The 54,215-nt window shown below is 69.0% G+C and carries 52 protein-coding genes, 4 pseudogenes and 1 riboswitch (1 of these 57 cut by a window edge); of the genes and pseudogenes, 21 read left to right on the plus strand and 35 right to left on the minus strand.

Translation table 11 applies throughout. The annotated features are described in order from the left end of the window. Window positions 1-40: 40 nt before the first annotated feature. The 4 genes from U5O44_RS22110 to U5O44_RS22125 form a co-directional block, all read right to left on the minus strand. Window positions 41-1,036, minus strand: a complete 996-nt coding sequence (locus tag U5O44_RS22110; protein ID WP_322590600.1) for a DUF3616 domain-containing protein — start codon at window positions 1,034-1,036, stop codon at window positions 41-43. Between the two features lie 19 nt (window positions 1,037-1,055). Beyond that, entirely contained in the window at window positions 1,056-1,538 is a 483-nt protein-coding gene (locus U5O44_RS22115; RefSeq protein WP_322590601.1) for a GreA/GreB family elongation factor, read from the minus strand. Window positions 1,539-1,727: 189 nt separating this feature from the next. Further along, window positions 1,728-2,696: a nucleotidyl transferase AbiEii/AbiGii toxin family protein gene (locus U5O44_RS22120; protein ID WP_322590602.1), complete on the minus strand. Its 969-nt coding sequence runs from the start codon at window positions 2,694-2,696 to the stop codon at window positions 1,728-1,730. A 37-nt stretch (window positions 2,697-2,733) separates the two neighbouring features. Continuing rightward, window positions 2,734-3,147 carry a DUF6088 family protein gene (locus tag U5O44_RS22125; RefSeq protein ID WP_322590603.1) on the minus strand — a complete coding sequence of 138 codons (414 nt, stop codon included), beginning with the start codon at window positions 3,145-3,147 and terminating at the stop codon, window positions 2,734-2,736. Between the two features lie 119 nt (window positions 3,148-3,266). Between U5O44_RS22125 and U5O44_RS22130 the strand changes: the two are divergent. Next, window positions 3,267-3,515 (plus strand): annotated as a pseudogene (locus U5O44_RS22130) (VOC family protein); the annotation flags it as partial. 257 nt (window positions 3,516-3,772) lie between these two features. Then, window positions 3,773-3,862: pseudogene (locus tag U5O44_RS22135) on the plus strand (hypothetical protein); the annotation flags it as partial. Between the two features lie 211 nt (window positions 3,863-4,073). Here the strand turns inward: U5O44_RS22135 and glmS are convergent. Next, window positions 4,074-5,936 carry a glutamine--fructose-6-phosphate transaminase (isomerizing) gene (gene glmS / locus U5O44_RS22140; RefSeq protein ID WP_322590604.1) on the minus strand — a complete coding sequence of 621 codons (1,863 nt, stop codon included), beginning with the start codon at window positions 5,934-5,936 and terminating at the stop codon, window positions 4,074-4,076. Between the two features lie 163 nt (window positions 5,937-6,099). On the opposite strand from glmS, the gene U5O44_RS22145 reads away from it, so the two are divergent. Then, window positions 6,100-6,609 carry an Lrp/AsnC family transcriptional regulator gene (locus U5O44_RS22145; RefSeq protein ID WP_322590605.1) on the plus strand — a complete coding sequence of 170 codons (510 nt, stop codon included), beginning with the start codon at window positions 6,100-6,102 and terminating at the stop codon, window positions 6,607-6,609. On the opposite strand, the gene U5O44_RS22150 is transcribed toward U5O44_RS22145, so the two are convergent. Beyond that, complete coding sequence (locus U5O44_RS22150; protein WP_322590606.1) at window positions 6,584-6,958, minus strand: hypothetical protein; 375 nt, start codon at window positions 6,956-6,958, stop codon at window positions 6,584-6,586. The genes U5O44_RS22145 and U5O44_RS22150 overlap by 26 nt on opposite strands. Before the next feature lie 10 nt (window positions 6,959-6,968). Next, window positions 6,969-8,360 (minus strand): bifunctional UDP-N-acetylglucosamine diphosphorylase/glucosamine-1-phosphate N-acetyltransferase GlmU, encoded by a 1,392-nt coding sequence (glmU, locus tag U5O44_RS22155; protein ID WP_322590607.1) that lies wholly within the window; start codon window positions 8,358-8,360, stop codon window positions 6,969-6,971. A gap of 106 nt (window positions 8,361-8,466) precedes the next feature. Between glmU and U5O44_RS22160 the strand changes: the two genes are divergently transcribed. Beyond that, the gene (locus U5O44_RS22160) at window positions 8,467-9,321 is read left to right on the plus strand and encodes a DUF6279 family lipoprotein (RefSeq protein WP_322590608.1); all 855 of its coding nucleotides are present in this window, start codon (window positions 8,467-8,469) and stop codon (window positions 9,319-9,321) included. On the opposite strand, the gene U5O44_RS22165 is transcribed toward U5O44_RS22160, so the two are convergent. Genes U5O44_RS22165 through U5O44_RS22175 form a run of 3 tightly spaced genes read right to left on the minus strand, consistent with a single transcriptional unit; the run spans window position 9,302 to window position 11,440 of the window. Then, window positions 9,302-9,994 carry a DUF4136 domain-containing protein gene (locus tag U5O44_RS22165; RefSeq protein ID WP_322590609.1) on the minus strand — a complete coding sequence of 231 codons (693 nt, stop codon included), beginning with the start codon at window positions 9,992-9,994 and terminating at the stop codon, window positions 9,302-9,304. The two genes, U5O44_RS22160 and U5O44_RS22165, sit on opposite strands and share 20 nt — an antisense overlap. A gap of 28 nt (window positions 9,995-10,022) precedes the next feature. Further along, a complete protein-coding gene (gene ttcA, locus U5O44_RS22170; RefSeq protein WP_322590610.1) occupies window positions 10,023-11,009 on the minus strand; it encodes a tRNA 2-thiocytidine(32) synthetase TtcA in 987 nt (328 codons plus the stop codon). Window positions 11,010-11,068: 59 nt separating this feature from the next. Beyond that, window positions 11,069-11,440: a dihydroneopterin aldolase gene (locus tag U5O44_RS22175; RefSeq protein ID WP_322590611.1), complete on the minus strand. Its 372-nt coding sequence runs from the start codon at window positions 11,438-11,440 to the stop codon at window positions 11,069-11,071. Between the two features lie 77 nt (window positions 11,441-11,517). Here U5O44_RS22175 and U5O44_RS22180 point away from each other — a divergent pair, with 77 nt between their 5' ends. Next, the gene (locus U5O44_RS22180; RefSeq protein ID WP_322590767.1) at window positions 11,518-12,654 is read left to right on the plus strand and encodes a class I SAM-dependent methyltransferase; all 1,137 of its coding nucleotides are present in this window, start codon (window positions 11,518-11,520) and stop codon (window positions 12,652-12,654) included. Between the two features lie 16 nt (window positions 12,655-12,670). Further along, a complete protein-coding gene (locus U5O44_RS22185; protein ID WP_322590612.1) occupies window positions 12,671-12,862 on the plus strand; it encodes a DUF2905 domain-containing protein in 192 nt (63 codons plus the stop codon). Window positions 12,863-12,865: 3 nt separating this feature from the next. Here the strand turns inward: U5O44_RS22185 and U5O44_RS22190 are convergent, their stop codons facing one another. Further along, window positions 12,866-14,101 (minus strand): multifunctional CCA addition/repair protein, encoded by a 1,236-nt coding sequence (locus U5O44_RS22190; protein WP_322590613.1) that lies wholly within the window; start codon window positions 14,099-14,101, stop codon window positions 12,866-12,868. 176 nt (window positions 14,102-14,277) lie between these two features. On the opposite strand from U5O44_RS22190, the gene U5O44_RS22195 reads away from it, so the two are divergent. After that, complete coding sequence (locus U5O44_RS22195) at window positions 14,278-14,883, plus strand: PEP-CTERM sorting domain-containing protein (protein ID WP_322590614.1); 606 nt, start codon at window positions 14,278-14,280, stop codon at window positions 14,881-14,883. A 30-nt stretch (window positions 14,884-14,913) separates the two neighbouring features. Here U5O44_RS22195 and U5O44_RS22200 read toward each other — a convergent pair whose 3' ends face one another. Both U5O44_RS22200 and U5O44_RS22205 read right to left on the minus strand, forming a co-directional pair. After that, window positions 14,914-15,879, minus strand: coding sequence for a complex I NDUFA9 subunit family protein (locus tag U5O44_RS22200; RefSeq protein WP_416222234.1), 966 nt, complete (start codon window positions 15,877-15,879; stop codon window positions 14,914-14,916). 26 nt (window positions 15,880-15,905) lie between these two features. Next, window positions 15,906-17,975, minus strand: a complete 2,070-nt coding sequence (locus tag U5O44_RS22205) for a lytic transglycosylase domain-containing protein (protein WP_322590616.1) — start codon at window positions 17,973-17,975, stop codon at window positions 15,906-15,908. A 199-nt stretch (window positions 17,976-18,174) separates the two neighbouring features. On the opposite strand from U5O44_RS22205, the gene U5O44_RS22210 reads away from it, so the two are divergent. Continuing rightward, window positions 18,175-18,777 carry a 5-formyltetrahydrofolate cyclo-ligase gene (locus tag U5O44_RS22210; RefSeq protein WP_322590617.1) on the plus strand — a complete coding sequence of 201 codons (603 nt, stop codon included), beginning with the start codon at window positions 18,175-18,177 and terminating at the stop codon, window positions 18,775-18,777. Between the two features lie 32 nt (window positions 18,778-18,809). Here U5O44_RS22210 and U5O44_RS22215 read toward each other — a convergent pair whose 3' ends face one another. From U5O44_RS22215 to ppk2, 10 genes and pseudogenes are all read right to left on the minus strand, one after another. Further along, the gene (locus U5O44_RS22215; RefSeq protein ID WP_322590768.1) at window positions 18,810-19,418 is read right to left on the minus strand and encodes an OmpW/AlkL family protein; all 609 of its coding nucleotides are present in this window, start codon (window positions 19,416-19,418) and stop codon (window positions 18,810-18,812) included. Window positions 19,419-19,576: 158 nt separating this feature from the next. Continuing rightward, on the minus strand, window positions 19,577-20,419 hold the full coding sequence (metF, locus tag U5O44_RS22220) for a methylenetetrahydrofolate reductase [NAD(P)H] (RefSeq protein ID WP_322590618.1): 843 nt from the start codon (window positions 20,417-20,419) through the stop codon (window positions 19,577-19,579). Window positions 20,420-20,426: 7 nt separating this feature from the next. Beyond that, window positions 20,427-21,239 (minus strand): TlyA family RNA methyltransferase, encoded by an 813-nt coding sequence (locus tag U5O44_RS22225; protein ID WP_322590619.1) that lies wholly within the window; start codon window positions 21,237-21,239, stop codon window positions 20,427-20,429. Then, complete coding sequence (locus U5O44_RS22230) at window positions 21,239-24,835, minus strand: DEAD/DEAH box helicase (RefSeq protein WP_322590620.1); 3,597 nt, start codon at window positions 24,833-24,835, stop codon at window positions 21,239-21,241. Before U5O44_RS22230 ends, U5O44_RS22225 begins: the two co-directional genes overlap by 1 nt. Window positions 24,836-24,867: 32 nt before the next feature. Then, window positions 24,868-26,310 carry an adenosylhomocysteinase gene (ahcY, locus tag U5O44_RS22235; protein ID WP_322590621.1) on the minus strand — a complete coding sequence of 481 codons (1,443 nt, stop codon included), beginning with the start codon at window positions 26,308-26,310 and terminating at the stop codon, window positions 24,868-24,870. Between the two features lie 102 nt (window positions 26,311-26,412). Next, window positions 26,413-26,505, minus strand: a riboswitch (S-adenosyl-L-homocysteine riboswitch). Window positions 26,506-26,528: 23 nt separating this feature from the next. Beyond that, the gene (locus U5O44_RS22240) at window positions 26,529-27,005 is read right to left on the minus strand and encodes a hypothetical protein (RefSeq protein ID WP_322590622.1); all 477 of its coding nucleotides are present in this window, start codon (window positions 27,003-27,005) and stop codon (window positions 26,529-26,531) included. Between the two features lie 107 nt (window positions 27,006-27,112). Continuing rightward, the gene (locus U5O44_RS22245) at window positions 27,113-27,730 is read right to left on the minus strand and encodes a response regulator transcription factor (protein WP_322590623.1); all 618 of its coding nucleotides are present in this window, start codon (window positions 27,728-27,730) and stop codon (window positions 27,113-27,115) included. Then, the gene (locus U5O44_RS22250) at window positions 27,714-29,666 is read right to left on the minus strand and encodes a PAS domain S-box protein (protein ID WP_322590624.1); all 1,953 of its coding nucleotides are present in this window, start codon (window positions 29,664-29,666) and stop codon (window positions 27,714-27,716) included. Before U5O44_RS22250 ends, U5O44_RS22245 begins: the two co-directional genes overlap by 17 nt. Next, entirely contained in the window at window positions 29,653-32,547 is a 2,895-nt protein-coding gene (locus U5O44_RS22255) for a chemotaxis protein CheB (protein ID WP_322590625.1), read from the minus strand. The genes U5O44_RS22250 and U5O44_RS22255 overlap by 14 nt, the downstream gene beginning before the upstream one ends. Before the next feature lie 63 nt (window positions 32,548-32,610). Next, window positions 32,611-33,702: pseudogene (gene ppk2, locus U5O44_RS22260) on the minus strand (polyphosphate kinase 2). Window positions 33,703-33,992: 290 nt separating this feature from the next. On the opposite strand from ppk2, the pseudogene purT reads away from it, so the two are divergent. Both purT and U5O44_RS22270 read left to right on the plus strand, forming a co-directional pair. Further along, a pseudogene (gene purT / locus U5O44_RS22265) lies at window positions 33,993-35,192 on the plus strand (formate-dependent phosphoribosylglycinamide formyltransferase); the annotation flags it as partial. Between the two features lie 213 nt (window positions 35,193-35,405). Further along, entirely contained in the window at window positions 35,406-36,137 is a 732-nt protein-coding gene (locus U5O44_RS22270) for a ProQ/FinO family protein (RefSeq protein WP_322590769.1), read from the plus strand. A 30-nt stretch (window positions 36,138-36,167) separates the two neighbouring features. On the opposite strand, the gene metK is transcribed toward U5O44_RS22270, so the two are convergent. Next, complete coding sequence (gene metK / locus U5O44_RS22275) at window positions 36,168-37,352, minus strand: methionine adenosyltransferase (protein WP_322590626.1); 1,185 nt, start codon at window positions 37,350-37,352, stop codon at window positions 36,168-36,170. Window positions 37,353-37,575: 223 nt separating this feature from the next. Between metK and U5O44_RS22280 the strand changes: the two genes are divergently transcribed. From U5O44_RS22280 to U5O44_RS22305, 6 genes are all read left to right on the plus strand, one after another. Next, window positions 37,576-38,484 (plus strand): lysophospholipid acyltransferase family protein, encoded by a 909-nt coding sequence (locus U5O44_RS22280; RefSeq protein ID WP_473964716.1) that lies wholly within the window; start codon window positions 37,576-37,578, stop codon window positions 38,482-38,484. Beyond that, window positions 38,481-39,377: an LpxL/LpxP family acyltransferase gene (locus tag U5O44_RS22285; protein WP_322590627.1), complete on the plus strand. Its 897-nt coding sequence runs from the start codon at window positions 38,481-38,483 to the stop codon at window positions 39,375-39,377. The genes U5O44_RS22280 and U5O44_RS22285 overlap by 4 nt, the downstream gene beginning before the upstream one ends. A 32-nt stretch (window positions 39,378-39,409) precedes the next feature. After that, a complete protein-coding gene (gene mntA / locus U5O44_RS22290) occupies window positions 39,410-39,823 on the plus strand; it encodes a type VII toxin-antitoxin system MntA family adenylyltransferase antitoxin (protein WP_322590628.1) in 414 nt (137 codons plus the stop codon). Then, window positions 39,813-40,253, plus strand: a complete 441-nt coding sequence (gene hepT / locus U5O44_RS22295; RefSeq protein WP_322590629.1) for a type VII toxin-antitoxin system HepT family RNase toxin — start codon at window positions 39,813-39,815, stop codon at window positions 40,251-40,253. The genes mntA and hepT overlap by 11 nt, the downstream gene beginning before the upstream one ends. After that, the gene (gene dapF / locus U5O44_RS22300; RefSeq protein WP_322590630.1) at window positions 40,250-41,131 is read left to right on the plus strand and encodes a diaminopimelate epimerase; all 882 of its coding nucleotides are present in this window, start codon (window positions 40,250-40,252) and stop codon (window positions 41,129-41,131) included. Before hepT ends, dapF begins: the two co-directional genes overlap by 4 nt. Window positions 41,132-41,224: 93 nt before the next feature. Continuing rightward, a complete protein-coding gene (locus tag U5O44_RS22305; protein WP_322590631.1) occupies window positions 41,225-41,905 on the plus strand; it encodes a DUF484 family protein in 681 nt (226 codons plus the stop codon). On the opposite strand, the gene U5O44_RS22310 is transcribed toward U5O44_RS22305, so the two are convergent. Continuing rightward, window positions 41,877-42,839, minus strand: coding sequence for an esterase/lipase family protein (locus U5O44_RS22310; protein ID WP_322590632.1), 963 nt, complete (start codon window positions 42,837-42,839; stop codon window positions 41,877-41,879). The two genes, U5O44_RS22305 and U5O44_RS22310, sit on opposite strands and share 29 nt — an antisense overlap. A gap of 6 nt (window positions 42,840-42,845) precedes the next feature. Beyond that, the gene (locus U5O44_RS22315; RefSeq protein WP_322590633.1) at window positions 42,846-43,280 is read right to left on the minus strand and encodes an acyl-CoA thioesterase; all 435 of its coding nucleotides are present in this window, start codon (window positions 43,278-43,280) and stop codon (window positions 42,846-42,848) included. A gap of 113 nt (window positions 43,281-43,393) precedes the next feature. On the opposite strand from U5O44_RS22315, the gene U5O44_RS22320 reads away from it, so the two are divergent. Both U5O44_RS22320 and U5O44_RS22325 read left to right on the plus strand, forming a co-directional pair. Then, window positions 43,394-44,197, plus strand: coding sequence for a YEATS-associated helix-containing protein (locus U5O44_RS22320; protein WP_322590634.1), 804 nt, complete (start codon window positions 43,394-43,396; stop codon window positions 44,195-44,197). A 119-nt stretch (window positions 44,198-44,316) separates the two neighbouring features. Beyond that, window positions 44,317-44,877 carry a hypothetical protein gene (locus U5O44_RS22325; RefSeq protein ID WP_322590635.1) on the plus strand — a complete coding sequence of 187 codons (561 nt, stop codon included), beginning with the start codon at window positions 44,317-44,319 and terminating at the stop codon, window positions 44,875-44,877. Window positions 44,878-44,903: 26 nt separating this feature from the next. Here the strand turns inward: U5O44_RS22325 and U5O44_RS22330 are convergent, their stop codons facing one another. Beyond that, on the minus strand, window positions 44,904-45,578 hold the full coding sequence (locus U5O44_RS22330) for a DUF1045 domain-containing protein (RefSeq protein ID WP_322590636.1): 675 nt from the start codon (window positions 45,576-45,578) through the stop codon (window positions 44,904-44,906). A 180-nt stretch (window positions 45,579-45,758) separates the two neighbouring features. On the opposite strand from U5O44_RS22330, the gene U5O44_RS22335 reads away from it, so the two are divergent. After that, complete coding sequence (locus U5O44_RS22335) at window positions 45,759-46,901, plus strand: alpha-D-ribose 1-methylphosphonate 5-triphosphate diphosphatase (RefSeq protein WP_322590637.1); 1,143 nt, start codon at window positions 45,759-45,761, stop codon at window positions 46,899-46,901. A gap of 108 nt (window positions 46,902-47,009) precedes the next feature. After that, a complete protein-coding gene (locus tag U5O44_RS22340; protein ID WP_322590638.1) occupies window positions 47,010-48,353 on the plus strand; it encodes a DUF4397 domain-containing protein in 1,344 nt (447 codons plus the stop codon). Here the strand turns inward: U5O44_RS22340 and gshB are convergent. The 5 genes from gshB to U5O44_RS22365 all read right to left on the minus strand — a co-directional run bounded on the left by gshB (window position 48,340) and on the right by U5O44_RS22365 (window position 51,910). After that, a complete protein-coding gene (gene gshB / locus U5O44_RS22345; RefSeq protein WP_322590771.1) occupies window positions 48,340-49,308 on the minus strand; it encodes a glutathione synthase in 969 nt (322 codons plus the stop codon). The two genes, U5O44_RS22340 and gshB, sit on opposite strands and share 14 nt — an antisense overlap. Window positions 49,309-49,397: 89 nt before the next feature. Then, window positions 49,398-49,817 carry an ExbD/TolR family protein gene (locus tag U5O44_RS22350; protein WP_322590639.1) on the minus strand — a complete coding sequence of 140 codons (420 nt, stop codon included), beginning with the start codon at window positions 49,815-49,817 and terminating at the stop codon, window positions 49,398-49,400. Further along, window positions 49,798-50,499 carry a MotA/TolQ/ExbB proton channel family protein gene (locus U5O44_RS22355; protein WP_322590640.1) on the minus strand — a complete coding sequence of 234 codons (702 nt, stop codon included), beginning with the start codon at window positions 50,497-50,499 and terminating at the stop codon, window positions 49,798-49,800. The genes U5O44_RS22350 and U5O44_RS22355 overlap by 20 nt, the downstream gene beginning before the upstream one ends. An 8-nt stretch (window positions 50,500-50,507) precedes the next feature. Next, window positions 50,508-51,347, minus strand: a complete 840-nt coding sequence (gene dapB, locus U5O44_RS22360) for a 4-hydroxy-tetrahydrodipicolinate reductase (RefSeq protein ID WP_322590641.1) — start codon at window positions 51,345-51,347, stop codon at window positions 50,508-50,510. After that, window positions 51,344-51,910: an outer membrane protein assembly factor BamE gene (locus U5O44_RS22365; RefSeq protein ID WP_322590642.1), complete on the minus strand. Its 567-nt coding sequence runs from the start codon at window positions 51,908-51,910 to the stop codon at window positions 51,344-51,346. The genes dapB and U5O44_RS22365 overlap by 4 nt, the downstream gene beginning before the upstream one ends. A gap of 90 nt (window positions 51,911-52,000) precedes the next feature. Here U5O44_RS22365 and fur point away from each other — a divergent pair, with 90 nt between their 5' ends. Beyond that, window positions 52,001-52,432: a ferric iron uptake transcriptional regulator gene (gene fur, locus U5O44_RS22370; protein WP_322590643.1), complete on the plus strand. Its 432-nt coding sequence runs from the start codon at window positions 52,001-52,003 to the stop codon at window positions 52,430-52,432. A gap of 16 nt (window positions 52,433-52,448) precedes the next feature. On the opposite strand, the gene hprK is transcribed toward fur, so the two are convergent. The 3 genes from hprK to hpf all read right to left on the minus strand — a co-directional run. Further along, entirely contained in the window at window positions 52,449-53,411 is a 963-nt protein-coding gene (gene hprK, locus U5O44_RS22375; protein ID WP_322590644.1) for an HPr(Ser) kinase/phosphatase, read from the minus strand. 21 nt (window positions 53,412-53,432) lie between these two features. Continuing rightward, entirely contained in the window at window positions 53,433-53,903 is a 471-nt protein-coding gene (locus U5O44_RS22380) for a PTS sugar transporter subunit IIA (protein ID WP_322590645.1), read from the minus strand. Between the two features lie 232 nt (window positions 53,904-54,135). Then, on the minus strand, window positions 54,136-54,215 hold the 3' end of the coding sequence (hpf, locus tag U5O44_RS22385; RefSeq protein ID WP_322590646.1) for a ribosome hibernation-promoting factor, HPF/YfiA family. It continues 268 nt past the right edge of the window; only the last 80 of its 348 coding nucleotides appear in the window; its start codon lies off the right edge, out of view; it ends in the stop codon at window positions 54,136-54,138.

The raw sequence follows: 54,215 nt of genomic DNA on the forward strand, positions 1-54,215 counted from the left end.
AGAAAGTTCGACCCAATCGGCGGCGTGGCCTCCTCTGCGCTCAGGGTTGCAGCGTGATGCTGCGGAACTCCTGCGCGGTCATCGGCCGGTCCTTGCACGCCGTGCCGTTGGTCACGACGCCGCCGTCGTCGCTCAGCAGCTGCAAGGTGCCGCCACCTCCCAGCGGCTCGAACAGCACCTCCGGCCGGAAGCCGACGAGTTCGCTGCTGTCGACGATCCGCGGCGCGTCGTTCTTCTGGCCCGACCAGCGGTACAGCGTGAACGCACCAGCGTCGGCAGTCGGCCCGGCGACGATCCAGTAACCGCGGCCGTCCAGGGCGCGTTCGATGCTGCGAACACCACGGCCGCGCAGTTCGAGCAGGATGGGCTCGCCGAAGCGTGCCTTGCGCCCGGACACGGCCGTCACCAGTTCTGAGGGGTTGAGCAACGGCACCAGCAGCGCCCGACCGTTGGGCACCGGGCTGCGGAATCCCACCAGCAGGCTCCCATCGGGCATCGCCGCCAGCCCTTCGATGTTGAGCCCGCCGGGCGCCTCGGGTGCGAGCCGCGCGGCTTCGCCGAGACGCAGACCCGCCAACGTCGGCGCGGCGGCCAGGTCTTCGAGCAGACCGCGGTAAGGCGTTCCTGCCGGGGTGACGCCCGGCTGTGCACCCGGATCGATGTCGGTGGCGAAGAAGCGCTGCCTGTCGGACCGCAGCTTGCCCTTGCTGTTGCGGCCGTGCGAGGCGATCCAGTAAATGCGCTGGCCGACAGCCGCCGCAGCCTCAAGGTCCGACTCCTTGTTGCCGCTGTCGAGGAAGGCGGCGAGCGGCGCCTCGCCCATAGGCTCCGGCCGGCCTCGCCTGTAGACGCGCAGCGTATTGTCCTCGTCGCCCGCGACGACAAAATGATCGGCGTCCAGGGCGACAGCGGCCGATGCGTCGCATAGACCGCGGTAGGTCATGGCGGCGGAGGCGGGTGCGCCCGGCGCGGAGCCGGCGAACAGCGTCGTCAGCGCGAGGGCCGACAACATCGAATAGGCGTGGGGCAATGGCATGCTGATCCTTGCTTGCGGCTCAAAGCACCCGCAGCACCTCGAACTGGAGTCGCTTGGGGGCGACCTGTATCGACACCTCATCACCCTCGCATTTGCCCAGCAGGGCCTTGCCCAACGGGGCATCGGTGCTGATGACCTGGACGATCTGAGCGCCGCTGAGCAACTGCATGCTGCCGCCATCCGGGCCGAGAAAGAGCTGTTGCTGCTTGTCGCCAGCATCGACCAGGCAGACCAGCGCACCGAGCTGTATGCCTTTGCCAGCGTCGTAGGGCAGCGGGCGGAACTGGCGCCAGTGGGCCAGTGCCTGGCGGATGGCTGCGGCGCGACGGGCTTGGCCGGTGGCCAGGTAGGCAGCTTCGAGCCCCAGGGTGTCGTACTTGTTTTCGGCGATGTTTTCTTCGTGGGTCGCCGTTTCATGGGCCTCCCGCACGGCCTCTTCGGCCTGCAGCAGGTCTTCGGCGAGCCGTTGCAGGACCTGCTGCTGCAGCAAGAATTTATCCATGGGTACGGTGGGCATCTCGAACAAGCGGGGGGCTGGTCTTGATTATGGAGGGCTCCACCAGCCTTCGACGGGTCTGGTCTGTTCATGACACACCAGTCCCCATCTCCTTGGCAAAGCGAGCAGCCGCCCCGACGATGGTTGACCGCCACTGCGGATCCGGCGGCGGCGCGGCGGGGGTGACGGGCCGGTTCAGGATTCGCTCAGCATCCGCCGAGCCACGCAATCGAACGATGCCCACGCTTCGTCGAATCGGTGTTTCGCCCGCCCGTAGACCAAGGGCAACAGCACCTCGTCATACTCCTTGCGCGTCTGTGTGTCGGCTCTGACGGTGTCCAAGGCTTGCCTGAGCACGGCCCTGGGGTCCGCGGCGAACGCCGGATGCTGGTAGCCGAACTCGTCGATGTCACCCCGCATCAACTCGGCAAATGCGCTGACACCGTCCTCCACGACACCCGGCGCCTGCGACACGATGCAGTGAACGTCGTACACATGTCGCACCAGCGCGGTGTCCCACGCCTGCGGCATTCTTCCCGCACGGTGCAGCGCAAAGCGGCGCAGGAAGGACAGTACCTTCTCGGCGAGGGTCTCCGCCACCGCAATGACCGGGATCGGGCACGCCGCCCCTGTCCGCTGTGCAAGTCGATCCGTGAGGGCGCCGATGTTCTTGACGATCGTGGGCAGCAGCGGGCGGCGCACGACCAGTTCGAACTGCAGATTCGGGCGCAGCGCGGTAACACCGCCGTAGGCGCGCTCATACGCCCACTGGCTGTGAACGTACCGGTTGTCGTTCAACGAACGGCGCTGCGCTTCATCCTCGGACAACCCCGTTGAGACCAGGGTCTCCAGGATGCGGTGACGCACCTCGTTGCCCAGGTAACGCCGCAGTCTGGTCTTGGGCCAGCCCGCCGTGCTGTCGGCCAGCACGACCTTGATGTCCGCGTCTTCGGACATCCGTTCGATCAGGCCGTGTGCCTTCGAGAGGCTGGTTCCGCCGCAGAAGACCAGCGTGGCGTGCTCGAATCGCAGGCTGAAGACGGCGCGCAATGCCTCGGTCAGGTGCTCGTCCTTCTCCAGAAGGGCTGCCGTGATGCCCCCGGTGTCGGTCTCGGCCAGCAGCGCCTCGATGAGGTCCAGTCGGTCAGGAGAGAGCTTCCTCATCTCGGCGGATCTTCCATGTCGCCTGCGGCCACGCCGTTCATGCCTTCACGCGATCGTGTTCGTACTCGACGAACTTGCCGTTGAAGCCAATCTTGCGGGTGATGCGGCGGCGTCCGGTGTTGACGACGATGCCCGTTGGCACTTGGGTGGTCCGGCCGGCGTTGTAGTCACGGATGCGGATGGATTCGCGCAGCTCGACGCCGAGCCGGGCCAGCGCCATCGGGCCCAGTTCCTCCAGAGGACGGACCGGAATGGGCTGTCCAGAGAGCACGCTGCGCTTGGCCTTGGCATACAGCCCCACGCCCAATCTCACCAGCAGCCCTTGGTCCACCAGCTCCTTCAGGGCACGCTTGACCGACGCCTCGCTCCCGAACGCCTGGAAGTCCGCAGGGCGCAGGACCAGTTCATGGCGACGCAGGACTGAGCGTTTGATGCGGTCGGTGATGTTCATGGCGACGAACTCCGGTCAGGCACTTCGGAAGATAATTCATCTAACCTATTGTGGTTATTTGTTTTTTCTCGCTAAGACAGCTCAATCATATCGGAAGACGGTGTCCACATCTGGAGGTAAAAACGGTCTCGGAGAGCGCGGTGGGTGCGGTCCACCGCGCACCGGGCGACTACCCGATGGGCCAGCAGGGCAACATCCTGACGGTGGAATTCACCGTGATGGGCATCCCCTGCATCGGCTTGAACGGCGGCCCGCTCTTTCCGCAGAGCGAAGCGTTCTCGTTCCAGGTGGCGACCGACGACCAGGCGGAAACCGACCGCTATTGGGACGCGATCATCGGCAACGGCGGGCAGGCGAGCCGGCGCGGCGCGGGTGAAACGCTCGCCAGTCCTTGCCAATATCGATGCGATTCGGCAAACTCGCCACGCGTTCAACCGGGAGGTTGAACCCGCTGTCAGGTGACCTGCAGCACCATCGGCTGAGCGCAATGCTCCGATGCCCGGCGAACGGCAAAGCCGTCTCGGGGACTTTCCAGTTCGGAGTCCCCATGAAAAAACTGCTTCAAAAATCCCGACAGTCCGCGTTCGATTCCCAGGGCGGCAAATGCTATTACTGTGGCTTGCGCATGTGGTGTGCAGGCTCTGTCGGCCCTTCTGCCTTGCGCTGTACCGCCGAACACCTGGTCGCACGCAGCGACGGCGGCCGAGATGACAGATCCAACATCGTGGCCGCTTGTCTGCACTGCAATCGCACCCGGCACAAACGCAAGCACCCGCCAGCGCCTGAACGCTACAAAATCGAAGTCAGGCAGCGCGTTCACCGAGGGCAATGGATGCCGAAACCTGTCCTGCTTTGGGCTGGCACTACCTCTGCCAGAACCAGCCCGCCAAAGCCGGTGGGAAGGAAATGGCAGGAGAGCCTTTGCGTCACTCCACCGTCACGCTCTTCGCCAGATTCCGCGGCTTGTCCACATCCGTCCCCCGCGCACACGCCGTGTGGTACGCCAGCATCTGCAGCGGCACGACGTGCAGGATCGGGCTCAGCGCGCCGTAGTGCTCCGGCATGCGGATGACGTGGACGCCCGGCTCGTTCTCGATGCGGGTGTCGGCGTCGGCGAAGACGAACAGCTCGCCGCCGCGCGCGCGCACTTCCTGCATGTTGCTCTTGAGCTTCTCCAGCAACTGGTCGTTCGGCGCGATCGTGACAACCGGCATGGCCGCGTCCACCAGCGCCAGCGGGCCGTGCTTCAGCTCGCCGGCCGGGTAGGCCTCGGCGTGGATGTAGCTGATTTCCTTGAGCTTGAGCGCGCCTTCCAGCGCGATCGGGTAGTGGCGGCCACGGCCCAGGAACAGTGCGTTCTGCTTCGGCGTGAACAGCTCGGCCCACGCGATGATCTGCGGCTCCAGTGCCAGCACCGACTGCACGGCGGCCGGCAGGTGGCGCAGGTTGCGCAGCGCCGCGGCTTCGCCCGTCTCCGGCAGATGCCCGCGCTGCTTGGCCAGCACCAGCGTCAGCAGGAACAGCGCCACCAGCTGCGTCGAGAACGCCTTGGTCGAGGCCACGCCGATCTCGGCGCCAGCGTGCGTGATGAACGACAGCTTGCACTCGCGCACCATCGCGCTGGTCGAGACGTTGCAGATGGTCAGCGTCTGCGTCATGCCCTGGGCGCGGGCGTGTTTCAGCGCGGCCAGCGTGTCAGCGGTCTCGCCGCTCTGGCTGATGGTGACGACCAGCGTCTTCGGGTCGGGCACGCTGTCGCGGTAGCGGTATTCGCTGGCGATCTCGACCTGGCACGGGATCTTGGCGATGCTTTCCAGCCAGTACTTGGCCGTCATGCCCGAATACGAGCTGGTGCCGCAGGCGAGGATCAGCACCTTGTCGATCTGGCTGAACACCGTCGCAGCTTCGTCGCCGAACAGGTCCGGCGTGATGCCCTCGATGCCTTCGAGCGTGTCGGCGATGGCGCGCGGCTGCTCGAAGATCTCCTTCTGCATGTAGTGGCGGTACGGGCCAAGTTCCGCCGCGCCGCTGTGGGCGTTGACGGTCTTGACCGGACGGTCGATGCGCACGCGGGCGCCGCTGTCACCCTTGCCGGTGATCCAGTACTTGCCCTGCTGCAGGTCGACGACGTCGCCCTCTTCCAGATAGACGATCTGGTCGGTCACGCCGGCAAGCGCCATCGCGTCCGACGCCAGGAAGTTCTCGCCCTTGCCCACGCCCAGCACCAGCGGCGAGCCTTCGCGGGCACCGACCACGCGCAGCGGCTCTTCCTGGCAGAACACCGCGATCGCGTAGGCGCCGCGCAGTTGCGGCAGCGCGCTCTGCACCGCGTCGAACAGGTCGCCCTGGTAGAGCGAGTCGATCAGGTGGGCGATGACCTCGGTGTCGGTCTGGCTGGTGAACTCGTAGCCGCGGGCCTTGAGTTCGGCGCGCAGCTCGTCGTGGTTCTCGATGATGCCGTTGTGGACCAGCGCGATGCGGCCAGCCTTGGCGCTCTTGGCGTCGGCGCCGGTGCCATGCGAGAAGTGCGGGTGGGCGTTGTGGACGGCCGGGGCGCCGTGGGTGGCCCAGCGGGTGTGGGCGATGCCGACGAGGCCTTCGATGCCGTCCTGCAGGACCATCGCGTCCAGCTCGGCCACGCGCGAGGTGCTGCGCGAGCGGCGCAGCTGGCCGCCCTGGTGGACCGCGACACCGCAGGAGTCATAGCCGCGGTATTCGAGGCGCTGCAGACCCTGGAGCAGGATGGGGACGATGTTGCGCTGGCTGACGGCGCCGACGATTCCGCACATGGTGGACTTCCCTAGGCAAATGGTGACTGAAGACAGGCGCCGATCGTAGCGAGCTTGTTGTGCAATGAATGAGCAAAAAATTATCGTTTTCGACGAATTACTTCGTCATGCATTAAGATTGCAATGAATCGCCACCAAAGCAATTTATTCGGAGATTTATTGCATGACACCCCGCGAAGCGATGCCCCTGGACGCGATCGATCTGCGCCTGCTGGACGAGCTGCAGCGCGACGCCTCCCGCTCGAACCAGGCGCTGGCCGACGCGGTACACGTCTCGGCCGCCACCGCCCTGCGCCGCATCAAGCGCCTGGCCGATGCCGGCGTGATCGAACGCACGGTGGCCGTGCTGTCGCCCGAGGCGCTGGGCCACGGGCTGACGGCCATCGTCGAGGTGACGCTGGACACGCAGTCGGTGGAGCGCCAGACAGCGTTCGAGGCGCGGGCGGTGGCGGATGGGGCCGTGCAGCAGTGCTACCGCACCCAGGGCGGACCGGACTTCGTGCTGATCGCGCAGGTGGCCGACATGCCGGCCTACCAGGCGATGGCGCAGCGGCTGTTCACCAGCGACGCCAATGTGCGCAATGTGCGCTGTTTCTTCAGCGTCCACCGGGCCAAGTGCGGACTGCAGATCGCCCTGCCACGCCCGGTCAGCCCCGGCGCAGCAGGCGGTTGATCCAGGACTTCTGCGCCTCGCGTTCGCGGGCGAGCCAGGCGTCGTAGACCGTGCGCCGCGCCGGGTCGGACAGCACAGCGAAGGCCAGGCGCCGGTCTTCGGCGCGGTGGGTTTCGCTGCGGTCCTCCGGCAGATCCCGGCGCTGGAGCAGCGTCAGCGGCGGCGGCAGGATCGGCTCGATCCGCATCCACGCGATCTGCAGCTCGGTCAGCGTGCAGTCCTCGGGCAGACCGAGGCGCTGGTAGTGCGTCGGCTCGATCGGCAGCACGCCGGTCGGCACCGACGGGCCGGCGGGCTCGCCCGCAGCCGGCCGGCGCCAGGGCAGCAGGCTGCTGGCGAGCGAACTCATGTGGACCGCCTCACTTCTTCAGCGCCTTGACTGGGCGGGCCCAGCCGCTCAGGCTGGTCTGGCGACCGCGTGCCACGGCGAGCTGGCCGGCGGCCACGTCCTTGCTGATGGTCGAGCCCGCGCCCACGGTCGAGCCAGCCCCGATCGTCACCGGCGCGACCAGCACGCAGTTGGAGCCGATGTGGACATCGGCCTCGATGGTGGTGCGGTGCTTGTTGGCGCCGTCGTAGTTGGCGGTGATGCTGCCAGCGCCATAGTTGACACGCTCGCCGACCACCGCGTCGCCCAGGTAGGCGAGGTGATTGGCCTTGGCGCCGCGGGCCATCGTGGAGTTCTTGACTTCGACGAAGTTGCCGATGTGGACCTCGTCGCCCAGCTTCGCACCGGGGCGCAGGCGGGCGAACGGGCCGATCTGCACGCCCGCGCCGACCTCGACGCCGAGCGCCTCGCCGTCGATGTGCGTGAACGGCTGCAGCACGGTGCCGGCGCCGATGGTCACGTTGCGCAGGCAGCAGTTAGCGCCGATCGTCACGTCGTCACCCAGCGTCACCGTGCCCTCAAACACGCAGTTCACGTCGATCGACACGTCGCGCCCGCAGGCCAGCGAGCCGCGCAAGTCAAAACGCGCCGGGTCCATCAGGCGCACGCCGGCTTCGAGCAGCGCCTCGGCCTGCTGCGCCTGGAAGCGGCGCTCCAGCTGCGCGAGCTGCAGCGGGCTGTTGACGCCGAGCACCTCGGTCTCGCTCGACGCCAGCGTGGCCACCACCGGCACGCCGTCGGCCACCGCCATCTCGACGATGTCGGTCAGGTAGTACTCCTTCTGCGCGTTGTCGTTCTTCAGGCGCGCGAGCCAGCGCTTCAGGTGCGCAGTCGGCGCGGCCATCATGCCGGTGTAGCCCTCACGGATGCGGCGCTGTTCGGGCGTGGCGTCCTTGTGCTCGACGATGGCGCGGACCTGATCGCCCTCGCGCACGATGCGGCCATAGCCGGTCGGGTCGTCCAGATCGACGGTCAGCAGCACCAGCTTCTCGCCGCCGCAGGCGTCGATGAGCGCCTGCGCGGTCGCCGCACGGATCAGCGGCACGTCGCCGTTGAGGATCAGCGTGGTGCCCGCGTCGGGCAGTTCGGGCACGGCCTGCTGCACAGCGTGGCCGGTGCCGAGCTGCGGTTCCTGGCGCACGAAGGCCAGCGGCGCGGCAGGCAGCGCGGCCCGCATCGTGCTTTCGACCCGTTCGGCACCGTGGCCGGTGATGGTGATCAGGCGTTCAGCCCCGAGCCCTGCGCCCATTTCCAGGACGTGCTGCAATAGCGGGCGACCTGCCAGCGCATGCAATACCTTGGGGCGGGCGGATTTCATCCGCGTGCCCTTGCCAGCAGCCATGATCACAACGTCGAGCAACATGCACAGATCCTCTCTAAGGCGTGTTCCGAATTCTCGGGAATTCCCGATTATCGGGAACGGTGTGACAGGCCAGCGACCAGTGCGCCTTAACAGATGGGGTCGGACCGTGTCGCTTTTGTCGGTTGTGCTGCTGCTGGCGGCGTGCAGCACGCTGCGCATCGGCTACAGCCAGGCCGACACGCTGGCCTACTGGTGGCTGGACCGCTACCTCGATTTCAGTCCCACGCAGACCCCGCAGGTGCGCCAGGCCCTGCTCCAGTGGCAGACCTGGCACCGCACCCGCCAGCTCCCCGAGGATGCGGCCCAGCTCGAACAGGTCGCGCAGGAGGCCCTGTCGGACACCACGTCCGCCCAAGCTTGCCGCTGGTGGAAGACCGTGCAGACGCGGCAGGAGACCTACCTGCTCGCACTGGTCGAACCGCTGGCGGAGACACTGGGGAGCCTGGACGGCGCCCAGCTGAAGCACGTGCAGGCCAAGTTCGACACCAGCAACCGCGAATGGCGCGACACCTACCTGCGCGGCGACAGCGACCAGCGCCACCGCGCATCGGCCGAACGCATCATCGACCGTGCAGACATGCTCTACGGCCAGATCGACAGTGCCCAGCGCCGGTTCATCTCGGAACGCCTGCGCAGCTCGCCCTGGGATCCCCACCGCTGGCTGCAGGAGCGCCAGCGCCAGCAGCAGGAGACACTGGTCACCCTGCGGACAGTCGCACAGCCAGGGCTGGACAAGGCGCAGCGCAATGCGCTGCTGCGGACCTGGGCCAGCCACAGCGTGCGCCCCAGCGATGAAGCGGCCCGTGGCTACCGGGAACAGCTGGTGCGTTTCCAGTGCGAACTGGCCGCCGACCTGCACAACCGCACCACACCGGAGCAGCGCATGCACGCGGCCGAGCGGCTCCAGGACTGGGCACGGGATCTGCGCAGCGCAGCCGCCGCTATGGCAACTGCACGGTGACCTGGCGGATCCCGGCCTTCAGATCGGGGAAGCCGCTCAAGCCGGCATCGAACAGCAGCGGCAGGTAATCCGCGCTGGAATAGCGCGCCTCGTGACGGACCCGGATCTCGACCAGGTGTTCGCGCCGGCCGCGGTCGATGAAGAGCATCTGCACCTGCTGGCGGTCGTAGGTGGCCGGCTCGCCGAAGGTACCGCCGATGCCAATGCCACCGCGGCGCACCCCGATCCCCACGCCAATCCCCACCCCGACGGCGGCATGGGCACGCCGATCCGGCCGCGGTGGCGCATCCAGCAGACCCGATCCCCCCCAGGGCGCCGAATCGGCAAAGGGGCTGAGCACCCGCGAGCGGCTCCAGCCCAGCTGCACCAGCACATCGGCCTGCCCCGGAGTGGTGGCTGCCGTGAAGCCGACCTGCTGCAGAGCCTGCGCCGCGGCCTCTTCGAGATGCACCTGCTCCGGACTGCCAGCGCTCTGGGAAGGCAGCCGGTCGAAGGCATAGCGCCCCGGCGGGCGCTGGTCCGGCCAGGCCCCGAAGGTGGCCACCTCCACACCGATCTGCCGGAACGCGGCGCACCCAGGCAGCAGCACCACGGCAGCGCTCACCGCCAGCGCCAGCCCCCAGCCACGGCGGTCGGGGCGAAACCCATCGGACAGAGCGGGAACCTTCGGCATCGCAACCTCCTGCGTGGTGTCTCGGTGATCAACCGCCCCCGGACTCCGTGGCGGTCCGGCGCAGCGCCGCCAGCGAGATGCTGGCCTCGGCGGGCAGCGCGGGCGCCGTCGGCGTGGCGCACGCATCTTCCTCGTCTTCGTCAAACGCCTTGTCGCCCTGCGGGTTGACCTCGCCGGTCGGGCGGATCGTCTCGAAGGGAAACAGCGCCCGGTCCATCAGGTGCGACGGGACGACGTGCGAGAAGGCGCGGTGCATGTTGTCGATGCGGCCCGGGTGCTGCTTGTCCCACTCGCGCAGCATGCGCTTGATCTGCACGCGCTGCAGGTTCTCCTGTGAGCCACACAGCGTGCACGGGATGATCGGAAACTGGCGGTGCTCGGCCCAGCGTTCCAGATCCGTCTCGGGCACATAGGCCAGCGGGCGGATCACGGTGTGGCGGCCGTTGTCGCTGACCAGCTTCGGCGGCATGCCCTTCAACTTGCCACCGAAGAACATGTTCAGGAAGACCGTGCCGAGGAAGTCGTCGCGGTGGTGGCCCAGCGCGATCTTGGTGGCGCCCAGCTCTTCGGCGACGCGGTACAGGATGCCCCGCCGCAGCCGCGAGCACAGGCTGCACATCGTGTCGCCCTCGGGGATCACGCGCTTGACGACGGAGTAGGTGTCCTGGTTCTCGATGTGGAACTCGACACCGCGGCTCTTCAGGTACTCGGGCAGGATGTGCGCGGGAAAGCCGGGCTGCTTCTGGTCGAGGTTGACGGCGATGAGACTGAACTTGATCGGCGCGCGCTGCTGCAGGTTCAGCAGGATGTCGAGCAGCCCGTAGCTGTCCTTGCCGCCCGAGAGGCAGACCATGACGCGGTCGCCGTCCTCGATCATGGCGTAGTCGTTGATCGCCTGGCCCACGAGGCGGTGCAGGCGCTTGCTGAGCTTGTTGGTCTCGTGGGCGGCGCGCCGCTCGGGGTCGGCGGACCGCGGCGCGGTGGCGGAACTCGGGGAGGTGTCGGTGGTCTGCATGGTGGGCGGAATTGTCGCCGCACTCGCGCGCCCTGCACCACGGCCTCACCGCACCACCATCACCACTGCCCCGTCTCCACCCGGATCGCCACCTCGCAGTCGTCGAAGATCTCCAGCTTGGCGATCTTCACCCGCACGCCGAGCACGCCGGGCAGGTCCATCAGCCGCGCCGCGACCTTGCCGATCAGGCTCTCCAGCAGGTTGACGTGCTCGGCGGTGCACTCGTCGATGATGATCGTGCGCACGCGGCGGTAGTCGAGGACGTGGAACAGGTCGTCGTCGGGCGGGGTCAGCGGCTGGGTGCCGAGGTTGAGTTCAGCGTCCACAGCGATGGGCTGCGGTGCGGTCTTCTCATGGTCGAGCACGCCGAGATTGGCGTCGAAGCGCAGGCCGGTCAGGGTCAGGATCTGGGTGCCGCGGGTGGTGGACATGGGGGAACTGGCTACCTTTCTACAATCGGCCGGTGAACACCGCCACCGCCTCTTTCCCCAGTGTAGCCAGCGACCCGCTGCCCGCCGTCCCGGCGCTCGATGCCCTCAGTGCCCTCATCGCCGACGAGATCCGCCGCAGCGGCGGCTGGATCGGCTTCGAGCGCTTCATGGCGCTGGCGCTCTACCAGCCCGGCCTGGGCTACTACAGCGGCGGCGACCGCCAGTTCGGCGCCCTGCCCTCGTCCGGCAGCGACTTCATCACCGCGCCGGAACTCTCGCCGCTGTACGGCCGCGCACTGGCCCGCCAGGTCGCGCAGGCGCTGGCCGCCACCGGCACGCGCGAGGTCTGGGAGTTCGGCGCCGGCTCGGGCGCGCTGGCCTGTCAGCTGCTGCAGACGCTGGAAGAGTTGGGCGCCGCAGTCGACCGCTACACCATCGTCGACCTGTCCGGCACCCTGCGCGAACGCCAGCGCCAGCGCCTGGCCAAGGATGTGCCGCGGCTCGCCGACAAGGTGCGCTGGATCGACGCGCTGCCGGTGGCCTTCGAGGGCGTGGTCGTCGGCAACGAAGTGCTGGACGCGATGCCGGTGGCGCTCATCGCCTGGGACGGCGCGCAGTGGCAGGAGCGCGGCGTGGCACTGGACGACGCAGCAGGCGAGGCGGCCGGCACGCCGCAGTTCATCTGGGCCGACCGGCCGACCGACCTGCGCCCGCCGGTGGACCTCGGCTTCGTGCCCGGCACCGTGACCGAACTGCCGCGGCAGGCCAGTGCCTTCCTGTCCACGCTGGCGGCCGGCCTGACCCGCGGCGCGGCGTTCTTCATCGACTACGGTTTCCCCGAGCACGAGTTCTACCACCCACAACGCACCGGCGGCACGCTGATGTGCCACCGCGGCCACAAGGCCGACCCCGATCCGCTGCAGGACGTCGGCCTGAAAGACCTGACGGCCCACGTCGACTTCACGGCCATCGCGCTGGCCGGGCAGGACGCCGGGCTGGAGGTGCTGGGCTACACCTCGCAGGCGCGCTTCCTGTTCAACTGCGGGCTGCTGGCCGACCTGGAGACCGCGGATCTGCGCGGCCGGGCCATGGCGCAGAAGCTCGTCACCGAGCACGAGATGGGCGAGCTGTTCAAGGTGATCGGCTTCGTGACCGAGGCCACATCCTTTGAGGCGATCGGCTTCAGCGCCGGTGACCGCAGCCACACCCTCTGACCCGGATCGGAACCCCATGCGCTGGCTCATCGTCTTCGCCTTGTCGTGCATCGTCTTCAACAGCCTGCACCGCTGGCTGGAGAAGATCGGGCTGGGGAACATCCCCGGTGACTTCAGCGTGAAGATCGGCGCACGGCGCTGGCATTTCCCCTTCGGTTCGAGCGTGCTGCTGACGCTGATCGGGCTGGCGCTGGCGCGCTGGCTCTGAGCGCTACACGGCAGCAGCCGGCAAGGCGGCGTCGACCGCCTCGACACGCGCCTGGTGCAGCGCCCGGCCGATGTCCGGGCCTTTCAAGCCACGGGCGATCGCCCGAGCACTGACCTCCGCCGAGCTGACCTGCTGCGCCGCTGCCAGCGCGGCCCGCAGGCGTGGCGCGGGCGCGTAGACCTGTTCCTCGAAACCCAGCCGCCCACGTGCGTCGCATTCGCAGGCCTGCAGCGCCTGTTCGAAGCGCTCGGCGCGGCGCCAGGCGTCGCAGCGGTCCATCAGCCGGACCAGCGCGGCGGCGTCGAGCGTGGTGCTGCGGTGGACATTGCCGTGCTCGCGCGCGACGACCTCGGCCAGCTCCTTGCATTCCACCGGCACGCGCAGCCGCTGCGCCAGCGGTCCGAGCAGCTGCACGCTGCGCATCTCGTGGCCGATGTGGCGCGGCAGCACGTCAGCCGGCGTCGTCGCCTTGCCCAGGTCATGCGTCAGGCAGGCGAAGCGCACCGGCAGCGCCGTGCCCAGCCGCGCGGCCATGTCGAGCACCAGCATCAGGTGCACGCCGGTGTCGATCTCGGGGTGGTACTCGGCGCGCTGCGGCACACCGAACAGCGCCTCCACCTCCGGCAGCAGCCGCTGCAGCGCCCCGCACTCGCGCAGAAACAGGAACATCCGCGACGGCATCGCCTCCATCAGGCCGCGCGACAGCTCCTGCCAGACCCGCTCGGGCACCAGCGCATCGACCTCGCCCGCAGCGACCATCGTGCGGCACAGCGCCAGCGTCTCAGGCGCCACGCTGAACGCCGTGAAGCGGGCCAGGAACCGCGCCAGCCGCAGGATGCGCACAGGATCCTCGACAAACGCCGGCCCGACATGGCGCAGCACCCGGTCGCTCAGATCGGCCTGACCACCCCAGGGATCGATGACCGTGCCGTCGTCGTCCATGGCCATCGCGTTGATGGTCAGGTCGCGGCGGGACAGGTCTTCTTCGAGCGTCACGTCCGGATCGGCGCGGAAGGAAAAGCCGTGGTAGCCGGGCGCCGTCTTGCGCTCGATGCGGGCCAGCGCGTACTCCTCCCGGGTCCGGGGGTGCAGGAACACGGGGAAGTCGCGCCCGACCGGCAGATAGCCAGCCGCCCCCATCTGTTCGGGGGTCGACCCGATGACCACCCAGTCGCGGTCGCCGTGCGGATGGCCCATCAAGCGGTCGCGAACAGCCCCGCCCACCAGAAAAAATTCCATGTCATGCCCTCGCCATGTCTGTGGCCGACCCATGTGCCGGATTCCGCAAAAGTGTTACCCGCGAGCCAGGGGTAGGCAATCCGTGTGATGAAGTGGTCCAATCATGCACAGACACCATTGCGTACCAATTGTTTAATGTTTGCAACGGGCGTGTTTGTTTTCCGGGGAGTATGACCATGACCATCCGATTCAACGCGACACAGCGTCTCTTGTCCGCTCTGTTGCTCGTCAGCGCCACACAGGCGCATGCGGTCTACGCCGAGCAGGAGCCCGTCAGCGGCGTCTCCAATGACGCGCCGTCGATCGCAGAAAACCTCGGGACGCTGCAGGACGATGGATTCCTGTTCCTCTCCGGCGAACGCCAGTCGAGCAGCAGCGGCGGCAGTTCCGCCGACTTTTTCCGCTTCGACGTCGGCGCCGACCAGCAGGTCTCGTTCACGATCGAGACGCCGACGGCCAGCGCCATGCCGGTCATCGGCGTGTTCGATGACGGCGCACCCAACCTGCTGCTGGCCAGCGCCTTCGACGACAACAGCTCCACCAGCCAGTTCCTGTCGTTCTCCTACCAGCTCGCACCGGGCACCTACTACGCTGCGGTGTCCGGTTTTCGTCTGGGCTGGCAAGACTTCGACGGCGGCGGCAACTCGGGCTGGACCTACAACCTGTTGCTGAACAGCGTGGCGGTCGCACCGGCGGCGCCGGTGCCGGAGCCGGGCACCATGGCCATGCTGCTGGCGGGTCTCGGGGTGCTGGGCATGGTGGCCCGCCGCCGGCGCAGTTGATCGGCACACCACACCGCGGCCGCCCGGACCTCAGCCCCGGCCGGCGCGGGCGCGTCGCCGGTCTTCCGGCGTGAATCCGGCGCGCAGCACGGGCGGCATCACCGCCGACAGCGCACTGGGCGTGATGCCCAGCGTGACCAGCCCCGGGTGGCGTCCCGTGGCGACATTGGGCACCCGCATCGAATCGAGGTTGTCGCACGACATCAGCGGCTCGCCCGGCAGCAGCCCCAGCGCGGTCGCCTGGATGCGCCCGGCCCAGTCCGGCAGCGGCAACACCGGCCGCGCGTGGCCGCTCCAGCGTCCGGCCATGCGCACCAGTTCCGCCAGCGTCAGGACATCCGGCCCCGCGCACTCGATCACCTGGGCGACAGTCCCCCGGTCCAGCAGGCACTGCACCAGCGCCTGCGCCACATCCTCGACCCACACCGGCTGGAACTTCGCCTGTGCGCCCGCCAGCGCCATCACGGGCACGAGCGACTGCAGCTGCGCGAAGAGGCGGATGAACCGGTCCTCGGCACCGAAGATCACGCTCGGCCGCAGCAGCGTCAGGTCCAGCGCCGGCGTGGCACGCAATGCCTGCTCGCCACGCGCCTTGCTGCGCAGATAGTGCGACGGCGCCGACGCGGGATCACCGTCCGGCACCCCCAGCGCGCTGACATGCACCAGCCGCCGCACACCCGCGCGCTGGCAGGCCGCGGCCAGCTGCTGCGGCAGGGTGACATGGGTGCGCTCGAACTGCGCGGCACTGCCATGCAGGATCGCCACCAGATTCACCACCGCGTCGACCCCCTGCAGCAGCGTGTCGAGCTGGGCCGGATCGTGAACATCGGCCTCGACCACCTGCACGCCCGGCAGCATGGCCAGCGCGTGGCCCCGCCGGCGGCGGCGCGTCGGGACACAGACCGCCGCCCCGCCCGTGCCGGGCGTGGCCAGCCAGCGGGACACAAACGCCCGGCCGACAAAGCCGGTTCCACCGAGGACAAGGAGCTTGCGCAGGGGCATGGCAGACACCTCCGGAGGGGTCATGGCAGTTGCCGGTTTTCGACGGGCGCATCCACGGCGCGCGGACCGACCAGGGGTGACAGCCGGCTCTTGAAGTCCACCACCGGCTTGCCGCCAAGGACTGCGGCGTAATAGCTGGCGTTGGACAGCACCTTCTTCACATAGTCACGGGTCTCATGGAACGGAATGTTCTCGGCCCAGGCCGCGACTTCCATCACCGGTCCCTCACGCCAGCGCCGCGGGCGGTTCGGACCGGCGTTGTAGCCGGCGGCGGCCATGGCCTGCGAGCCACCAAAATCGTCCAGCACCAGCTTCAGGTACCCGGCACCGAGCCGCAGGTTGGTGGTCTTGTCCGTGAGCAGATCCGCGGTGTAGGGAATGCCCAGCCGCTTGGCCGTCCAGCGCGCCGTGGCGGGCATCACCTGCATCAGCCCCGCCGCACCCGCACCCGAGCGGGCATCGGTGACGAAGCGCGACTCCTGGCGGATCAGCCCGAAGACGTAGGCCGGATCGAGCCCCACATCCTGCGCAGCGGCGACGACGTCGGCGCGGAAGGGGGTCGGGAAGCGCTGGGCCAGGTCGATTTCCTGGCGTGTGCGTTCGCTGGTGTTGATGCAGCGGTCCCAGACCTCATGGTCGCAGGCGCGCTGCGCAGCGGCCAGCAACTGGCGGTCGCTCAGTTCGCGGATGGAGAAGTTCCATTCGCGCACGCCCTCGCTGCGCAGCCCGAGCGCGATCAGCGCCAGCGCCCGGGTCAGGCCGGGCTGGCGCAGGGCCTGCGTCCGCTCCTCGGCGGTCAGTGCAGTCGGGCGGGCTGGCAAGGTCTGCGGGCGGCCCAGCTCCTCGGCCGCGAGCTTGCCGTAGAAATGGAGCTGTCCGGCGATACGCTCGAACAGCACATTGGCCGCCGTGCGCTGGGCGTCACCCTCAGCGCCCGCCTTGGCTGTGGCCTTCAGCGCGCGGGCTTTCCAGTAGACCCAGGTCGGGTCCGCCTGCGCAGAGGCGCCCATGCCGGCCACGGCGTCCAGCACACGCTGCCAGCGCGCGGCATCGGTGGCCCGCAGCGCCGAGCGCACCCGCCAGGCCAGCGTGTCGTCGTTCCAGTCGACGTCGCGGGCGCTGCTGCTGCCGTTGCCCGCGGACTCGCTGGCGCGCTGGAACCAGCCATCGGCCTCGGGCAGCAGCCTCATCGCGCCCTGCCGCCCCACCGAGCCCCAGGCCCAGGCCGCCACGTCAGGCGGGAGACGGCGCTGCCAGCGGTCCTGCAGCTCCACCGCCGCCGCCGCAGGATCGCCCGCCGCCAGCCGTGCCAGCGCCATGGCGGTGAACTCCGCCCCCTGCCGGCTCTCGGTATCGGCACGCTGGGTCAGGTAGCGCTGCGGCTGCTCGAACAACTCGGTCAGCACCGCGCCAGCGTCCTCGCCCAGCACGGTCAAGGCCTGGCGAGCGGCGTTGAGCCGCTTGGCTTCGGCGGCTTCCCTGGCCTTGAGCCAGACATCGCTGGCGCTGAACTGGCGGGCGTTGTAGAGCGTGGTGACCAGCAGCGTGCAGCCGGTGTCGCCGTCGCGCTGCAGGAACCAGTTCGCGCGGGCCGCGGCGCGCACATCCTCGCCAACATGGTGGCGCAGCAGCAGCGCATAGCAGCTCACCTCGCGGTCATCGTTGAACTTGAACCGCGGATACTCGGTGGCGAAGTTGCGCCAGTCGCGGCGCTTGCCGAGTTCGAGCAGCCAGTCGTTGCGCAGGCGGTCCTCGACATAGGTGCCGGGCCAGCGGGCATAGAAGGCGTCCAGCTCGGCCTGGTTCGACTCGGCGAGCCGGGTGTTCAGCTCCCAGTAGTCGGCCCACATCGCCAGCGGGTGGCGGGCATTGACCAGGGTGTCACGGTGCACCTGCAGCCGCGCACGGTCCTTCTTGCGAAACGCCTCGCGCGCCTGCAGCAGGCGGTCGTCCAGCGCCCGGCCCTCGCTGGCTGCCGTGGTCGCGGTGCCCTGGGCCAGCGCCAGACCCACCGCCCCCGAGAGACCGCCACCGATCACCACCGCCGCTGCTGCCGCTGCGGCCCTCAACACCTTCACCACCGACTGCATGTGCACCTGCTGTACCCCCATCTCCGCCCAGTGTAGGGGCGGACCCTGATCCGACTGGCCCGGTCCCGTCAAGCACGTGCAAAGCGACCGGGCAATGGCGCGCGGCGGTGCCGTCCGTGAATTGCCGGCAAGCCCGGTGGCACGCACAATCGCCCCGTCCGACACGCCCGATGCCCCTGGCCGAGAGAGAACGAATCCGATGCGCACGCCCACCTTCACGCTGCCCGAACCGCCCCGCGACAAGAAGACGCTGCGCAAGCAGCTGCAGGCCGAACGCATGGGCATGTCCGACCGCCACCAGCGCTCGGTGCATCTGCAGGAGGTGCTGATGGTGTGGCTGCTGTCGCGCAAGGAGAAGACGATCGGCGCTTTCTGGTCGATCAAGGGCGAATTCGACGCCCTGCCGGCGCTCTACCGCTGGAGCGAGTCCGATCCCGAGCGGCGCATCGGCCTGCCGGTGATCGACAAGCTGACCAAGCAGCTGCGCTTCCATGTCTGGTACCCGGGCTGCCCGATGGAGGAGGACGCCTACGGGATTCTCAAGCCCAAGGACACCGAGGAGTTCCACCCCGAGCTGCTGCTGGTGCCCTGTGTGGGCTTCGGGCCGGGGGGGGTGCGGCTGGGCTATGGCGGCGGCTTCTACGACCGCACGCTGGCGTCACTTCAGCCAATGCCGTTCACCGCCGGCATCGGCTATGGCCACGGCTACATCCCGTGGCTGCAGGCCGAGCCGCACGATGTGCCGCTCGACGCCATGCTGACGGAAGAGGGCACCGTCTGGGACCGCAGCCGGGCGGCCTGAGCGGCCCCGTTCGCGGTCGGCAGAGGCCTGGATCAGAACTTGTAGCCGACGCCCACGCCGATCAGCAGCGGATCGACCTTGATGGTGCCAAGGTTGGTGCCGTTCGAGCTGAGGTCGGTGCGGATGGTGACCTTCTTGACGTCCAGGTTCACGGACCAGTTCTTGTCGATCATGTAATCGACACCGGCTTGCAGCGCCAGACCGACGCTGTTCTTCTCGATCGAGAAGCCGGCCGGCAGGTTGACGCTGGAGAAGCGCGTGTAGTTCAGGCCCGCACCGACGTAGGGCTTGAAGGCGCCCAGACCGAGGTCGGTGAAGTGGTACTGCAGCGTCAGCGTCGGGGGCAGATGCTTCAGGGTGCCGATCTGGCCGCCATGGGCGCTGGAGCTGACGTTGTGCTTCTGCGGATAGGTCAGGATCAGCTCAGCGGCCAGGTTCGGGCTCAGGAAGTAGGTGACGTCGACTTCCGGGATCACCTTGTTGCTGACGCTGATGTCGGTGATCGCGATGCTGTCCTTGTTGGCCGGATCGATGTTGACCAGACGGCCACGCACAAGCAGGTCACCGGCGACCTGGGCCGAGGCGGCGGGAGCAGCGGCCAGAGCGGCGACGGCGGCGAGGGCGAAACAGAGCTTCTTCATCATGGTGGGACTCCTGTCCAGGTGAGGTGGAGTCCATTGAACCGGCCCCTGCGCCGGCACCGCTTGAGACGCCTCAAGGCCCCGCAAGCCCCCCGTCGGCACCCTCCCGGCGGTTGATCTGCATCAGCCGCGCGGCACCGCCCTGTGGCGCCGCAGCATCACAGCAACGCCAGCCGCCGCGCGATCTCCAGCACCGTCGCGCTGGTGTTCATCGTGTAGAAGTGCAGCGACGGCACGCCCTGCGCCCGCAGCCGCTCGCACAGGTCGGTGACCACATCCAGCCCGAAGGCCTTGATGCTCGCCGTGTCGTCGCCGTAGCTCTGCAGGCGCAGCCGCACCCAGCGCGGGATCTCGGCGCCGCAGCCCTCGGCGAAGCGCAGGATGCCGCTCGAATTGGTGATCGGCATGATCCCCGGCACGACCGGGATGTCCAGACCGAGCGCCTGCACCTCGTCCATGAAGCGCCAGTAGGCTTCGGCGTTGTAGAAGAACTGCGTGATCGCCGAGTTCGCGCCGGCCTTCACCTTGGCCTCGAAGGCGCGCAGATCGGCCTCCGGCGAGCGGGCCTGCGGGTGCATCTCGGGATAGGCGGCCACCTCGATGTGGAAATGCTCGCCCGTCTCGGCGCGGATGAAGGCGACCAGATCGCTGGCGTGGCGGAACTCGCCGATCGGCCCGAAGCCGCTGGGCAGGTCGCCGCGCAGCGCGACGATGCGGCGCATGCCCATGGCCTGGAACTGCGCCAGCCGCTCGCGCACGGAGTCGCGGGTCGCGCCGACGCAGGTGAAATGCGAGGCGCCGTCCTGGCCTTCGTCGAGCAGGGCCTGCACGGTCTGCAGCGTGCCGTCCTGGGTCGAGCCGCCGGCGCCGTAGGTGACCGAGCAGAACTGCGGCTTCAGCGCATACAGCGCCTGGCGCACGACAGCCAGCTTGGCCGCCCCTTCAGGCGTCTTGGGCGGGAAGAACTCCAGGCTCAGCGGGAGGGAGGCGGATTGCGTCATGACAGGTTCAGGATGCGTGTTTCTTGGGCGTCGGCTGCGCGATCGGCTTGTCGCCGGCTTCCAGGTCGAGATGGCGGGCCCACAGGAAGAACTCGGTGTTGCCGTTGCCGCCGGTGATGGGGCTCTGGAAGTAGGCGTGGACTTTCATCCCCGCATCGCGGCAGCACTGGCGCACACGCGTCTCGACATCCGTGAACAGCGACTTGTCGCGCACGATGCCGCCCTTGCCGATGTGCTCGGGCTGCAGCTCGAACTGCGGCTTGACCAGCACCAGCAGGTCGGCGTCGGGCGCCATGTAGGCGAACAGCGTCGGCAGCACATGCGTCAGCGAAATGAAGGACACGTCAGCGGTGATGACGTCGAAGCTCGCCTTCGGGTACGCCTCGGCGAAGTCGCTGCCCTCGACATCGCGGGCGTTGACACCCTCGAAACAGACCACGCGCGCGTCGGCGCGCAGCTTGGCGGCGAGCTGGTCGCGGCCCACGTCGAGGCCGACCACCTTGGCCGCGCCCTGGCTGAGCAGCAGGTCGGTGAAGCCGCCCGTGCTCTGGCCCACGTCGAGGCAGGTGCGCCCGGCGACGCTGAAGCCGCAGCGGGCGATGGCGCCTTCGAGCTTGAGACCGCCGCGCGAGACGAAGCGCAGCTCCGCGTCGTCGGTGATCTCGACCACGGCGTCCTCGGGCACGTCCTCGCCGGACTTGGTCGGCACCAGCCAGCCCTTGGGGCCGCGCCAGCGCACGGCCTTGCGTTCGATCAGCCGCTGGGCAGCGGAACGGGTGGGGGCCATGCCCCGTGTGACCAGCAGTTGGTCCATGCGCATCAGGAATTCTCCAAACGATTCAACGAATTCAACGAAGTTTCAGCCGCCTCGACCGCCGCCCCCAAGGGTCGGAGCAGCCAGGCGAGGTCGGATTCAGTCAGTGCCACGCCACCCGTGCCCGCCGCACCATGCAAGCCCGCCGCCAGCGCCGCCTTGCGCTCCTGCAGGGCGAGGATGCGCTCTTCCAGCGTGTCCTCGGCCACCAGCTTGTAGACGAACACCGTCTGCGTCTGGCCAAGGCGGTGGGCGCGGTCGGTGGCCTGGTTCTCGACGGCCGGGTTCCACCAGGGGTCATAGTGGATCACCGTGTCGGCCTGCGGCAGGTTCAGGCCCACCCCACCCGCCTTCAGGCTGATGAGGAAGATCGGCACCTGTCCATCCGTGAACTGCGCGATCAGCGCGTCCCGCTGCGGCCCCGGCGTCTGGCCGGTGAGCGTGATCCAGCACAGCCCGGCCGCCTTCAGGCCGGTCTCGATCAGCTCCAGCATCGACGTGAACTGCGAGAACAGCAGGATACGCCGACCCTCGGCCACCATCTCCGGCAGCGTCTCCATCAGCCAGTCGAGCTTGGCCGAGCCCTTGACCTTGCGCGCCTGCGGGATCTTCACCAGCCGGGGATCACAACAGACCTGCCGCAGCTTCAGCAAGGCGTCCAGCACCATGATGTGCGAGCGTGCCAGCCCCTTCTCGGCCAGCGCCTCGCGCACGGAGGCTTCGGTGCTCAGGCGGATGGTCTCGTACAGGTTGGCCTGCGCCACATCGAACTGCACCCGCACCACCGTCTCGACCTTGGGCGGCAGCTCGGTGGCCACCATGTCCTTGGTGCGGCGCAGCATGAACGGCGCCAGCCGGCGACGCAGCAGCGCGAGCCGGTCGCTGTCGCCGTGTTTCTCGATCGGGGTGCGGAACAGCGTCTTGAAGCGCGCCTCGCTGCTCAGGTAGCCGGGCAGCAGGAACTCGAACAGGCTCCAGACCTCGCCAAGGTGGTTTTCCATCGGCGTGCCCGACAGGCAGATCCGGTGCCGCGCCTGCAGCATCTGCACCACCTGCGCGGCCTGCGTCTTGGCGTTCTTGATGGTCTGCGCCTCGTCGAGCACGACGGCGTGCCACGGCTGCTGGATGAGGATCTCGGCGTCGCGTGGCAGCAGCGGGTAGGTGGTCAGCACCACGTCGTGGTCGGCGATGTCGTCGAAGCGCCCGCGCCGCTCGATGCCGTGCAGCACCAGCAGCCGCAAGCCCGGCGCGAACCGCCCGCACTCGCGCCGCCAGTTGCCCACGAGGCTTGTCGGGGCCACGATCAGCGCCGGCCGGTCCAGCGCACCCCGCCCCTTCTCGGCCACGAGGTGCGCGAGCGTCTGCAGCGTCTTGCCCAGGCCCATGTCGTCGGCCAGCACGCCGCCGAGCCGCTGGCGTGACAAGGCCTGCAGCCACGCCACGCCCTGGTGCTGGTACGGGCGCAGTTCGGCCGCCACGCCGTCGATGACCTCCGGGTGCTCCCGCTCGCCGCGGGCCGCCAGGATGTCGCGCAGCATGCCGAGGCCGGTCTGCCCTTCCGGCAGGTCCACCTGCACTGTCTCGGCCCCCAGGCGCAGCACCTCGATGCGGCTGAGTTCCAGCGTCTCGCCCTGGAACGCCCCCGCCGGCCGCTCGCCCACCAGCTCGATCAGCGCCGCCAACCACGGCTGCAGCGCCACACCCGGCAGGCCCCACCAGTGGCCCTGGTCGTCATGCACCCACAGCCGCTCCGGCGCGACGAGGTCTTCCCCGGGTCGGGCATGGGCCTGGGCGACGAGCTGCGGAATCCAGGGCAGCAGGTTGACGCGGCGGCCCTCGATGCGGAAGCCGATCGACAGGTGCAGCCAGTCCCCGGCGTTTTCCGGGGCAGCACCCTCCGGCCCCAGGGCATCGAACGCCCCATCCGCACCGCGACCGCCCAGCGCGATGTCCAGCTGGTCAATCGCGTTGACGTGCGCGCCCCAGCCCTGGCCGGTCTCGATGACAAACCCCGCCGCGCGCCAGGTCGCGAAATCCTCGGCCAGCCAGGCGCCGAAACGCCGCTGGCGCTCGCGCAGGTCCAGCCCGATCGGGCACCAGTGGTCCGCTGGCGCGCCCGGCTGCGGATGGAGTCCGTCTTCCCGGCAGGCCCGCACGGTCGCTGCCTCCTGCGCGGGGTCGCGCACCAGCTCGACCAGCCCGTCCGGTGCGTCGATGAACTGCTGGGCGGGGGCGCTGTCGGGCCAGAAGTCGCGCTCGCCCGCGTAGTCGAAGCTCAGCGTGAACAGGGGCTCTGCGCTGCCCGCCTCGAAGTCGATGTGCAGCACCGGCTGGGGCGCCACGCCCCGGATGCGCCGGACCACGGGCGTGGCCACGGCGTCCGGCAGGAGTGGCAACAGCCGCCGTGCCCGGGGTTGCGCGGCTTGCTGGCGCAACCAGTCGTCCGGCATCGGCGGTGCCGCCAGCAGCCGCGTCACCCGCTCGGGCGTCAACCCGTCCAGGTCCAGCGCGCCCACCTGGCCATGCGCGTCGTCCAGGTACAGCGACACCGCCCCCGGCACGGGCAGCAGCCGCGCCGAGGTGTACGCCTCGTCGATCTGCGCCAGCAACTGCCAGGCGCCATCGGGCAATCTCGCCCAATGCCAGCACAGCGTGCGCGGCTCGCCCCAGGACCAGACACGGCCGGGCCGGTTCTCGGCATCGACCGACACCACCCGCCCGCTGCGCACCGCCCGTTCCAGCGTCGCCAGCCCGAAGGCGTCGTCGACCGAGGCGGGCGGCAGTTCCTCGAAGCCGTAGCCGCTGTAGCCTTGCGAACTGGCCCCCGACAGCGAGCCATGCAACCACAGCCAGCGCGCCACGTCCTGAAACACCCGGTCGTGGCTCTGCTGGGACGCCTTCCAGGAACCCGACCCGAGCGCCCGCAGCTTGCCGAACTTGCGCTCGGTCTGTCCCGGCTTTCCCTTGAGCAGCGTCACGCGGTGGCAGCCCAGCATCAGCTCGGTCTTGGGGAGGGCGTCCTTGGAGAATGGCGTCGTCGTGCGCAGAGACAGCGTGAACACCACGACCTCGTTGTCGGGGATGAACTGGAACGACACAGGCGATCGGGTGGATTCGTCGCTGGCGGACCACCAGCGGTCGAGCGCACTGGGTGCAGGCGGCGGCGAAGGTGGGGGCGGTGGCGGAACGAAGACCGGACGAGGAACGGGCGTCGGCACAGCGGGCGATGCCGAAGTGACCGCCCCCAGGCTCCGGGGCGCACTCCTGGGCACGATGTCGGGCCGCGCCGCCGCCAGGTACTGCACCAGCGCCGCCACATGCTTGCAGCGCGACTCCATCGGGCAGGAACAGCGGTTCTGGAACCACCACTGCCCCTGGTCGTCACACGCCAGATCGACCCCGGTGTCGTAGGGCCGCACGGCATTGCCCCGCACCTTGGCATCGACCACCCAGCCCGCCGCCGCGTTCTCGTCTTCAAGCGCCACGACCTGGCGCACCCGTTCCTGCTGGACATAGTCGGTGCCGCGCGACCAGGTCGAGCGGCCAAACAGGTCTCTCAGCGTCGGGAGGCTGGGGTCGGGAATGTGAAGGAGATCATCCATGGGCAGGCGGCTGGAGGCCGATGCGGCCGCGATCAGTAGCGGTACGTGTCCGGCTTGTAAGGCCCCTGCTTCGGCACGCCGATGTAGGCGGCCTGCTCGTCGGTCAGCTCGGTCAGCATCGCGCCGACCTTCTTCAGGTGCAGGCGCGCGACCTTCTCGTCCAGGTGCTTGGGCAGCACGTAGACCTTGCCCACGTCGTAGCCGTCCGGGTGGCAGAACAGCTCGATCTGCGCGATGGTCTGGTTGGCGAAGCTCGACGACATCACGAAGCTCGGGTGGCCCGTGCCGCAGCCGAGGTTCACCAGGCGGCCCTTGGCGAGCAGGATGATGCGCTTGCCGTCGGGGAAGATGATGTGGTCGACCTGCGGCTTGATCTCTTCCCACTCGTACTGTTCGAGCGACGCGACCTCGATCTCGTTGTCGAAGTGGCCGATGTTGCAGACGATCGCCTGGTCCTTCATCGCCAGCATGTGCTCATGGCGGATCACGCCCTTGTTGCCGGTGGTGGTCACGAAGATGTCGGCCTTGTCGGCGGCCCATTCCATCGTCACGACCTTGTAGCCTTCCATAGCGGCCTGCAGCGCGTTGATCGGGTCGATCTCGGTCACCCAGACCTGTGCCGACAGCGCGCGCAGCGCCTGCGCCGAGCCCTTGCCCACGTCACCGTAACCGGCAACGACCGCGACCTTGCCGGCGATCATCACGTCGGTGGCACGCTTGATGCCGTCCACCAGCGACTCGCGGCAACCGTAGAGGTTGTCGAACTTGCTCTTGGTGACCGAGTCGTTGACGTTGATCGCGCGGAACAGCAGCGTGCCGGCGGCCGACATTTCCTTCAGGCGGTGCACGCCGGTCGTGGTTTCCTCGGTCACGCCGAGGATCTCGGCGGCCTTGCGGGTGTACCAGGTCGGGTCGACGGCGATCTTGGCCCGGATCGAGGCGTAGAGGCAGCTCTCCTCTTCGCTCTTCGGGTGGTCGAGCAGCGACAGATCCTTCTCGGCGCGCTGGCCCAGGTGCATCAGCAGCGTGGCGTCACCGCCGTCGTCCAGGATCATGTTCGGGCCTTCGCCCGGCGTGCCGGCAGCGCCGAAGTCGAAGATGCGGTGGGTGTAGTCCCAGTAGTCGGCCAGCGTCTCGCCCTTGTAGGCGAAGACCGGCGTGCCCTTGACCGCCAGCGCGGCGGCGGCGTGGTCCTGCGTCGAGAAGATGTTGCACGACGCCCAGCGCACGTCCGCGCCGAGCGCTTGCAGCGTCTCGACCAGCACGGCGGTCTGGATGGTCATGTGCAGCGAGCCGGTGATGCGCGCGCCCTTGAGCGGCTGCTTGGCGGCGAACTCTTCGCGGATCGCCATCAGGCCGGGCATCTCGGTCTCGGCGATGCGGATTTCCTTGCGGCCCCAGGCGGCCAGCGACAGGTCGGCGACGAGGAAATCCTGGGGGACTTGGGTGATCTGGGGATCGGTGACGGCGTTCATGCATTGCTCCGGTTCGGCTGGAAGACACCGCCGCCGAAGCACGCACTGCATCACTGGGGAGGGAGAGAGCCACCGCGCCCGGACACCGTGCCGACATCAGCGGCAGGGTGAGCGCGGTTGGAAACAGGATCCGAGCCTGGGACGGCAACCGGGCGACAACCCGGCCGATGGCGTCTCGCAGCGCTCCTCGGAAGCCGTCGATTATAGCGGCGCAGCCCTCAGCGGCGGCTGCGCAGATGACCCACCGGAGAAGGCGTCTTTTCCTCCAATGCCGCCATCCAGGACCGTGCCGTGATCCGCAGCACGGACGCCACCACCACGGAAGGGTAACCGTGCCATTGCGCCAGCACCCGTTCGACGACCATCACCAGGCCCTCCCGCTGTGGCCGGGTGACGCGCACCATGTCACGGTGACCGTTGGCCAGGATCGAGTGCAGTTGCGTGTGTTGTTCCATGGTGGCCTCCAGCCCTTGCTGCCAGGCTCCGCCGAGCAGGCGCAAGGAAGAGAGGGCGTCGGGCACATGCCCTTGCCCACCCGACCACATCGGATGGCGCCAGTGTCCGCAGACCTGGGTGAGCGCCCGCCCTTGCAGCGCAGCCAGACCCGACTGGGTCTGCAACGCCACCTGGCAGACACCCTGCAGAGCCTCCAGGCTCTGCTGTGGCCACAGCGGCCACACCCCTTGCAACACCATCTTGTCTCCTCGCAACCTTCGGGATTTCTCACGGTTGACAGCTTTGAAGAGATTGTGAATTCGTGCCGACCCAGGGGCAATCCGTGCTGCCCGTGTCCCCTGCTGGGTTAACCCAGCAACGCGCCCCCCGCGTCCGGCGGATCCGCCCCCTGGAGCAGCCGGAAGATGTCGGCGACCTTGCGCACACCGAGCTTGCCCATCATGCGGCTGCGGTGCTGCTCGACCGTCTTGAGCGAGACCCCGAAGTCGGCAGCGATGACCTTGTTGGCCTTGCCCTCCATGACGGCGTCCAGCACCTCCCGCTCGCGCGGTGTCAGCGAAGCCAGCCGGCGCCGCACCTCGTCCGCCCCGTCGGCCCGGTCGCGAGCGGACTCGCGCCGCTGGATGGCGGTCTGGATCCAGTCGATCAGCACCTGCTCGTTGAAGGGTTTCTGCAGGAAATCGAGCGCCCCGGCCCGCATCGCGCGCACCGCCATCGGGATGTCGCCATGCCCGGAGATGAACAGGATGGGCACGTCGGCATGGCGCTCGTTGAGCTGCGCCTGCAGCTGCAGGCCGCTCATGCCCGGCATGCGCACATCGAGCAGCAGCACGTCGCAATCCGGTGCCAACGGGTCAGCCAGGAAGGCCGCGGCGTCTGCGTACGTGCTGACCCGCATGCCGAGCACCTCCAGCAGCATCTGCAGCGAGGTGCGCACCATCGCATCGTCATCGACGACGCACACGTGGGGTTTTGGCAGGGGCTGGGGCGACGGTGAGCGTGAGGATGGGGGCATGGGCCGTCTCCTGGGGTGTGGCGGCCGGTCCCGCCACGGGCAAGGTGAAATGGAAGACCGCACCACCCGCCGGATTGGCCTCGGCCCAGAGCCGGCCGTGGTGCGACTCGACGATCGAGCGGCAGATGGCCAACCCCATGCCCAGCCCGTCCGGCTTGGTGGACACGAAGGGGGTGTAGAGGTCCGCGACCAGGTGCGCCGGCAGGCCGATGCCGCTGTCGCGCACGCTGACCTGGATCTGCCCGGCGGTGTCCAGCGTGGTGCTGATCTCGATGCGCCGGGGCCGCTCGCGGGTGGGCAGGGTGGTGTGCATGGCGTCCAGCCCGTTGCGCACCAGGTTCAGCAGGAGCTGCTCCACCAGCACCCGGTCCACCCGCACCAGCGGCAGGCCCACCGTCAGGTCGAGGTCGATCACCGCCTCGGCGCGGCGGGCCTGGATGTCGGCCAGGCGCTGGAAGCCGGTGATCAGCTCGTTGATCGACACCGCTTCGGTGCGCAACTGGCCCTTGCGGATGAAGTTGTGGATGTGCTGCATGATCCGCCCGGCCCGCATGGCCTCGTCGGCGATCAGCTGCACCGCCCGCCGCAGCTCGGCCAGGTCACGCAGGCCCTCATGGTCGAGCCGGCGCAGCGCCGCGGCGCTGAAATTGCGGATCGACGTCAGCGGCTGGTTCAGCTCGTGGGCCAGCGCGGCGGCCATCTCGCCCATGCTGGTGACCCGCGCGGTGTGCTGCACCTGCTCGCGCCAGTGGGCGAGTTCCTCGGCCTGCTGCTTCTGCTGCTGCACATCGCGCACGCTGCCCAGCAGCCGCAGCGCACGCCCCGCCTCGTTGCGCTCCATGACTCGCCCGCGCAGCCAGAACCAGTGGTCGGCGCCCCCGCGCAGCCGCAGGCGCACCTCCGTGTCCACCAGCGCCGTCTCGCCCTTGATGTGGGCCAGCAGATCGCGGTCCAGACGCGCCCGGTCGCCGGGGTGGACCAGCGAATTCCAGTAGGTGGTGCCCGCGTCGGGCTGCGCCGGAGGGAATGCGCCGATCTGTTCGCTGAGCTGGCGAGAGACATGGAAATTCCCCCTCGCCAGATCCCACTCCCACAACGCGTCGCCGTGGCCTTCGAGGGCGAAGCGCCAGCGCGCTTCGCTGGCCTGCACGCGGTCCAACAGCGCCCGCTCCTCGGTGACGTCGCGCACGACCATCACCGCCTGCGCCTCGCCGGGCAGCCGCACGATCGACACGAACACGTCGGCCAGGAACAGCTCGCCGTCGCAGCGGCGGTGCCACTGGCCCGACACCTGCCAGCGGGCCGAGCGGAAATAGCGCCGGGCCATCCGCTCGTCCTGCAGCAGCCGGGCCACCGGCAGCCCGACCAGGGTCGCCTCCGAACCCCGGTACAGCGCCAGCGCCGCGTCATTGGCCGCCGCGACCATGCCACGGCGGTCGAGCAGCAGGATGGGAAACGGCGCAGCATGGAAGATCGCCCGGTAGCTGTCTTCGGCCGCCCGCAGCCGGCGCTCTTCCAGCTCCACCTCCGTGAGATCGCAGATGCGGAAATAGCCCTGCTCGTCGTTCTCGTCGTCCGCGGCATCCGCATCGCCCTCCAGCCAGTGGATGGTCATCTCCACCGGGAAGCGGCTGCCATCGGCGCGGCGGTGGTAGCGCAGCGGCACATGCTCGCGGTGGCGCGCGAAGATCTCGTCCACGGCAGACCGGTCGGTCACCAGGTCGTCGTAGCGCATCGTGCGCAGCACCTCGGCCGTCAGCCCGTAGACCCGCTCGGCCACCGGGCTGGCGCCGAGGATGGCGTGGTCGGCGTGCCGCACGACCAGCACCACATCCCGCGAGATCGCCAGCAGCGCCCCCACCCGGGCGGATTCAGCGGCCGGCACTGCCCAGCTCACCCGCCAGCCGGCTGATGTCCACCAGCTTGGTGCACACCGCCGTGATCACGCCGTCGTCCGACATCATCGGAAACCGCAGCGCGATGAAATGCACCGACGCCCCGCCGATGGGCAGCGCCTCGCGGATCTCGGACGCCTCGCCCGTGCGCAGCACGTCCAGGTCGCGCTCCCGGAAGGTCCGCGCGATCTCGGGCGGGAACACCTGCTGGTCGGTCTTGCCCAGGATGTCGCCAGCCCCCAGCCCCGTCATCCGGCGCAGCATCTGCTCGAAGCGCGGGTTGACGAACTCGTAGCGACCGGACGTGTCCTTCACCGAGATGAGCGTGGTGGAGAAGGTCATGATCGACATCAGCCGCTGCTCCTTGTCGCGCAGCTCGCGCTGGACCTCGAACAGCGGCGTCTCGTCGAGCAGGCTGAGCACGCAGCCGCGCACATCGCCCTGCGCCGTCATCCGGGGCGAGGCGCGCAGCAGGTAATGGCAGCCGCCCTCGGTGAGCTGGCGCTCCAGCGGCCGGCGGGTGCGGATCACCTCGTCGATCGACACCAGCACCGCGTTCAGCCGGTGCCCGGCGAGCACGTCGCGCAGGCTGTCGCCGACCCGCGCCGGCGACAGGCCGAACAGCCGGGCCGCCGTGTCGTTGTAGCGCAGCAGGCGCTGCTGCTCGCCCGCCACGACGATCGCGTAGTCCACGCTGCTCTGGATGCTCTCCAGGTCGGCGTTGGCGTCGCCCAGCTCGGCCGACTTGATCTGCAGCTCCTCGTTGACAGTGGTCAGCTCCTCGTTGGTGGACTGCAGTTCCTCATTGGCGGCTTGCAGTTCCTCGTTGGCAGCCTGCAGCTCCTCGTTCGAGGCCTGCATCTCCTCGTTGAGCGCCTGGGTTTCCTCATTGGAGGTCTCCAGCTCCTCGATCACCGTCTGCAGGTGTTCCCGGGTGGCGATCAGCTCGTCTTCGAGATCCTTGGTGACCAGGCCGGGCAGCAGGTCGACGTGCTCGGGGCGCGCCGCGTCCGGCACCGTCACCGGCTCGAATGCGATCAGCAGCAGCGGCTCGACCTCCACCCCGGGAATCGGATGCACCGCGATGCGGAAGGCGCCGGGCGACTTGTCGTGGTCATGCTGGCGGCCATACACGGCGGCGCGCTTGTGCTGCGCCTGGTGCACCAGCGTCTGCACCTCGGTCCGAAGCTCCTTGCGAATGAGCGCGAGCAGGTTGAAATCGACCCGCCCCACCGGCAGCCCCAGGTAGTCGCTCACATCGCCGAAGACGTGCAGCAGCTCCATCTGCGCATTGATGAGCACGCTCGGCGGCACATAGGCCGACGACGCCGCCGACAGGAAGCGCTCCTCCAGCGTGCGCGGCTTGGCCGGCACCACGCTGCGGTGCGGCGGCGCGGCGTCCATCATCAGCGACACGACCGTGGACTTGCTGACCGGCGCGTCGCGGCGGCGGAAGATGCGCTGGTCGCGGTGGACCGTGTCGAACAGGTTGTCGCGCTGGTAGGTGCTCTCCGACTTGCCGAGGAACAGCAGCCCGGCCGGGGCCAGCGCGTAGTGGAAGATGTCGAGCACCCGCTCCTGCAGCGAGTTCTGGAAGTAGATCAGCAGGTTGCGGCAGGACACCAGGTCCAGGCGCAGGAACGGCGGATCCTGCACCACGTTCTGCCGCGCGAAGACCACCATCTCGCGCAGCTCCTTGCTGATCTCGTAGGTGTCGCCGTGCGGCTTGAAGTAGCGCGCCACCAGACCGGGATCGACACCGGCCAGGCTGGCCTCGGAGTAGTGGCCCCGCCGGGCGATGTTCATCGCGGCCTGGTCGATGTCGGTGGCGAAGAGCTGGATCTTGAAGTCATGGCGCCCGGCCCCCAGCAGCTCCGACAGCAGGATGGCGATCGAGTACACCTCCTCGCCCGTGGCACAGCCCGGCACCCAGATGCGCACCTCGTCGCCGATGCGCTTGGTCGCCAGCCGCTCCTCCAGTGCGCGGCGCAGCGCCACGAAGGCCTCGCCGTCGCGGAAGAACGAGGTCACCGAGATCAGGATGTCCTTGCAGAGCTGGCCGAGTTCATCCGGGTTCTTGCGGGTCAGCGCGATGTACTCGTCCAGCGAGGCCACCCGGTTGGCGGCCATGCGGCGCAGGATGCGGCGCCAGACGGTCGTCTCCTTGTAGCCCGAGAAATCGACCTTGGTGTAGCGGTGGACCTTGGCCAGCAGCGTCTTGAGCGTGGCGGGGCTGTTCTGGCCCTGGTGCGGCGGCTGGATCAGGCCGTGGGTGCGCACGATGCCGGCGATCTCGCGGGCGATGTCGGCCGGGGCCAGCACCCAGTCCACGCAGTCGGTGTCGATCGCGGCCTGCGGCATGCCGGCGTATTTGGCGGTGGACGGATCCTGCGCGAACGTCAGCCCGCCGCTGGCCTTGACCGCGCGCAGCCCCGAGGCGCCGTCCGAGCCTGTGCCCGACAACACCACGCCGATCACGCCCTCGCCCCGCGCCTCGGCCAGCGAGTACAGGAACGTGTTGACCGAGGGCTTGGGCAGCACCTCCTGCGCCGGCGCGATCAGCAGGAAACGGTCGTCCCGGAACTCCAGGTTGCGGTTCGGTGGCGTGGTGTAGATCGCGTTGGGCTCGGGCACCATGCCGTCCTCGATCTCGCGCACCACCATCGCCGTCTCGCGCCCGAGCAGCTGCGCCAGCATGCTGCGGTAGGTCGGCGAGAGGTGCTGCAGGATCACATACGGCACGTTCAGGTCGGTCGGCAGGTGGGCGATGAGCGACGACAGCGCCTCCAGCCCCCCGGCGGACGCCCCGATCGCGACGATGAAGTGACGGCGAAGCTCGGCCGGCGGCAACTCGGCAGCAGGGTCGGTCATGGTCTGTTGTCTCCTTGCGGAGATTGTAGGAACAGACGCTCGCGACGTACCCACGCTGCGAGATCAACCGGCTTGTGCAGGTGCGATCTGATCGTCCAGCACGCTCGACACCAGCGACGGCCGCCCGACGACCAGCGGATCGGTCGGCCCGATGACGGTGACATCCTTCTTCGTGTAGGGCAGCCGGTGCAGCACATAGCGCATCGCGTTGAGCCGCGCGCGCTTCTTGCAATCCGACTTGATCACCATCCACGGGCAGTCCGAGGTGTCGGTGTGCAGGAACATGCCCTCCTTGGCGCGGGTGTAGTCGTCCCATTTGTCGAGCGAGGCCAGGTCGATCGGGCTGAGCTTCCACTGCTTGAGCGGGTGGCCCTGGCGCTCCTTGAAGCGGCGGCGCTGCTCCTCGCGGCTGACCGAGAACCAGAACTTGAAGATGTGGATGCCGCTGCGCACCAGGTTGCGCTCGAACTCGGGCGCCTCGCGCATGAACTGGTCGTACTGCGCATCGGTGCAGAAGCCCATCACCCGCTCGACCCCGGCGCGGTTGTACCAGGACCGGTCGAACAGCACGATCTCGCCGCGTGTGGGCAGGTGCTGCACATAGCGCTGGAAATACCACTGACCGCTCTCGACCTCGCTGGGCTTTTCCAGCGCGACGACACGGGCACCGCGCGGGTTGAGGTGCTCCATGAAGCGCTTGATCGTGCCGCCCTTGCCGGCGGCGTCGCGGCCCTCGAACAGGATGATCACCCGCGCGCCGGTCTCCTTCACCCAGGCCTGCAGCTTGAGCAGCTCGACCTGCAGCCGGTACTTCTGCTTTTCATAGCTCTTGCGCGACAGCAGGTGGCGGTAGGGATAGGCCCCTTCGCGCCAGCCGGCCGACAGCTCCAGATCGGGGTTCACCCCCGGCCCCGTGCCCGTGCCCTGTTCACGGCCCAGCAGCGTGCGGCGCAGCGCCGCCATGTCGTCGGGCGAAGCGCCATCGATCAGCGCCTGCAGCTGCGACCGCCACTCGTCGCCACCCTAGCCCCGCGCATGGCGCGCCAGCACATCGGTCACCGCCATCGCCTGCACCGCGCGGGCCGCCTCGATCGCCGCGCCGACCTCGTAGGACTCCATGCGCGCGGCCGTGATCGGCGCGGACTTGTCGGTCATCTCGACCGGCGCCGCCAAGGCGGTCTTGCGCGGGGCGCGGCGCCGGGGAGTCGCGGGCACGGCAGGGAAAGCGGCGATCTGGGTAGCGGTGGTGGCCTTGGCAGCTTTGGCGGCGGTCTTGGCGGTCTTGGCGGTCATGAACACTCCTCGGGCAAATGCCTTGTTCGATGACAACATGATGAAAACAGGGCGCGCCGCCGTCCTTGCGCCCTGTCAATTCCGAACCGAATGACGTCCGCCATCCGGACTGGTGCCAGCGACAATCATGGATTGTTCAGCCAAACACCACCATGCACCCCATCGGCACCCCGCTCTCCCCGAACGCCACCCGCGTCATGCTGCTGGGCAGCGGCGAACTCGGCAAGGAAGTCCTGATCGCGCTGCAACGCCTGGGCGTCGAGACGATCGCCGTCGACCGCTACGACCATGCCCCCGGTCAGCAGGTCGCGCACCACGCCCGCACGATCGCGATGAGCGACCCCGAGGCGCTGCGGGCGCTGATCGAGGCCGAGCGGCCGGACTTCGTCGTGCCCGAGATCGAGGCCATCGCCACGCCGACGCTCGAAGCGCTGGAAGCGGAAGGCGTCGTGCGCGTCATCCCGACCGCCCGCGCCGCCCGGCTGACGATGGACCGAGAAGGCATCCGCCGCCTGGCCGCCGAGACGCTCGGCCTGCCGACCAGCCCGTACCAGTTCTGCGATTCGCTCGACGAGCTGCAGGCCGCGATCGACGGCGGCATTGGCTACCCCTGCGTCGTCAAGCCAGTGATGAGCAGCTCCGGCAAGGGCCAGAGCAAGCTCGACGGCCCCGCCGATGTCGCCAAAGCCTGGGACCACGCGATGGCGGGCGGCCGGGTCAGCCACGGGCGGGTCATCGTCGAGGGCTTCATCGACTTCGACTACGAGATCACCCTGCTCACCGTGCGCGCCCTCGGGGCGGATGGACAGGTGGAAACGCATTTCTGCGACCCGATCGGCCATGTCCAGGTCAGCGGCGACTATGTGGAAAGCTGGCAGCCGCACCCGATGCACCCCGCCGCGCTGGAGGAATCCCGCCGCATCGCCCAGGCCGTCACGGACAACCTCGGCGGCCAGGGCCTGTTCGGCGTGGAGCTGTTCGTCAAGGGGGCGCAGGTCTGGTTCAGCGAGGTCAGCCCGCGCCCGCACGACACCGGCATGGTCACGATGATCACCCAGTGGCAGAACGAGTTCGAGCTGCACGCCCGCGCCATCCTCGGCCTGCCGGTGAGCACCGCGCTGAAGAGCCCGGGCGCCAGCGCGGTCATCTACGGTGGCGTCGAGGCGGCCGGCATCGTGTTCGACGGCGTGGACGAGGCGCTGCGCGTGCCGAACGCCGAGATCCGCCTGTTCGGCAAGCCGGAGAGCTTCGTCAAGCGCCGCATGGGTGTGGCGCTGGTGCATGACGCGAACGTGGAGACGGCGCGGGTGCAGGCCAAGCTGGCGGCGTCGAAGGTGCGGCCACGGGCGGCGAAAACGGCGAGCGGCCACAATGGAGCCCTTTTCTGTTCCAGCGACCCCCTCCCCATGTCCACGTCCGACACCCCGATCGTCCCTGAAGAGTCTGCACAGCCCGCTGCCGAGTCCATCGCCGAACCTGCGGCGCAGGCCGCTGTCGAGCCCGTGGCGGAGACGGTCGCGCAGGCCGCCGTGGTCGAGGCACCGGCCACGCCCAAGGCGCCCGAGATGACCCCGGCGGAATGCGCCCGCCAGCTCAAGGAACGCTTCCCGGCCCTGTTCGCCGGCCAGGTGGTCAAGCCGCTGAAGCTGCGCATCCAGGCCGACATCAAGGAGCGCGCACCGGGCGTGTTCACCAAGGCGGTGATGTCGGCGTTCCTGCGGCGCCACACCGGCACGACCGCCTACCTGATCGCGCTGACCAAGGCCGAGCACCGCGTCGACCTCGACGGCCAGCCCGCCGGCGAGATCACCGACGAACACCGCCAGGTCGCCCAGGAAGAGCTGGACCGCCGCCGCGCCGTCCACCAAGAGCGCCGCGCCAAGGAGGCCGAAGCCGAACGCGCCCACCGCGACAAGGCCCGCGCCGAAGAACGTGCCGCCCAGGCCCAGCAGCGCGAAGAGCAGGAACTGCAGGAGGTCAAGCGCCGCAACCGCGCCCAGCTGCTGCGCGACTTCGAGAAGACCACGCTGACGCGGGCGAACTTCTGCGTGCTGAAGGGGCTGCCGGAGTCGGATCTGGACCGGGTGCTGGAGATTGCGCGCAAGGAAGCGGCGGAGTGGGTGTCCCAACAGCCATCGATAGCCGAGCGCAGTAGTCCGAGGCCCCCACACCCCGGCGCACCAAGTGGGCGTCGTGAGCGCCCCCAGTCGCCGCGCGATGACAGTGGCCGGCCGCCGCGCCGAGGCGACGCCAGCGGAAATGAAGGCGGGCTGCAGCGCCGCCCGCCCAAGCGTTGATCGGAACGCTCGCTGGGGCGCAAGGCGGGGTTAACGCCCCGCCGCCGCCCGCAGCGCCGCCGCCTTGTCCGTCCGCTCCCACGTGAACTCCGGCTCCTCCCGCCCGAAGTGCCCATACGCGGCGGTCTTCGTGTAGATCGGCCGCAGCAGGTCCAGCATCTGGATGATCCCGCGCGGGCGCAGGTCGAAGAACTCGTTGACCAGCGCGGCGATCTGCGCGTCCGGGATCACGCCCGTGCCTTCGGTGTAGACCGTCACGTTCATCGGCCGCGCCACGCCGATCGCGTACGCCACCTGGATCTGGCACTGCTTGGCCAGCCCCGCCGCGACGATGTTCTTGGCCACATAGCGCGCCGCATACGCCGCCGAGCGGTCCACCTTGGTCGGATCCTTGCCCGAGAACGCCCCGCCGCCGTGCGGGCAGGCGCCGCCGTAGGTGTCCACGATGATCTTGCGGCCGGTCAGCCCGCAGTCGCCTTGCGGACCACCGATGACGAAGCGCCCGGTCGGGTTGATGAGGAACTTGGTGTCCGCGGTGATCCATTCCTTCGGCAGCACCGGCTTGATCAGCTCCTCGCGGATCGCCTCGATGAACGACGGCTTCATCGTCGTCTGCGTCTCGCTCTGGTCCGGGTCGTGCTGGGTCGAGAGCACCACCGTGTCGATCGAGTGCGGCTTGCCATCGACATAGCGCATCGTCACCTGGCCCTTGGCGTCCGGGCGCAGGAAGGGCATGCGGCCGTCCTTGCGCAACTGCGCCTGGCGCTCCACCAGCCGGTGGGCGTAGTAGATCGGCGCGGGCATCAGCTCCGGCGTCTCGTCGCAGGCGTAGCCGAACATCAGGCCCTGGTCACCGGCGCCGGTGTTCAGGTGGTCGTCTGACGCATGGTCCACGCCTTGGGCGATGTCGTTCGACTGCTTGTCGTAGGCCACCAGCACCGCGCAGCCCTTGTAGTCGATGCCGTACTCGGTGTTGTCGTAGCCGATGCGCTTGATGGTGTCGCGGGCGACCTGGATGTAGTCGACGTGCGCGTTCGTCGTGATCTCGCCCGCCAGCACCACGAGGCCCGTGTTGCACAGCGTCTCGGCGGCGACCCGGCTGCGCGGATCCTGCTCGAAGATCGCGTCGAGGATCGCGTCCGAGATCTGGTCCGCGACCTTGTCGGGGTGACCTTCCGAGACGGATTCGGATGTGAAGAGGAAATCGTTCGCCACTTATAAACTCCTGAAGTCGGACAAGCTGATCGGGGCGTGTCGCCGTGCTATTCGGGAGCCTGCGGCGAACGCTTTAGCGGTTTGGTTCAACTTCAGCCCATCTCAATGAGAAAACTGAAAGAAGCGTGCCTGAATCGACTCTCTGGTGTCGGCCCCGGCCCGTCGCCCCGCAAGTTGTTCCTTAACTCGGCGATCTTTCAATTCTAGCCCTGCCTTCTGCCACGTGATTTCAACCCTGTTCCGAGTGGGCGCACGCACGCCCCTGCCCCTGCTGCACGCCATCGGCGCGCTGCTGGGCTGGCTTGCCTACCTCGGCTCGCCGACCTACCGCCGCCGCCTGCGCGCCAACGTGCAGCAGGCCGGCCTGCCGTGGGTGGCCGCGCGGCCGGCGATCGCCTCGGCCGGGCGCATGGTGGCGGAGCTGCCCTGGCTGTGGAGCCGCGGGCCGCAGGAGCGGCTGGGCGACCTCGTCCGCTGGGAGGGCGCCGAGTTGCTGGAGGCCACGCTGGCCGAGCGCCGCGGGCTGGTGCTGCTCACGCCGCACCTCGGCTGCTTCGAGATCATCGGCCAGGCCTATGCCGAGCGCTTTGGCGCCCGGCAGCCGATGACCGCGCTCTACCGCCCAGCGCGCAAGGCGTGGCTGCGCGATCTGGTGGCGCAGTCGCGCAACCGGCCGGGGCTGGAGACGGCGCCGGCCACGCTCGCCGGCGTGCGCCAGATGATCCGCGCGCTGCGCCAGGGCGGCACGATCGGCCTGCTGCCGGACCAGGTGCCGCCCGAGGGCATGGGCGTGTGGGCGCCGTTCTTCGGCCGCGAGGCCTACACGATGACGCTGGCGACCCGGCTGGTGGCGCAGACCGGCGCCGACTGGCTGCTGCTGAGCTGCGAGCGGCTGCCAGCGGGGCGGGGCTTCGTGATCCGTGTGCAGCCGCCCGCCGAGCCGCTGCCCGAGGCCCGCGCGGAGCCGGACCCCGACCGGCTGGCGGCGCTGGGCGCTGGCGTGGTCAACCGTGCGATGGAAACCTTGATCCGCCAGAATCCCGGCCAATACCTCTGGGGCTACCACCGCTACAAGGCGCCCCGCCCGATCGACACCCCGGCCCCGAAGCCAACGCCGACCGACGCCACATGAAATCGTTTCTCTCCCGCGCAGGCGCCCATGCGGTGCTGGCCCTGCTGTGGCTGCTGCACTGGCTGCCGATGGGCGCGCAGCACCGGCTTGGCCTGGGGCTGGGCGCGCTGCTGTGGAAATTCGGCAAATCGCGTCGGCGCATCGCGCTGCGCAACCTCGAACTGTGCCTGCCCGAGATGCCGCTCGCCGAACGCGAGGCCATCGCCCGCGCCCACTTCGGCTGGCTGGGCCGCAGCTTCCTGGAGCGCGGCGTGCTCTGGTACGCCTCACGCGAGCGGCTGCAGCGGCTGATCCACGTCGAAGGCGACGTGAAGCTCGCCGAGCGCAGCGACCGCCCGGTGATGTGGCTGGTGCCGCATTTCCTGGCGCTGGACGCGGTCGGCATCGGCCTGCTGCTCAACCAGACCCGCCACGCCGGCTCGATCTACCAGGCCCAGACCAACCCCGTCTTCGATGCCGCCGTGCGCCGTGGCCGGCTGCGTTTCGGCGGGGTCGAGGTCTATGCGCGGCAGGAAGGCGCGCGGGCGCTGATGCGGGCGATCAAGCGCGGAGATGCGTTCTTCAACCTGCCGGACATGGACTTCGGCGCGCGGGACGCGGCGTTCGTGCCCTTCTTCGGCGTGCCGGCGGCGACGCTGCTGGCGCCGTCGCGCATGGCGCACCTGCTGAACATGACCGTGCAGCCGGTGGTGGGCGAGATGCTGCCGGGCGGTGCGGGCTGGCGCCTGCGCGTGCTCGACCCGTGGCCGGATTTCCCCACGGCGGACGCCGAAGCCGACACGGCGCGCATCAACCTCTGGATCGAGGAGGAGGTGCGCAAGCTGCCGGCGCAGTACCTGTGGGTGCACAAGCGGTTCAAGACGCGGCCTCCTGGGGAGGCGGGGTTGTATTGATCTCTCCGTGCCGGCATGCCATTGTCCACACCATGACAACGCCCCTGCTCATCCCGTCCGAGGTGCTGGTCGACCGGCTGCGACAGGCGCTGCCCACGCTGATGGCGGTCTATGCCTTCGGCAGCCAAGTCCAAGGCACGGCTGGTCCCGACAGCGATCTGGATCTGGCCGTGCTCCTGCCGGGCTACGCCGATCCGGTCATGCTGTGGGCACTGGCGGGGGATCTGGGCGATGTCGCGGGGTGTCCGGTGGATCTGGTCGATCTGCGCGCCGCCTCGACCGTCCTGCAGCACCAGGTGCTGACACTCGGACAACGCTGGTGGGCGCGTGACGCACAGGCGGACATGTGGGAGACCTCGATGCTCACGGACAAGCTGCACCTGGACAGCGCCCGCGCCTCGCTGCTCGCCGACATCGTCCGGGAGGGCCGCGTCCATGCCCGATGACGTGCTGCTCAACAAGGCCGCGACGATCGAGCGTTGCGTGGCCCGCGCCCAACATGAGTACCAGCGCGACCCGGGCACCTTTGCCACCGACTACACCCGCCAGGACGCCGCGATCCTCAACGTGCAGCGCGCCTGCGAAGCCGCGCTCGACATGGGCCAGCACCTCATCCGGCGCGAGCGCCTGGGTGTGCCGCAGAGTTCGCGGGACGTGTTCGAACTGCTCGGCCGCGCCGGCTGGATCGAGGCGGAACTGGCCGCCGATCTCAAGCGCATGGTCGGGTTCCGCAACGTCGCGGTGCATGACTACCAGGCGCTGCAACTGCCGATCACGGTGGCGGTGATCACACAGCATCTGGGGGAGTTTCTGCGGTACACGGAGGCGTTGCTGCGCAAGGACGGGCGTGATGGCGGCGCGATAATTCCCCCATGACCCCCCGCCCGCCCCTCCCCTTCACCAAGATGCACGGCCTCGGCAACGACTTCGTCGTGCTGGACGCCACCCGCGCGCCGCTCGACCTGAGCACAGCCGACCTGCGCTTCCTCGGCGACCGCCGCTTCGGCATCGGCGCCGACCAGATCCTGGTCGTCGAGCCGGCCCGCGCCGCCGACGCCGACTTCCGCTACCGGATCTTCAACGGCGCCACCGGCGAGGAGGTCGAGCACTGCGGCAATGGCGCTCGCTGCTTCCTGCGCTATGTGCGCGACCACGGGCTGACGGACCGCGACATGGTGCGGGTCGAGACGATGAACAACCGCATCGTGCTGGAGATGACGCCGGACGGCCGCGTCACCGTGGACATGAACCAGCCGGTCTTCGCGCCCGCGCAGATCCCGTTCGACCCCAGCGGGCTCGTGCCCCGCAAGCTCAACGGCTTCGAACTCTGGCCGCTGGCGAACGCGGCCGACCCCGCCCAGGTGGTCGAGATCGCGGCCGTGTCGATGGGCAATCCGCATGCGGTGCAGCGCGTCGAGGATGTGGACACCGCGCCGGTCGCCACGGTCGGCCCGTGGGTCGAGGCGCACGCCAGCTTTGCGCGCAAGGTGAATGCCGGCTTCCTGCAGGTCGTCGACCGCGGGCATGTCCGGCTGCGCGTGTACGAACGCGGCGCGGGCGAGACGCTGGCCTGCGGGACCGGGGCCTGCGCCGCGGTGGTCGCGGGCATCCGACTGGGCTGGCTCGACCCGGTGGTCGACGTCGAGACCCGGGGCGGACGGCTCACCATCGCCTGGGACGGCCTCGGCCACAGCGTGCGCATGACCGGGCCGGCCGTGACGGTGTTCGAAGGCACCGTGGCGTTCCCGGACTGAGTTTTCCGGATCGCTGGATTGCGGTGATGAAGGCAGGTGCCTGACCGGCTTTTCCAAGACATCACCGCAAACCCCTGCGCTACCCTGCTGCCCATGAGCACGCAGGGCCTCTCCGAAATCGACATCGCCAGTTATCTGGCGCGCACGCCAGGCTTTTTCGAGCGCCACGCGGAATTGCTGGCGCATGTCGAGCTGGCCAATCCACACGGCGCGCGGGCCGTGTCCCTGCAGCAGCGGCAGATGGACATGCTGCGCGAGCGCATCCGCGGCATGGAGCGCCGGCTGATGGACATGATCCGCCACGGCCAGGAAAACGCCGCCCTGACCGACCGGCTGCACCAGTGGGTCTGCGCGCTGATGCAGGTGACCGAACCGCGCGAGATTCCCGACATGCTGGTGGTCGATCTGCAGGAGCAGTTCCGCATTCCGCAAGTGGCGATGCGGCTCTGGGATGTGGCCCCGGCCTATGCCGGCGAGCCGGTCGCGCAGAGTGTCGGGGCGGATCTGCGCCGCTTCGCTTCCAGCCTGCGCACACCGTACTGCGGCGCCAACACCACCTTCGAGGCGGTGCGCTGGCTCGGCCATCCTTCGGCCGTGGCGTCGCTGGCGCTGCTGCCGCTGCGGCGCAGCTACTCGGGGCCAGCCTTCGGCATGCTGGTGCTGGGGTCGCCCGACCCGACGCGCTACACGCCCGAGATGGGCACCGACATCCTGATGCGCATCAGCGAACTCGCCAGCGCCGCCGTCACGCGGCTGCTGCCTCTGTCGGACTGAGCGGACTGGCCCGCAAGGCCAGCGCCAGCGCGAAGACCGCCGCATCGTCCAGCAGATCCTGGTGCCCACGCCCTGGCCGCTGGACCGAGGCGGCGCCCTCCAGCACCGCGCAGCACGGCGGAAACACCACGTTGTCGCACGCACTCCAGACGCAGGTGAAACGCGCCCGCCAGGCCGGCGACTCGCTGGCGGCCAGTGCCTGCAACCACGGGCTGTCCTGGCGCATCTGCACGGCATTGGGCTGGCGGCCGAAGCGGGCCAGCCAGGTGCCCCGGTGCGGGGTGCCGATCGTCAGGACATGGTGGACACGGGCCTCCACCGCCTCCGCCGACTCGCCCCGCGCCAGACGCGACCGCCGCCACGCCCGCAGCACCACGCCGCCCATGCTGTGGCAGACCACCAGCGGCGCCTGTCCCGTCGCACGCTGGAGTCGCGCCAGCGCGGCGTCGATCTGCTCGGCATAGTCGTCGATCGAGCCGAACACCGGCTCCAGGCTCACCCCGACAAAGGGCACACCCTGCACCTGCAGCCGGGGATACCAGGCGTTCCAGAAGCCGCGGTTGCACAGGTAACCATGGACCAGCAGCACCCCGCGCCCGCCCGGCGCAAGACCCGGTGCCGCCGGCAGCATGTCGGGCCAGCGCGTGCTGGCAAACGGCATCTCCCAGCCGAACACCCGGCTTGACTGCCGCACCTCGCGCGCCCAGGCCCGCAGCCGCAGCCCCGGACCGGGCCGAGGCGCTGGATCGTTGCCATGGGCACCGGCGGCCAGCGCCTGCTCCAAACCGAGCGCCAGCGCGTTCAGGCCGAGCAGCGCCAGCACCGGCCCGAACGCGCCCCACGGCCCCAGCCCTTGCCGCCAGGACCAGCCCAGCCAGCCGGCCGCTGCCAGCGTCAACGCCAGCCCGAGCCGCTGCAACAGACGCGCCAGCATCCCGCGTCAGGTCGGGCGCACCAGCCGCGCCAGCGCTGCGCGGATCGACGCCGGGATGGCGACCGGGCGCTGCGTCGCGGTGTCCACGAACACATGCACCATGCGGCCGACCGCGCAGGCGTCCGGCTCGCCCGGCTTGAACAGGCCAGTCTCGTAGGTCACCGAGGAATTGCCGAGCTTGACCACCGCCACGCCGATGTCCACCTCGCCCGGGTAGGCGACCGGGGCGAAGAAGTCGCATTCGGAGCGCACGATGAAGCCGACCACATCGCCGCGGTGGATGTCGAGCTGGCCCTCGGCGATGAGGTAGGCGTTGATGACGCTGTCGAAGTACTGGTAGTAGATGGCGTTGTTGACATGGCCGTAGCGGTCGTTGTCGGTCCAGCGGGTGGTGACGCGGTGGTGGTGGGGGAAGTCGGCGGAGGTGGGGCGGGTAGTCATGGGGGGATTTTCTGCCCACGCCCTGAACTGGACAAATCTGCCCCCAAGGGCCTACGCTGTCACGCAGGCACACCAGCGCCGTCGAGCGCACACGACACCCGGGGGAACCACACATGCCAACCGATCTTCTGACCATCACCTTGGTCATGCTCGCCGCCGGCGCCGTCGGCGGTCTGGTGAACTGCTTCCTGTCCGACGCGCCCAGGTCGACGCAGCTGGCCTGGTGGAAACACATCGTCATCGGCATCACGGCGTCGTTCATGGTGCCGCTGTTCCTGACGATGATCTCGGCCGACCTGATCGACAAGATCCGCGGCACGGCGGGTCAGCCAGGCAATCCGGTGCTGCTGCTGAACCTGGCGGGGTTCTGCCTGGTGGCCTCGGTGTCGTCGCGGGCATTCATTGGCTCGCTGACGGAGCGGCTGATGCGCGAGGTGCGGGACGCCCGCGCACAGGCCGAGACCGCCACCGCCACCGCCGAGCAGGCCCGCCAGCGCGCAGCAGACGCCACCGAAGCCGCGCTGACGGCCCAGTCCGATGCCGAGACGGCACAGGCGCTGGCTCGGGCGCAGGTGGACGAGGAGGCCAGCACCGACCTGCCCACCACAACCACCGCCGCCGTCGCTTCACAGCGCCAGCGCTCCGGCCCGCCGCCAGGCGCCGGTCTGGCAGCCACCGCTCCCGTGCTGGCGCAGGAGAAGCTGGTGCTGCTGGCCTTGACCGAGGGCGGGGCCGCGCTGCGCACGGTGGCCGGCCTTGCGCAAGACAGCCGGCTCGACGAGGCCACCGTGCTGACCGTGCTCGGCCATCTGCAGCAGAAGGCCTGGGCGCTGCCGCTGGCGGGCAGCGATGGTCAGCCGCGCTGGTTCGCCACCGCCGCGGGCAGGGCACAGACCCGGGTGGCCCAGCCCGCCTGACGCCGGGTGTCTGACGGGCGGCTGAGCAAGGGCCAGGTGACACAGGTCACAGAGGGAACTGGCGGGCACCTCTACAGTCCGACCTGACTTCCTTGACTTCAGGCCACGCGCCCACACCCATGCACAAGACCCCCACACGCCTCGCCACCGCCCTCGCCCTGACCCTGGCCGCGCTGACCGCCCCGGCGGTCCACGCCGCCGACGGCTGGCAGTGGCTGCCCATCCTCAACGACCCCGCCTGGAAGCCCGAGGCCTCGCTGGCCCTGACCGGCAGCCGCGTCGGCCCCGGCACCGGCCCGAACGCCAACGGCTGGGGCCTCGACCTGAACTTCAACTGCGGCCTGTTGCAGACCCCCGACAAGCGCATCCGCAGCCACCTGAACTTCACGCACACGAGCAAGAACGGCACGTCGGTGAATGCGTTCGAGCTGTCGCCGCGCTACACGCTGCCGCTGGGCGATGGCCTGTCCGCAGGTGTCGGCCCGAGCCTGGGCGCGTTCCAGGTGAGCACGCCCGGCACCGACCGCACGCTGTTCGGCGTGGGCGCAGCAGCGGGCATGAACTACCGGGCCGGGATGCTCTACACCGGCTTCGACATCCGCTACCACGCCACCACGTCGCGCAGCGGCGTCGACCATGACCCGCTGACCTTCGGCGCCAAGGTCGGCATCAACTTCTGATCGGCAGGACGCCGGGGGGCTGCGGTTCAGCCCTTGAACGGATAGCGCCGCAGCAGCTGCATCGGCGCCCCGGCGCTGGGCTCCACATACAGGCTCAGCGCATCACAGCGCCACGGCCGCTCCAGCGCCGGCGAGAAGAAGGTGCGCGCCAGTTCGAGCCAGACCTGGCGCTCGCCGTCATCGAGCACCGAATCGCTGAGCGTGCAGTGGAAGCGCCAGCAGTCCAGCACATGCGGATACCCCCAGCGCGCCAGCAGCTCGGCTTCCCGGGCACCGAGCGGATGGCGGCTCTGCAGGCGCTGCAGGTCGGCGGCGGTCAGCGGATCGCGGAAGCCGTCGAACTCGCGCACGCAGGTGTCGGCAAGCACATGCAGAGGATGGGCAGGGTCGAGTGGTGCCGCCGCCTGCAGCACGATGAAGTCGGTGAGGGCCCCCACCTCCAGCGCAGGCATGTCGAAGGACTGCAGGCGCTGGCTCAGGGCACACAGCGCCGCGTGCAGACCCTGGACCGATGCCCCCTCGGCCAGCCGCATGGGCGGCTTGAGCGTGGCATGGAAACCGTAGCGCCATGGCGTGGCCCGCCGCGAGGGCGGCGAGGGCGCAAGGTCGCTGGACGGGTCACGGCCCAGCCAGGTGCATCCGGCTTGCCACAGGGGGTGGTCGGCGGGCGGGGTGAGATAAATCGCGTATCGGGCGCTCATGAAGAAAAATCGGCGGGCTTTCGGCTGTGGCGTAGCCTACAGGGTTCCGGGTGGTTTCGTGCAGTCCGGCACACCAAGATTTCCAGTTGCAGCGCCGGGACCAGCATGGGCGCATGAGCGGACACCCCCCTTGTGAACACTGCACATCAGGGATCAAGCTGCCGGGTGCAAACTCACGCCATGCAACAAGAACAGGTGATGACCCAGGCACGGCTGGTGCTGCCAGGGGAGGTGGTGACCGGCACGGTGGTCGTTCGGGGTGGCCGGATCGCCGCGCTGGACCTTGGACGGTCGGCGCTGCCCTCGGCCGTGGATCTGGAGGGCGACTTCCTCGTGCCGGGGCTGGTGGAGCTGCACACGGACAACCTGGAGCGCCACGCCATGCCGCGCCCCAAGGTGCGTTTCCCGATGTGGGGCGCCGTGCAGGCCCACGATGCCGAGGTGGCCTGCGCCGGCATCACGACGGTGTTCGACGCGATTGGCGTGGGCGATCCCTACCACCAGGGGTTCCGGGCGCAGGACCAGAGCGAGCTGCTGCCGGTGCTGGACGCGCTGGAGTCGGCCGGCGTGCTGCGCGCCGACCACCACATCCACGCCCGCTGCGAGTTGCCTGCATCCAACGCGCGTGCCTTGTTCGAGCCCTTCGCCCACCACCCTCGGCTCGGCCTGGTCTCGCTGATGGACCACACGCCGGGCCAGCGCCAGTGGTCCGACCTGGACCACGCCCGCATCTACTACACCGGCAAGAAGGGCTGGACCGATGCGCAGTTCGACCACGAAGTGCAGCTCGCCCCCGCCCGCCAGCGCGACCATGCCGGCCCGAACCGCGACTGGTTCGCCGCCTACGCCCGCGCCACCGGCATCGCACTGGCCTCGCACGACGACACCACGGCCGCCCATGTCGACGAGGCCCACCACCTCGGCGCGGTCATCAGCGAATTCCCCACCACGCTGGACGCCGCCCGCCGCGCCCACAGCCGCGGCCTGCTGACACTCGCAGGCGCGCCCAACGTGCTGCGCGGCACCTCGCACGCGGGCAATGTGGCCGCGGTGACGCTGGTGCGCGAGGGGGTGCTGGATGGGCTGTCGTCGGACTATCTGCCGGCCAGCCTGCTGGCGGCCGCGTGGCAGCTGGCGGACGAGGGCCTGCTCGACCTGCCCGCCGCAATCCGGCTGGTCACGCTGCAGCCGGCCCGTGCGGTCGGGCTGGCCGACCGGGGGGCGCTCGCCCCAGGCCTGCGGGCGGATCTGGTGCGGGTGCGCCTGGTGGCCGGGCATCCGGTGGTGCGCGAAGTCTGGAACGCGGGGCGCCGCGTGGTCTGACCACGGCCCGGCCCAAGGGCGCAGGCCACTTGACAAGCGCCACCGGGAAACCGAAGGTAGCGGCCGGTCCATCCGCCGCTTTCGCCGCACCCACAGGGAACCCCGTCCATGCTGCATTCGCCACTGTCCCGTCGCCTCTGGGCCCTGCGCACCGCCGCCGGCCTGCTCCTGCTGGGCAGTCTGCTCGGTGGCTGCGGCACCAAGGAAGATCCCGATGACAACGACAGTGGCAGCAGCAACACAGCCACCGTGCGCGTCGTCAACGCCACCACGCAGCGCACAGCGGTCGACCTGCTGATCGACGAGCAGCTACGCGAGACCGCCATCGCGCGCGACGCCGCCAGCGCCACCTACCGCGTCAGCGCCAGCAGCCACACCATCGCGCTGACCAACAGCAGCGGCACCACGCTCACCGACGTGTCCACCACCACGTACACCGCGGGCAGCAGCACCACGCTGGTGGCCTGGACGGGCGACAACAACACGGTCAAGTACCTCAGCCTGAACGACCTGGAGGCCGCACCCGCCAGCGGCCGCACCAAGCTGCGCGTGTTCCACGCCGCCCGTGACGCCGGCACGCTCGACGTGCACCTCACCCCCGCCACCGAGACGCTGGGCGACGCCCCGCTGCTCGGCAACGTCACACCGGGCAATGGCAGCACGGGTTTCTCGACCGTCAACGCCGGCAGCCACCGCCTGCGTGTCCTGAGGGCTGGCAGCGTGCTGGACAGCGATGTGCGACTCGACACCACGCTGACACTGCCCAGTGCCGGCGTCGCCGCGCTCGTGATCACGCCCAGCAGCGGGGGGGTGCTGACCCACGCGCTGCTGCTGCAACCGGACAAGGCGGTCACGGCGCTGACCAACAAGCAGGCCAGGGTCCGGGTCGTCAGCGCCCTGCCAAGCAACCAGGCCGTGACGGCTTCGTTCAACAGCACGACCCTGCCCCTCCTGGGCAGCTCACCCGCCGTGGGCGGCTACACCCTGGTGCCCGCCGGAACCTCCGCGCCGCAGCTCACCGTCAGCGGCACCACCCTCACCACCGAGCCCTGGACGGCCGCAGCGGGCAGCGACAACACCCTCTTCGTCTGGGGCACGGTCGCCGCTGCGCAGCTCAAGGTCTTCAGTGACGACAACCGCCTGCCCACCAGCGCCAGCGCCAGCCGCATCCGCCTGCTGCACGGGCTGGGTGATGTGGTGGCCGAGCTTGGACTCGACGTGGCGGGCTCCCGGGCCACCAACGCCAGCCAAGGGGCGTTCTCGGCCGTGGCCCAGGTGTCGGCCGCGACGGACACCACCGTGTCGGTGACCCAGCCCACCACCGCCACCAGCGTCTACCAGCTCACCGGCAAGACGCTCGACGCGGGCGCGGTCTACAGCGTGTTCCTGCTCGGCGACAGTCGGCAGACCACCGGCAACGGCCTCCTCAGCACGGTGGTCAAGGAGCGCTGAGGTGGGCCGCCACGGCGGCTTCGAGCGCATCGACGAACACGGCGGCCACATCGAAGCCCGTCTGCTGCTGGATCTCCTGGAAGCAGGTCGGGCTGGTGACGTTGATCTCGGTGACACAGTCGCCGATCACGTCCAGGCCGATCAGCAGCAGGCCGCGCGCCGCCAGCAACGGCCCGAGCGTCTCGGCGATCTCGCGGTCACGCGCCGACAGCGGCTGCGCGACGCCCTTGCCGCCAGCCGCCAGGTTGCCGCGCACCTCCGAGCCCTGCGGAATGCGCGCCAGACAGAACGGCACGGGCACGCCGCCGATGATCAGGATGCGCTTGTCGCCGTGGACGATCTCGGGCAGGAAGCGCTGCACCATCACCGTCGTGCTGCCGTCCTTGGTCAGCGTCTCGATGATGGAGCCGAGGTTCATGCCGTCCGGGCCGACCCGGAAGATGCCCATGCCGCCCATGCCGTCGAGCGGCTTGAGGATGATGTCGCCGTGCTCGGCGTGGAAGGCACGCACGGCCTCGGCCTCGCGCGTGACCAGCGTCGGGCCGATCCACTCGGGGAATTCGAGGATGGCGAGCTTTTCCGGGTGGTCGCGCAGCGCGGAGGGCTTGTTGAAGACGCGGGCACCGTCGCGCTCGGCCTGCTGCAGCAGGTGGGTGGCGTAGATGTACTCGGCGTCGAACGGCGGATCCTTGCGCATCAGCACCGCGTCGGTGTCGGCCAGCGCGACCTCGCCCTCGGCGACCACGGCGAACCAGTCCGCCTGCTCGCGCCCGGTGAGGATGACCGTGCGGCAGCGGCGCGCCACGACCCGGCTGCCGCGCACCCAGACGAGGTCGCGCGGCTCGCAGACCTGCAGCGTGTGGCCGCGGCGCGCCGCCTCGCGCATCATCGCGAAGGTGGTGTCCTTGTAGGTCTTGAAGGACTCGATCGGGTCGGCGACGAACAGCAGCTTCATGGTGGTCATGGGCCGCCCTGCGGCCCGGCAGTCAGTGGGTGGCGCAGTGTTGCACAGCCCCGGTGACCCTGCCGGCTGCGTCGGTCCCGTCAGGTCGGCTCGGTGATGAAAGCGATGCGGCTCAGCCCCGCCTGCTGCAACTGCCCGATCAGCTCGGCCACGCGCCCGTAGGGCACCGCCTTGTCCGCCCGCAGCATCACCTCGGGTCGCTCGCCACCACGGCGCTCGATGTCTTTCAGCCGCTCGGCAAAGGCGGGGGGGTCGAGCCGCTCCTCGCCCCAGTAGAGCGCACCGTTGGCCTGCAGACCGAGGCTGATCGCGGCAGGAGCCTGCTCGGTGGGAACAGCCCCGTCGGCCTTGGGCAGGTCGAGCTTCAGGCTGGAGGTCATCAGCGGCGCCGTGATCATGAAGATCACCAGCAGCACCAGCATCACGTCGATCAGCGGCGTCATGTTGATGTCGCTGATCGGCGCCTCGGCCTTGCGGCGTTCAAGGCGCCCGAAGGCCATCGCCCTGCTCCCACGGGTTCTTCGGACTCTTCGGGTTCTGCTTGCCCAGCGCCATCTCACGCAGGTCGTGCGCGAAGCCTTCGAGGTCGGCCTCGCAGGCGCTGACCCACTGGCCGAACACGTTGTAGGCCAGCACCGCCGGGATCGCCACTGCCAGCCCTGCGGCCGTCATGATGAGCGCCTCGCCCACCGGCCCGGCCACCTGGTCGATGCTGATCGAGCCGGTGGCCGAGATGCCGATCAGGGCGTGGTAGATGCCCCAGACGGTGCCGAACAGGCCGACGAATGGCGACGTGCTGCCGACCGAGGCGAGCAGCACCTGACCGGTCTGCAGCTGCCCGAGCACGCGGTGCAGCGCGTCGCGCAGCAGGCGGGTCAGGCGCGATTCGGCGTCGCTGCCAGCGTCGAGCGTACCGGGGGCGGTCGGCTGGAGCAGCGCGTCGAGCATCGGCAGCAGCACCTGCTCGCGGTCCAGCGCGGCGAGCTGCGTACGACCGGTCGCCACATCCGGCGCCGACCAGAACACCGGCACCGCCCGCGCCAGATCGCGCCGCGCCCGCGTCAGCATCCACGATTTCCACAGGATCAGCACCCAGGCCGACACCGACATCGCCAGCAACAGCACCGCGACCGTGCGCGAAACGCCGTCGCCCGCCGACCAGATCCGCGCCAGGCCGTCCATGTCGCGGGTCAGCCCAGGCCGAGCACGTCGTCCATGCCGTACAGCCCGCTGGCCTTGCCGGCCAGGAAGCGCACGGCGCGCAGGCTGCCCTGCGCATAGGTCGCGCGGCTGCTGGACTTGTGGGTGATCTCGATGCGCTCGCCGATGCCGGCGAACAGCACGGTGTGGTCGCCGACCACGTCGCCGCCGCGTACGGTGGCGAAGCCGATCGTGCTCGGGTCGCGTTCGCCAGTGACACCTTCGCGGCCGTAGACCGCGCAGTCCTTCAGGTCACGGCCGAGGGCGTTCGCGACGACCTCGCCCATCTTCAGCGCCGTGCCGCTCGGCGCGTCGACCTTGAAGCGGTGGTGGGCCTCGATGATCTCGATGTCGTAGCCCTCGTTCAGCGCCCGCGCGGCCATGTCCAGCAGGCGCAGCACGACATTGACGCCGACGCTCATGTTCGGCGCCATCATGATCGACACGTCGGCCGCCGCAGCGGCGATCTCGGCCTTCTGCTCGGCGCTGAAACCGGTCGTGCCGATGACGAGCTTGACGCCCAGTGCGCGGCAGACGGCCAAGTGCGCCATCGTGCCCTCGGGGCGGGTGAAGTCGATCAGGCAGTCGGCGTCCTGCAGGCCGGCGCGCAGGTCGGCGGTGATCGCCACGCCGCTGGCCTGGCCCAGGAACGCCGAGGCGTCCTGGCCGATCGCGGGGCTGTCGGCGCGGTCAAGGGCGCCGGCGAGGACGCAGTCGTCCGCCGCCATGACGGCTTCGATGAGCATGTGGCCCATGCGGCCGGTGCAGCCGGCGATGGCGACGCGCAGGGGCGCGGGTGCGGCAAGGGCGGTAGAGGCGGGAGCGTTCATCGGGCAGTGGTTTCCAGCGGGGGATAGGAGCGGGCCGGGCCGCTGGCCGCAGTCTGCGGCGTCTGGGCAGCGCGGCTGGGCGCAGGCAGGGGAATGGCCCGCAGCTGCGACTCGTCGAGTTCGAGGACCGTCTTGCGCGCCGGCGGTTTGCTCGCGTCGATCGCAGCGACGAATTCACGCTCGGTCGGCACCGCATCAGCCTCGAAGCGCGAGACCCGGTCGTTCTCGAAGAAGACCGTCACACGCCGCTGCTGCGGCGCGGTGCCCTGGCGGCGGATGGTGAAGACATAGTCCCAGCGGTTGGCGTGGAACACGTCCGTCAGCAGCGGCGCGCCGAGCAGCGTGCGCACCTGGTCGCTCGACAGACCGGGGCGCAGCTGGGCCACCATGTCCTGTGTGACGACATTGCCCTGAACGACTTCCATGCGGTAAGGCGTGACGAGACCGAGCAGCGAGCCGTCGGAGGACACCGTCGAACACCCGGTCAGCACGGCGGTAGCCAGCAGCAGGGCTGTGGCACTGCGCAAGGGAACGTGGGAGGGAAAGCGGGTCGGAGCAGCCATGTGGTTTTGGTGTTGGACACCGCCTGGAGCGGCACATCCCGATATGATCCGGCCATTCTAGCGAGCCACACCAGCCGAACAGGCATTGCCATGACGAACGCGGAAGAACTGAAAAGCTCAGGCCTCAAGGCCACCCTGCCGCGCATCAAGATCCTCGAGATTTTCCAGCGTTCCCTGCAGCGGCACATGACGGCCGAGGATGTGTACAAGGTGCTGCTGCTCGAAGGTGCCGACATCGGGCTGGCCACGGTCTACCGCGTGCTGATGCAGTTCGAGCAGGCCGGCCTGCTCAGCCGCAACCACTTCGAGAGCGGCAAGTCGGTGTTCGAACTCAACGAAGGCGAACACCATGACCATCTCGTCTGCCTGGACTGTGGCCATGTCGAGGAGTTCTTCGATCCGCAGATCGAGGCCTGCCAGCGCACCATCGCGCAGGAACGCGGCTTCACGCTGCAGGAACACACACTGGCACTCTACGCGCACTGCACCAAGCAGGTCTGTCCGCACCGGGCAGTGAAGTAGCCGGGATCCGGCGGCGTCAGAGACCGGGTTCGCCGCGGTCCATCAGGTCGCGGTGGCGCTTGACGAATTCCTTGTAGGTATCGATGCCGCGCAACTGCAGCACCGTGTTGCGCACCGCCGCCTCCACCAGCACCGCCAGGTTGCGCCCGGCATCCACCGCGATGATGACCTTGCGCACCGGCATGCCGAGAATGTCCTCGTACAGCGGCTCATAGGGCAGGCGCTCGAAATCGCGCTCCAGCGTTTCCTTGCGCACCATGTGGACAATCAGCTTCAGGCGCATCTTCCGCCGCACCGCGGTCTCGCCGAAGATGGCCTTGATGTCGAGCAGACCGATGCCGCGCACTTCCAGCAAGTTGCGCAGCAGCTCCGGGCAACGCGCCTCGATCGCCGACTGCGACACGCGGAACAGGTCGACCACATCGTCGGCCACCAGCCCGTGCCCGCGCGAGATCAGCTCCAGCCCCAGCTCACTCTTGCCCAGGCCGGATTCGCCCGTGAGCAGCACCCCCAGACCGAGGATGTCCATGAACACGCCGTGGCGTGACGTGCGCTCGGCGAAGTGCTGGCCGAGGTAGCCACGCAGCACGTCGATGACGTGCCCCGCCGACTCGCGGGTGCAGAACAACGGGATCTCGGCCCGCTCGCACATCGCCACCAGCCGGTCCGGCGGCGTGCAGCCATCGGCGACCACCACCACCGGCGGCTCCAGTGCAACGATGCGCGAGATGCGCCGCTCCTGGGCTTCGGTTTCGTCGGCCCCGGCCAGATAGGCCACTTCGCGCCGACCGACGATCTGGACACGGTAGGGGTGGATGTAATTGAGATACCCGACCAGGTCCGCTGCCGACTGTGCATCGCGCACGGCCACCTCGTCGAAGCGGCGTTCGGGGTGCTCGTGCCCAGCGATCCACTCCCACTTCAGCATGCCGCGGTGGGCATCGAACAGCGCCTCCGCGCTGATGACAGTCGGTTTCACTTCAGACCCAGTGCGGCTGGATCAGGCCACCGAACGCAGAGGTTCCCAGCGGGAAATCATCTCGTGCAGCTTGACAGGATCCGTCTCGACCTTGAGACGCTCGCGCAGTTCGCGGTCCGACAGCAGCTCGGCGATCTCGGAGAGGATTTCCAGATGTCGCTGCGTGGCCGCTTCCGGCACCAGCAGGAAGATCAGCAGCACGACCGGTTCGTCGTCCGGAGCCTCGAAGGCGATCGGTTGTGCCAGACGGACGACGGAGGCGAGCGGGTTCTTCAATCCCTTGATGCGTCCATGGGGAATGGCGACACCGTGCCCCAGCCCGGTCGAGCCCAGGCGCTCCCGTGCAAACAGGTTGTCGGAGACGGTGGCGCGGGCAATGGCGTGCTGGTTTTCAAACAGCAGACCAGCTTGCTCGAACGCACGCTTCTTGCTGGAAGCGTCCACGTTCACCAGCACATTGCCAGCAGGGAGGATCGCGGCGAGACGGTTCATCGAGATCGGGCGCCGGTTTGAGCATGAGCCTTGGCAAGCGCGGGTCGGGTGTGTTCGGGGAACCGATTATAGGAATCAGCGCGCCGCCTGTACGCAGCATCTCGCCCTTGAAACAAGGCCATGCGGGAGGCGGTTGCCGAAGGGCAACGCTCACCTTGTGCATTTCTTTCAAAAAAGACAGCGGCCCCGCTCAGGGGGCCGCTTTTCGCCGGGTGCAGTCGCGTGTGCTGCGTCAGGCGACTTCGCCCGCCATGGCAGTGCGCTTGGGCGAAATGTGGTGGTGGTCTTGCAGCTTGTCCTTATGGCGCACGA

The organism is Sphaerotilus sp. (assembly GCF_034519685.1).
Taxonomy (GTDB): domain Bacteria; phylum Pseudomonadota; class Gammaproteobacteria; order Burkholderiales; family Burkholderiaceae_C; genus Sphaerotilus.

What these genes read in the sequence shown, in the direction of transcription:
- U5O44_RS22110 (WP_322590600.1), bottom strand. Translation starts at nt 1,036, where the DNA reads ATGCCATTGCCCCACGCCTATTCGATGTTGTCGGCCCTCGCGCTGACG.
- U5O44_RS22115 (WP_322590601.1), bottom strand. Translation starts at nt 1,538, where the DNA reads ATGGATAAATTCTTGCTGCAGCAGCAGGTCCTGCAACGGCTCGCCGAA.
- U5O44_RS22120 (WP_322590602.1), bottom strand. Translation starts at nt 2,696, where the DNA reads ATGAGGAAGCTCTCTCCTGACCGACTGGACCTCATCGAGGCGCTGCTG.
- U5O44_RS22125 (WP_322590603.1), bottom strand. Translation starts at nt 3,147, where the DNA reads ATGAACATCACCGACCGCATCAAACGCTCAGTCCTGCGTCGCCATGAA.
- glmS (WP_322590604.1), bottom strand. Translation starts at nt 5,936, where the DNA reads ATGTGCGGAATCGTCGGCGCCGTCAGCCAGCGCAACATCGTCCCCATC.
- U5O44_RS22145 (WP_322590605.1), top strand. Translation starts at nt 6,100, where the DNA reads ATGACACCCCGCGAAGCGATGCCCCTGGACGCGATCGATCTGCGCCTG.
- U5O44_RS22150 (WP_322590606.1), bottom strand. Translation starts at nt 6,958, where the DNA reads ATGAGTTCGCTCGCCAGCAGCCTGCTGCCCTGGCGCCGGCCGGCTGCG.
- glmU (WP_322590607.1), bottom strand. Translation starts at nt 8,360, where the DNA reads ATGTTGCTCGACGTTGTGATCATGGCTGCTGGCAAGGGCACGCGGATG.
- U5O44_RS22165 (WP_322590609.1), bottom strand. Translation starts at nt 9,994, where the DNA reads ATGCCGAAGGTTCCCGCTCTGTCCGATGGGTTTCGCCCCGACCGCCGT.
- ttcA (WP_322590610.1), bottom strand. Translation starts at nt 11,009, where the DNA reads ATGCAGACCACCGACACCTCCCCGAGTTCCGCCACCGCGCCGCGGTCC.
- U5O44_RS22175 (WP_322590611.1), bottom strand. Translation starts at nt 11,440, where the DNA reads ATGTCCACCACCCGCGGCACCCAGATCCTGACCCTGACCGGCCTGCGC.
- U5O44_RS22185 (WP_322590612.1), top strand. Translation starts at nt 12,671, where the DNA reads ATGCGCTGGCTCATCGTCTTCGCCTTGTCGTGCATCGTCTTCAACAGC.
- U5O44_RS22190 (WP_322590613.1), bottom strand. Translation starts at nt 14,101, where the DNA reads ATGGAATTTTTTCTGGTGGGCGGGGCTGTTCGCGACCGCTTGATGGGC.
- U5O44_RS22195 (WP_322590614.1), top strand. Translation starts at nt 14,278, where the DNA reads ATGACCATCCGATTCAACGCGACACAGCGTCTCTTGTCCGCTCTGTTG.
- U5O44_RS22205 (WP_322590616.1), bottom strand. Translation starts at nt 17,975, where the DNA reads ATGCAGTCGGTGGTGAAGGTGTTGAGGGCCGCAGCGGCAGCAGCGGCG.
- U5O44_RS22210 (WP_322590617.1), top strand. Translation starts at nt 18,175, where the DNA reads ATGCGCACGCCCACCTTCACGCTGCCCGAACCGCCCCGCGACAAGAAG.
- U5O44_RS22215 (WP_322590768.1), bottom strand. Translation starts at nt 19,418, where the DNA reads ATGAAGAAGCTCTGTTTCGCCCTCGCCGCCGTCGCCGCTCTGGCCGCT.
- metF (WP_322590618.1), bottom strand. Translation starts at nt 20,419, where the DNA reads ATGACGCAATCCGCCTCCCTCCCGCTGAGCCTGGAGTTCTTCCCGCCC.
- U5O44_RS22225 (WP_322590619.1), bottom strand. Translation starts at nt 21,239, where the DNA reads ATGCGCATGGACCAACTGCTGGTCACACGGGGCATGGCCCCCACCCGT.
- U5O44_RS22230 (WP_322590620.1), bottom strand. Translation starts at nt 24,835, where the DNA reads ATGGATGATCTCCTTCACATTCCCGACCCCAGCCTCCCGACGCTGAGA.
- ahcY (WP_322590621.1), bottom strand. Translation starts at nt 26,310, where the DNA reads ATGAACGCCGTCACCGATCCCCAGATCACCCAAGTCCCCCAGGATTTC.
- U5O44_RS22240 (WP_322590622.1), bottom strand. Translation starts at nt 27,005, where the DNA reads ATGGTGTTGCAAGGGGTGTGGCCGCTGTGGCCACAGCAGAGCCTGGAG.
- U5O44_RS22255 (WP_322590625.1), bottom strand. Translation starts at nt 32,547, where the DNA reads ATGACCGACCCTGCTGCCGAGTTGCCGCCGGCCGAGCTTCGCCGTCAC.
- U5O44_RS22270 (WP_322590769.1), top strand. Translation starts at nt 35,406, where the DNA reads ATGACCCCGGCGGAATGCGCCCGCCAGCTCAAGGAACGCTTCCCGGCC.
- U5O44_RS22285 (WP_322590627.1), top strand. Translation starts at nt 38,481, where the DNA reads ATGAAATCGTTTCTCTCCCGCGCAGGCGCCCATGCGGTGCTGGCCCTG.
- mntA (WP_322590628.1), top strand. Translation starts at nt 39,410, where the DNA reads ATGACAACGCCCCTGCTCATCCCGTCCGAGGTGCTGGTCGACCGGCTG.
- hepT (WP_322590629.1), top strand. Translation starts at nt 39,813, where the DNA reads ATGCCCGATGACGTGCTGCTCAACAAGGCCGCGACGATCGAGCGTTGC.
- dapF (WP_322590630.1), top strand. Translation starts at nt 40,250, where the DNA reads ATGACCCCCCGCCCGCCCCTCCCCTTCACCAAGATGCACGGCCTCGGC.
- U5O44_RS22305 (WP_322590631.1), top strand. Translation starts at nt 41,225, where the DNA reads ATGAGCACGCAGGGCCTCTCCGAAATCGACATCGCCAGTTATCTGGCG.
- U5O44_RS22310 (WP_322590632.1), bottom strand. Translation starts at nt 42,839, where the DNA reads ATGCTGGCGCGTCTGTTGCAGCGGCTCGGGCTGGCGTTGACGCTGGCA.
- U5O44_RS22315 (WP_322590633.1), bottom strand. Translation starts at nt 43,280, where the DNA reads ATGACTACCCGCCCCACCTCCGCCGACTTCCCCCACCACCACCGCGTC.
- U5O44_RS22320 (WP_322590634.1), top strand. Translation starts at nt 43,394, where the DNA reads ATGCCAACCGATCTTCTGACCATCACCTTGGTCATGCTCGCCGCCGGC.
- U5O44_RS22325 (WP_322590635.1), top strand. Translation starts at nt 44,317, where the DNA reads ATGCACAAGACCCCCACACGCCTCGCCACCGCCCTCGCCCTGACCCTG.
- U5O44_RS22330 (WP_322590636.1), bottom strand. Translation starts at nt 45,578, where the DNA reads ATGAGCGCCCGATACGCGATTTATCTCACCCCGCCCGCCGACCACCCC.
- U5O44_RS22335 (WP_322590637.1), top strand. Translation starts at nt 45,759, where the DNA reads ATGCAACAAGAACAGGTGATGACCCAGGCACGGCTGGTGCTGCCAGGG.
- U5O44_RS22340 (WP_322590638.1), top strand. Translation starts at nt 47,010, where the DNA reads ATGCTGCATTCGCCACTGTCCCGTCGCCTCTGGGCCCTGCGCACCGCC.
- gshB (WP_322590771.1), bottom strand. Translation starts at nt 49,308, where the DNA reads ATGAAGCTGCTGTTCGTCGCCGACCCGATCGAGTCCTTCAAGACCTAC.
- U5O44_RS22350 (WP_322590639.1), bottom strand. Translation starts at nt 49,817, where the DNA reads ATGGCCTTCGGGCGCCTTGAACGCCGCAAGGCCGAGGCGCCGATCAGC.
- U5O44_RS22355 (WP_322590640.1), bottom strand. Translation starts at nt 50,499, where the DNA reads ATGGACGGCCTGGCGCGGATCTGGTCGGCGGGCGACGGCGTTTCGCGC.
- dapB (WP_322590641.1), bottom strand. Translation starts at nt 51,347, where the DNA reads ATGAACGCTCCCGCCTCTACCGCCCTTGCCGCACCCGCGCCCCTGCGC.
- U5O44_RS22365 (WP_322590642.1), bottom strand. Translation starts at nt 51,910, where the DNA reads ATGGCTGCTCCGACCCGCTTTCCCTCCCACGTTCCCTTGCGCAGTGCC.
- fur (WP_322590643.1), top strand. Translation starts at nt 52,001, where the DNA reads ATGACGAACGCGGAAGAACTGAAAAGCTCAGGCCTCAAGGCCACCCTG.
- U5O44_RS22380 (WP_322590645.1), bottom strand. Translation starts at nt 53,903, where the DNA reads ATGAACCGTCTCGCCGCGATCCTCCCTGCTGGCAATGTGCTGGTGAAC.